At 37.2% G+C, this 57117-nt stretch carries 67 protein-coding genes (1 of these 67 only partly in view); 11 read left to right on the top strand and 56 right to left on the bottom strand.

The genetic code is table 11. The features are described from left to right. Positions 1 to 500: hypothetical protein (locus FHK87_RS10795; RefSeq protein WP_140592745.1), on the bottom strand; the 500-nt coding region annotated here is incomplete at its 3' end. A 147-nt stretch (positions 501 to 647) separates the two neighbouring features. Between FHK87_RS10795 and FHK87_RS10800 the strand changes: the two genes are divergently transcribed. From FHK87_RS10800 to FHK87_RS10810, 3 genes are all read left to right on the top strand, one after another. Then, positions 648 to 1175, top strand: a complete 528-nt coding sequence (locus tag FHK87_RS10800; protein ID WP_140592746.1) for an RNA polymerase sigma factor — start codon at positions 648 to 650, stop codon at positions 1173 to 1175. A gap of 26 nt (positions 1176 to 1201) precedes the next feature. Further along, the gene (locus FHK87_RS10805; protein WP_140592747.1) at positions 1202 to 2116 is read left to right on the top strand and encodes a FecR family protein; all 915 of its coding nucleotides are present in this window, start codon (positions 1202 to 1204) and stop codon (positions 2114 to 2116) included. An 88-nt stretch (positions 2117 to 2204) separates the two neighbouring features. After that, positions 2205 to 4682 (top strand): TonB-dependent receptor, encoded by a 2478-nt coding sequence (locus tag FHK87_RS10810; protein WP_226294193.1) that lies wholly within the window; start codon positions 2205 to 2207, stop codon positions 4680 to 4682. 128 nt (positions 4683 to 4810) lie between these two features. On the opposite strand, the gene tnpC (FHK87_RS10815) is transcribed toward FHK87_RS10810, so the two are convergent. Genes tnpC (FHK87_RS10815) through tnpA (FHK87_RS10825) form a run of 3 tightly spaced genes read right to left on the bottom strand, consistent with a single transcriptional unit; the run spans position 4811 to position 7079 of the window. Further along, entirely contained in the window at positions 4811 to 6343 is a 1533-nt protein-coding gene (gene tnpC, locus FHK87_RS10815) for an IS66 family transposase (protein ID WP_226294194.1), read from the bottom strand. 41 nt (positions 6344 to 6384) lie between these two features. Beyond that, on the bottom strand, positions 6385 to 6747 hold the full coding sequence (tnpB, locus tag FHK87_RS10820) for an IS66 family insertion sequence element accessory protein TnpB (RefSeq protein ID WP_140592749.1): 363 nt from the start codon (positions 6745 to 6747) through the stop codon (positions 6385 to 6387). Further along, positions 6747 to 7079: an IS66 family insertion sequence element accessory protein TnpA gene (tnpA, locus tag FHK87_RS10825; protein WP_140592750.1), complete on the bottom strand. Its 333-nt coding sequence runs from the start codon at positions 7077 to 7079 to the stop codon at positions 6747 to 6749. The genes tnpB (FHK87_RS10820) and tnpA (FHK87_RS10825) overlap by 1 nt, the downstream gene beginning before the upstream one ends. 521 nt (positions 7080 to 7600) lie before the next feature. Here tnpA (FHK87_RS10825) and FHK87_RS10830 point away from each other — a divergent pair. After that, positions 7601 to 7945 carry a hypothetical protein gene (locus FHK87_RS10830; protein WP_140592751.1) on the top strand — a complete coding sequence of 115 codons (345 nt, stop codon included), beginning with the start codon at positions 7601 to 7603 and terminating at the stop codon, positions 7943 to 7945. Between the two features lie 271 nt (positions 7946 to 8216). On the opposite strand, the gene tnpC (FHK87_RS10835) is transcribed toward FHK87_RS10830, so the two are convergent. From tnpC (FHK87_RS10835) to tnpA (FHK87_RS10845), 3 genes are read right to left on the bottom strand one after another with little or no spacing between them, the layout of a single operon-like run. After that, complete coding sequence (gene tnpC / locus FHK87_RS10835; protein ID WP_226294195.1) at positions 8217 to 9749, bottom strand: IS66 family transposase; 1533 nt, start codon at positions 9747 to 9749, stop codon at positions 8217 to 8219. Between the two features lie 41 nt (positions 9750 to 9790). After that, a complete protein-coding gene (gene tnpB, locus FHK87_RS10840; RefSeq protein ID WP_140592752.1) occupies positions 9791 to 10153 on the bottom strand; it encodes an IS66 family insertion sequence element accessory protein TnpB in 363 nt (120 codons plus the stop codon). Then, positions 10153 to 10485: an IS66 family insertion sequence element accessory protein TnpA gene (tnpA, locus tag FHK87_RS10845; protein WP_140592753.1), complete on the bottom strand. Its 333-nt coding sequence runs from the start codon at positions 10483 to 10485 to the stop codon at positions 10153 to 10155. Before tnpA (FHK87_RS10845) ends, tnpB (FHK87_RS10840) begins: the two co-directional genes overlap by 1 nt. A gap of 610 nt (positions 10486 to 11095) precedes the next feature. Here tnpA (FHK87_RS10845) and FHK87_RS10850 point away from each other — a divergent pair. The 4 genes from FHK87_RS10850 (at position 11096) to FHK87_RS10865 (ending at position 16017) form a co-directional block, all read left to right on the top strand. Beyond that, entirely contained in the window at positions 11096 to 12565 is a 1470-nt protein-coding gene (locus FHK87_RS10850) for a T9SS type A sorting domain-containing protein (RefSeq protein ID WP_140592754.1), read from the top strand. 7 nt (positions 12566 to 12572) lie between these two features. Then, a complete protein-coding gene (locus FHK87_RS10855) occupies positions 12573 to 15014 on the top strand; it encodes a hypothetical protein (RefSeq protein ID WP_140592755.1) in 2442 nt (813 codons plus the stop codon). Then, positions 14968 to 15666, top strand: coding sequence for a carboxypeptidase-like regulatory domain-containing protein (locus FHK87_RS10860; RefSeq protein WP_140592756.1), 699 nt, complete (start codon positions 14968 to 14970; stop codon positions 15664 to 15666). Before FHK87_RS10855 ends, FHK87_RS10860 begins: the two co-directional genes overlap by 47 nt. 108 nt (positions 15667 to 15774) lie before the next feature. Then, positions 15775 to 16017, top strand: coding sequence for a hypothetical protein (locus tag FHK87_RS10865; RefSeq protein WP_140592757.1), 243 nt, complete (start codon positions 15775 to 15777; stop codon positions 16015 to 16017). Positions 16018 to 16050: 33 nt separating this feature from the next. Here FHK87_RS10865 and FHK87_RS10870 read toward each other — a convergent pair whose 3' ends face one another. From FHK87_RS10870 to FHK87_RS26205, 23 genes are all read right to left on the bottom strand, one after another. Continuing rightward, positions 16051 to 16548, bottom strand: coding sequence for a D-Ala-D-Ala carboxypeptidase family metallohydrolase (locus FHK87_RS10870; RefSeq protein WP_226294196.1), 498 nt, complete (start codon positions 16546 to 16548; stop codon positions 16051 to 16053). After that, positions 16532 to 16678, bottom strand: a complete 147-nt coding sequence (locus tag FHK87_RS26195; protein WP_226294197.1) for a hypothetical protein — start codon at positions 16676 to 16678, stop codon at positions 16532 to 16534. The genes FHK87_RS10870 and FHK87_RS26195 overlap by 17 nt, the downstream gene beginning before the upstream one ends. Continuing rightward, positions 16665 to 17324 (bottom strand): glycoside hydrolase family 73 protein, encoded by a 660-nt coding sequence (locus FHK87_RS10875; protein ID WP_140592759.1) that lies wholly within the window; start codon positions 17322 to 17324, stop codon positions 16665 to 16667. Before FHK87_RS10875 ends, FHK87_RS26195 begins: the two co-directional genes overlap by 14 nt. A 9-nt stretch (positions 17325 to 17333) precedes the next feature. Further along, positions 17334 to 17750, bottom strand: a complete 417-nt coding sequence (locus FHK87_RS10880) for a hypothetical protein (protein WP_140592760.1) — start codon at positions 17748 to 17750, stop codon at positions 17334 to 17336. A gap of 7 nt (positions 17751 to 17757) precedes the next feature. Next, the gene (locus FHK87_RS10885; RefSeq protein WP_140592761.1) at positions 17758 to 18177 is read right to left on the bottom strand and encodes a hypothetical protein; all 420 of its coding nucleotides are present in this window, start codon (positions 18175 to 18177) and stop codon (positions 17758 to 17760) included. After that, a complete protein-coding gene (locus FHK87_RS26200) occupies positions 18083 to 18442 on the bottom strand; it encodes a hypothetical protein (RefSeq protein WP_226294198.1) in 360 nt (119 codons plus the stop codon). The genes FHK87_RS10885 and FHK87_RS26200 overlap by 95 nt, the downstream gene beginning before the upstream one ends. Beyond that, complete coding sequence (locus tag FHK87_RS10890) at positions 18439 to 18780, bottom strand: hypothetical protein (RefSeq protein WP_140592762.1); 342 nt, start codon at positions 18778 to 18780, stop codon at positions 18439 to 18441. The genes FHK87_RS26200 and FHK87_RS10890 overlap by 4 nt, the downstream gene beginning before the upstream one ends. Before the next feature lie 2 nt (positions 18781 to 18782). Continuing rightward, positions 18783 to 19025, bottom strand: a complete 243-nt coding sequence (locus FHK87_RS10895) for a hypothetical protein (protein WP_140592763.1) — start codon at positions 19023 to 19025, stop codon at positions 18783 to 18785. Further along, on the bottom strand, positions 19022 to 19423 hold the full coding sequence (locus tag FHK87_RS10900; RefSeq protein WP_140592764.1) for a hypothetical protein: 402 nt from the start codon (positions 19421 to 19423) through the stop codon (positions 19022 to 19024). Before FHK87_RS10900 ends, FHK87_RS10895 begins: the two co-directional genes overlap by 4 nt. After that, positions 19420 to 19920, bottom strand: coding sequence for a peptidoglycan-binding protein (locus FHK87_RS10905; RefSeq protein WP_226294199.1), 501 nt, complete (start codon positions 19918 to 19920; stop codon positions 19420 to 19422). Before FHK87_RS10905 ends, FHK87_RS10900 begins: the two co-directional genes overlap by 4 nt. Before the next feature lie 33 nt (positions 19921 to 19953). Then, a complete protein-coding gene (locus tag FHK87_RS10910) occupies positions 19954 to 20472 on the bottom strand; it encodes a hypothetical protein (protein ID WP_140592765.1) in 519 nt (172 codons plus the stop codon). Further along, entirely contained in the window at positions 20469 to 20963 is a 495-nt protein-coding gene (locus FHK87_RS10915) for a hypothetical protein (protein ID WP_140592766.1), read from the bottom strand. Before FHK87_RS10915 ends, FHK87_RS10910 begins: the two co-directional genes overlap by 4 nt. Further along, the gene (locus tag FHK87_RS10920) at positions 20960 to 21415 is read right to left on the bottom strand and encodes a hypothetical protein (protein WP_140592767.1); all 456 of its coding nucleotides are present in this window, start codon (positions 21413 to 21415) and stop codon (positions 20960 to 20962) included. The genes FHK87_RS10915 and FHK87_RS10920 overlap by 4 nt, the downstream gene beginning before the upstream one ends. A 162-nt stretch (positions 21416 to 21577) precedes the next feature. Then, the gene (locus FHK87_RS10925; protein ID WP_140592768.1) at positions 21578 to 22042 is read right to left on the bottom strand and encodes a TIGR02594 family protein; all 465 of its coding nucleotides are present in this window, start codon (positions 22040 to 22042) and stop codon (positions 21578 to 21580) included. 12 nt (positions 22043 to 22054) lie between these two features. After that, positions 22055 to 23281, bottom strand: coding sequence for a YncE family protein (locus FHK87_RS10930; RefSeq protein WP_226294241.1), 1227 nt, complete (start codon positions 23279 to 23281; stop codon positions 22055 to 22057). Positions 23282 to 23733: 452 nt separating this feature from the next. After that, a complete protein-coding gene (locus tag FHK87_RS10935) occupies positions 23734 to 24489 on the bottom strand; it encodes a hypothetical protein (RefSeq protein WP_140592770.1) in 756 nt (251 codons plus the stop codon). A gap of 3 nt (positions 24490 to 24492) precedes the next feature. After that, positions 24493 to 25047, bottom strand: coding sequence for a hypothetical protein (locus tag FHK87_RS10940; RefSeq protein ID WP_140592771.1), 555 nt, complete (start codon positions 25045 to 25047; stop codon positions 24493 to 24495). Positions 25048 to 25065: 18 nt separating this feature from the next. Continuing rightward, a complete protein-coding gene (locus FHK87_RS10945) occupies positions 25066 to 25296 on the bottom strand; it encodes a hypothetical protein (protein WP_140592772.1) in 231 nt (76 codons plus the stop codon). Then, the gene (locus FHK87_RS10950; protein ID WP_140592773.1) at positions 25296 to 25730 is read right to left on the bottom strand and encodes a hypothetical protein; all 435 of its coding nucleotides are present in this window, start codon (positions 25728 to 25730) and stop codon (positions 25296 to 25298) included. The genes FHK87_RS10945 and FHK87_RS10950 overlap by 1 nt, the downstream gene beginning before the upstream one ends. Positions 25731 to 25995: 265 nt before the next feature. Then, positions 25996 to 26766 carry a hypothetical protein gene (locus tag FHK87_RS10955; protein ID WP_140592774.1) on the bottom strand — a complete coding sequence of 257 codons (771 nt, stop codon included), beginning with the start codon at positions 26764 to 26766 and terminating at the stop codon, positions 25996 to 25998. Positions 26767 to 26771: 5 nt separating this feature from the next. After that, positions 26772 to 27251 (bottom strand): hypothetical protein, encoded by a 480-nt coding sequence (locus FHK87_RS10960; protein ID WP_226294200.1) that lies wholly within the window; start codon positions 27249 to 27251, stop codon positions 26772 to 26774. A gap of 235 nt (positions 27252 to 27486) precedes the next feature. Beyond that, positions 27487 to 28407, bottom strand: a complete 921-nt coding sequence (locus FHK87_RS10965; protein WP_140592776.1) for a hypothetical protein — start codon at positions 28405 to 28407, stop codon at positions 27487 to 27489. An 84-nt stretch (positions 28408 to 28491) separates the two neighbouring features. Continuing rightward, the gene (locus FHK87_RS26205; protein ID WP_226294201.1) at positions 28492 to 28644 is read right to left on the bottom strand and encodes a hypothetical protein; all 153 of its coding nucleotides are present in this window, start codon (positions 28642 to 28644) and stop codon (positions 28492 to 28494) included. Positions 28645 to 29030: 386 nt separating this feature from the next. Here FHK87_RS26205 and FHK87_RS10970 point away from each other — a divergent pair, with 386 nt between their 5' ends. Further along, the gene (locus tag FHK87_RS10970; RefSeq protein WP_140592777.1) at positions 29031 to 29738 is read left to right on the top strand and encodes a hypothetical protein; all 708 of its coding nucleotides are present in this window, start codon (positions 29031 to 29033) and stop codon (positions 29736 to 29738) included. A 129-nt stretch (positions 29739 to 29867) separates the two neighbouring features. On the opposite strand, the gene FHK87_RS10975 is transcribed toward FHK87_RS10970, so the two are convergent. From FHK87_RS10975 to FHK87_RS11070, 20 genes are all read right to left on the bottom strand, one after another. Beyond that, positions 29868 to 30902 carry an ATP-binding protein gene (locus FHK87_RS10975; protein ID WP_140592778.1) on the bottom strand — a complete coding sequence of 345 codons (1035 nt, stop codon included), beginning with the start codon at positions 30900 to 30902 and terminating at the stop codon, positions 29868 to 29870. Positions 30903 to 31124: 222 nt separating this feature from the next. Beyond that, positions 31125 to 31589: a hypothetical protein gene (locus FHK87_RS10980; RefSeq protein WP_140592779.1), complete on the bottom strand. Its 465-nt coding sequence runs from the start codon at positions 31587 to 31589 to the stop codon at positions 31125 to 31127. Positions 31590 to 31820: 231 nt separating this feature from the next. Then, on the bottom strand, positions 31821 to 32828 hold the full coding sequence (locus FHK87_RS10985; protein ID WP_140592780.1) for a hypothetical protein: 1008 nt from the start codon (positions 32826 to 32828) through the stop codon (positions 31821 to 31823). A 237-nt stretch (positions 32829 to 33065) separates the two neighbouring features. Continuing rightward, positions 33066 to 33281 (bottom strand): hypothetical protein, encoded by a 216-nt coding sequence (locus tag FHK87_RS10990; RefSeq protein WP_140592781.1) that lies wholly within the window; start codon positions 33279 to 33281, stop codon positions 33066 to 33068. 77 nt (positions 33282 to 33358) lie between these two features. Continuing rightward, a complete protein-coding gene (locus FHK87_RS10995; protein WP_140592782.1) occupies positions 33359 to 34333 on the bottom strand; it encodes a hypothetical protein in 975 nt (324 codons plus the stop codon). Positions 34334 to 34371: 38 nt separating this feature from the next. After that, positions 34372 to 35187, bottom strand: coding sequence for a hypothetical protein (locus FHK87_RS11000; RefSeq protein WP_140592783.1), 816 nt, complete (start codon positions 35185 to 35187; stop codon positions 34372 to 34374). 28 nt (positions 35188 to 35215) lie between these two features. Beyond that, entirely contained in the window at positions 35216 to 36145 is a 930-nt protein-coding gene (locus tag FHK87_RS11005; RefSeq protein ID WP_226294202.1) for a TniB family NTP-binding protein, read from the bottom strand. Positions 36146 to 36151: 6 nt separating this feature from the next. Beyond that, positions 36152 to 37045, bottom strand: a complete 894-nt coding sequence (locus tag FHK87_RS11010; protein ID WP_140592784.1) for a hypothetical protein — start codon at positions 37043 to 37045, stop codon at positions 36152 to 36154. A gap of 6 nt (positions 37046 to 37051) precedes the next feature. Next, entirely contained in the window at positions 37052 to 37507 is a 456-nt protein-coding gene (locus FHK87_RS11015; protein ID WP_140592785.1) for a hypothetical protein, read from the bottom strand. 1 nt (position 37508) lies between these two features. Continuing rightward, positions 37509 to 38021 (bottom strand): hypothetical protein, encoded by a 513-nt coding sequence (locus FHK87_RS11020; RefSeq protein ID WP_140592786.1) that lies wholly within the window; start codon positions 38019 to 38021, stop codon positions 37509 to 37511. 84 nt (positions 38022 to 38105) lie between these two features. Beyond that, entirely contained in the window at positions 38106 to 38585 is a 480-nt protein-coding gene (locus tag FHK87_RS11025; protein ID WP_140592787.1) for a hypothetical protein, read from the bottom strand. Positions 38586 to 38613: 28 nt separating this feature from the next. After that, complete coding sequence (locus FHK87_RS11030; RefSeq protein ID WP_140592788.1) at positions 38614 to 38868, bottom strand: hypothetical protein; 255 nt, start codon at positions 38866 to 38868, stop codon at positions 38614 to 38616. Between the two features lie 17 nt (positions 38869 to 38885). Beyond that, positions 38886 to 39542, bottom strand: coding sequence for a hypothetical protein (locus FHK87_RS11035; protein ID WP_140592789.1), 657 nt, complete (start codon positions 39540 to 39542; stop codon positions 38886 to 38888). A gap of 13 nt (positions 39543 to 39555) precedes the next feature. Continuing rightward, on the bottom strand, positions 39556 to 40095 hold the full coding sequence (locus FHK87_RS11040; RefSeq protein WP_140592790.1) for a hypothetical protein: 540 nt from the start codon (positions 40093 to 40095) through the stop codon (positions 39556 to 39558). Between the two features lie 3 nt (positions 40096 to 40098). Continuing rightward, positions 40099 to 40446, bottom strand: a complete 348-nt coding sequence (locus tag FHK87_RS11045) for a hypothetical protein (RefSeq protein WP_140592791.1) — start codon at positions 40444 to 40446, stop codon at positions 40099 to 40101. Beyond that, the gene (locus tag FHK87_RS11050) at positions 40443 to 41450 is read right to left on the bottom strand and encodes a DUF7192 family protein (RefSeq protein ID WP_140592792.1); all 1008 of its coding nucleotides are present in this window, start codon (positions 41448 to 41450) and stop codon (positions 40443 to 40445) included. The genes FHK87_RS11045 and FHK87_RS11050 overlap by 4 nt, the downstream gene beginning before the upstream one ends. Further along, positions 41447 to 42415, bottom strand: coding sequence for an AAA family ATPase (locus FHK87_RS11055; RefSeq protein WP_140592793.1), 969 nt, complete (start codon positions 42413 to 42415; stop codon positions 41447 to 41449). Before FHK87_RS11055 ends, FHK87_RS11050 begins: the two co-directional genes overlap by 4 nt. 15 nt (positions 42416 to 42430) lie before the next feature. Next, positions 42431 to 46681: a strawberry notch C-terminal domain-containing protein gene (locus tag FHK87_RS11060; protein WP_140592794.1), complete on the bottom strand. Its 4251-nt coding sequence runs from the start codon at positions 46679 to 46681 to the stop codon at positions 42431 to 42433. A 16-nt stretch (positions 46682 to 46697) separates the two neighbouring features. Continuing rightward, positions 46698 to 47093 carry a hypothetical protein gene (locus FHK87_RS11065; protein ID WP_226294203.1) on the bottom strand — a complete coding sequence of 132 codons (396 nt, stop codon included), beginning with the start codon at positions 47091 to 47093 and terminating at the stop codon, positions 46698 to 46700. 10 nt (positions 47094 to 47103) lie between these two features. After that, a complete protein-coding gene (locus FHK87_RS11070; RefSeq protein WP_140592796.1) occupies positions 47104 to 50529 on the bottom strand; it encodes a hypothetical protein in 3426 nt (1141 codons plus the stop codon). 42 nt (positions 50530 to 50571) lie between these two features. Between FHK87_RS11070 and FHK87_RS11075 the strand changes: the two genes are divergently transcribed. Beyond that, entirely contained in the window at positions 50572 to 50883 is a 312-nt protein-coding gene (locus FHK87_RS11075) for a hypothetical protein (protein ID WP_140592797.1), read from the top strand. A 426-nt stretch (positions 50884 to 51309) separates the two neighbouring features. On the opposite strand, the gene FHK87_RS11080 is transcribed toward FHK87_RS11075, so the two are convergent. The 6 genes from FHK87_RS11080 to FHK87_RS11105 form a co-directional block, all read right to left on the bottom strand. Continuing rightward, positions 51310 to 51639, bottom strand: a complete 330-nt coding sequence (locus tag FHK87_RS11080; RefSeq protein ID WP_140592798.1) for a hypothetical protein — start codon at positions 51637 to 51639, stop codon at positions 51310 to 51312. 102 nt (positions 51640 to 51741) lie between these two features. Further along, complete coding sequence (locus FHK87_RS26210; RefSeq protein ID WP_226294204.1) at positions 51742 to 51987, bottom strand: C2H2-type zinc finger protein; 246 nt, start codon at positions 51985 to 51987, stop codon at positions 51742 to 51744. 417 nt (positions 51988 to 52404) lie between these two features. Continuing rightward, a complete protein-coding gene (locus tag FHK87_RS11090) occupies positions 52405 to 53574 on the bottom strand; it encodes a glycosyltransferase (protein WP_140592800.1) in 1170 nt (389 codons plus the stop codon). A gap of 358 nt (positions 53575 to 53932) precedes the next feature. Further along, positions 53933 to 54415, bottom strand: a complete 483-nt coding sequence (locus FHK87_RS11095; RefSeq protein WP_140592801.1) for a hypothetical protein — start codon at positions 54413 to 54415, stop codon at positions 53933 to 53935. A gap of 20 nt (positions 54416 to 54435) precedes the next feature. Beyond that, positions 54436 to 55725 carry a winged helix-turn-helix domain-containing protein gene (locus FHK87_RS11100; protein ID WP_140592802.1) on the bottom strand — a complete coding sequence of 430 codons (1290 nt, stop codon included), beginning with the start codon at positions 55723 to 55725 and terminating at the stop codon, positions 54436 to 54438. 285 nt (positions 55726 to 56010) lie between these two features. Next, positions 56011 to 56274, bottom strand: coding sequence for a hypothetical protein (locus FHK87_RS11105; RefSeq protein ID WP_140592803.1), 264 nt, complete (start codon positions 56272 to 56274; stop codon positions 56011 to 56013). 369 nt (positions 56275 to 56643) lie between these two features. Here FHK87_RS11105 and FHK87_RS11110 point away from each other — a divergent pair, with 369 nt between their 5' ends. Further along, positions 56644 to 57117, top strand: the 5' portion of a protein-coding gene (locus FHK87_RS11110) for a hypothetical protein (RefSeq protein ID WP_140592804.1). It continues 240 nt past the right edge of the window; 474 of the gene's 714 nt are visible here — the first part of the coding sequence; it begins with the start codon at positions 56644 to 56646; the stop codon falls past the right edge of the window.

A 57117-nucleotide genomic window follows, 5' to 3' on the forward strand; every position in this document is an offset into this window, starting at 1 on the left:
TATCCCAAGTCAGGATTATCACTGGTAGGTGTAGGATGAATATCGTTTAATGTATCGTATTTTTCTTTGTCCATGATACCGCTTCCAAATCCTTCTAATTCTTCAGATCCTAACACTACAAATGGAAATAGGAGATCATTATTGGTAGAGCTCTTAAAAAAAGGAGTATTAATAACTCTATTATCAAAAACGTCGTCATTATCATCATAGATAAAACCTCTTATATTACCTTCAACAGGACTTTCAAAAGTGAATTTTACATCTTTAAACCTATCTTCATAATTTGTTGTTCCTTTCTTAAGGGTAGTAATCTCCCAGTAATTATCAATAGAACTATCAGATAATAGATCTATTAATTCTTGTTTTTGATCGATTTGTAAAAATTCAATTTCTGTCGTTTCTTCTCTTGCAATTGTTTCTAAATCATCTTCTGGTGCTTCACAAGAATTAAATAGTATTGCTCCGACTATTATTTTAAATACAATGTTTTTAAATTTCATGATATTTTTATTTGGTTACAATACTGAAACTAACGAAAGCAAATTTACCCTACCTAAAAGTTTATTTTATTTTTTTAGGTAGGGTATTTTACTATAAATTAGTTTTAGTAATAGTCAGATAATGAATTAAAGAATAAATAAATTATTTTGAACAAAAAAAACAATAATTTAAGATCTGTTTGCGAGGAAAAAAATTTTGAAGGGCTTTATGATAACTACAGTAATTCTCTATACAGTTTTCTATATTTTAAATGCGGAGATAAAGATAGAGCATCAGACTTAGTTCAGGAAGCGTATGTGAAGTTATGGAAAAATTGCAAAAAGATTTTCTTTGAAAAAGCGAAATCCTATTTGTACACTGTAGCAAACAATCAATTTTTAACTGAACAAAACCATCAAAAAATTGTTCTCCATTATAAAACTAAATCAGATAAAAATATAATCAATTATGAAAGCCCTGAATATTTATTAGAAGAAAAAGAGTATATGGCTAAACTTGAAAATGCAATTGCAAAACTTACCAATGCACAAAGAGAAGTTTTTCTATTAAATAGAATAGAAAAGAAAAAATACAGAGAGATTGCAGAGATGTTACAAATTTCAACAAAAGCCGTAGAGAAACGTATGCATGCAGCATTATTGAGTCTAAAAGATGAACTTGGAAGAAAAGTTTAGCCTTTTTATACACTAAAAACATTATTATGACAAAATTCAAATATGATGATACTTTTTTAGCTAGATGGTTAAATGATGATTTAACCGACCAAGAACTAAAAGATTTTGAAAATAATGAGGACTATAAAACACTTTCAAAAATCGCCTTGAAAAGTGCAGAATTTGAAATTCCAGCTTTTGACAAAAGCGATACCAAAGATAGGGTTAAAAAAGCCGCGTATTACTCAAAATCAAAGGTTAGGCCTTTGTATTATAAAATAGCAATTGCCGCTTCCTTGATTTTGATATTTACACTAGGAGGAATTAATTATATACAAAATAAGACTACTACTTTAACGACAAACTATGGAGAATCAAAAGTTTTTACGCTACCTGATGGGTCGTATGCAGAGTTAAATGGAAATTCTTCTTTAGTTTTTAAAAATAAAAAATGGAGAAATAATAAACGATTCCTATCACTAAAAGGGGAATGTTATTTTAAAGTGAAAAGGGGGTCTAAATTCACAGTACAAAGTGACCAAGGAATTATTAATGTACTGGGCACTCAATTTAATGTTAAAGCTTTAGGTAACTTCTATATGGTAGAATGCTACGAAGGTAAAGTATTGATAGAAAACGCCAAAAATAAAATTACGCTTACTAGGGGTAATAGTGTTCAATACAAAAATGGGAAACTGCATAAGGCTACATTTACTAATACAATACCTAATTGGAAAAATGATGTCTACATCTATGATGAAACACCTCTGAATGTTGTTTTTAATGATCTACAAAATATGTATGAAATTAATGAATTAATAACAACAAAGGTTAATCTAAATCAAAAATTTACTGGAAAATTAGTTGTAAACGATCTTAAGAAAGCATTAAATATTGTATGTAAACCTATGAATTTAGAATATAAATTATTAAAAAATACAATAATTATATCTCAATTATAAAATGCATAAAAGTTGTCTTCTGTTTCTCTTATTTGGTTTTCAATTAATATTAGGCCAAACGAAACCGTTAATAAAGGTAATTGAGAATTTGTCTGAGCTATATCATGTAACTTTCTCATATAATCCTAATGAAGTAAATAAGATTTCAGAAATACAGGTCGGAGATTTTTTGAATTTCGAGGAAGCAATACAAAGTATTGAAATTCAGACCCAATTGCGATTTGAAAAAGTTGATAATCAAAATTATGTAATTTTAAAATCTACAAAAAAAAATATACGGTTAATTTGTGGAAAAGTCGTAGACGAAAATTATAGTGCCATAGCCGGAGTTTTAGTCAAAACTTCACTTCAGCATACAGTTACTAATTTAGAGGGTTTTTTTTATTTAGAAATTACAGATCAGCCCTCTTTAATAGATTTAAGTGCTTATGGTTTTAAAACTAAATCTATAAGCACTTCCTTCTTTAAAAGTCCTTGTAAACAAATATTACTTGAGCAGGAAATCGTGAGTTTGGATGAAGTAATTATAAGGAATTACTTAGCAAAAGGACTTACCAAAAATGAAGATGGAAGTATTAATGTGAAAATGCAGCAAACAGGGGTATTACCGGGAATAATAGAACCAGATGCAATACAAACATTGCAATTTATACCAGGATTGCAAAGTCCTGATGAAACAGTTACTGGTTTGCATATTAGAGGAAGTACTCCAGATCAAAATTTAATTCTCTATGACGGGGTCAAAATGTACCAAGATGCGCACTTTTTTGGATTATTGTCTGTTTTTAACCCTTATATGATTGATAATATAAAATTATTCAGATCTGCAACTAAATCCAAGTACGGCGGTCATGCCGGTGGAGTAATTTCTATTGGTGTAGATGAATCTATTCCTAAAAAAATGTCAATAGGTATTGGGGCAACACTTACTCATGTTAATTCAGATATCAAAATACCTTTATTGTATGACAAACTGGCGATCTTCGCTTCTGCAAGAAGAGGAACAACTGATTTTATTAATACAATAACTACGGAAAAATATGCCGAAGTGGCGTTTCAAAATACTAATATTCTAGATACATCTAATGACTTAGGAGATGAAGTATTAAATCTTAACTTTGATTTTTTATATGAAGATTATTATACAAAGTTAATTTTTAAGCCTTATGAATCGTTACAGTTTAATTTCGGCTTCTTAAAAAACCAAAACAATCTTTTATTCGAAGGAACAAACCCTTTTTTTAAAAGTAATACAGATGATAAACTGAGAGTAGAGAGTGAAACATTATACGAAAGTGTTTCGTATCAAAGCCAATTTTTTGGGTCTCATAACTTACAACTTAGCTTTACTTCTTTTAATAAAAAATACAGTGGTTTAAATGATTTTGACATAGCATCTCAACAACCAACTCTTTTAGAAATAACCTTTGACAAGGAAAATGAAGTAAAAGAGACTAGTGTGCAATATAATGGAGAAAAGAAACTATTTAAAAATGGAATAATACAATTTGGATATCAACGTAATCGGTCTGAAGTAAGTTATATCGCTGATAGTTATGGATTGGACTTAAGGACATTCCAAGAATTTTTTAAAGGAAAAGAAACTTCGCAATCTTTTTTTTCTGATTTTAAATTTAGAGGTGAAAAATTACAGCTTAACCTTGGGGGAAGACGACAATATTTTAATAGACTAAATGATGTTTTTTGGGAACCTCGAGCGTTTTTAAATTATAAATTACTCCCAAAACTTTGGATGAAAATCTCTTATGAGGAAAAACATCAATCTATAAGCCAAATTACTGATTTACGAAATGACGGATTAGGAAATTTATTTAATCAATTATGGGTAGTTTCTACTGATGAAAGTATTCCCGTAATAAAAAATCAACAACTAGTTGTTGGCTTTGATTTTCAAAGAAAAGGATGGACTGTTGATGTAGAAACGTATATTAAGAAATTAGAAGGTATTGGTATATTGTTAACAGATAATATATTTTCGCCTAGAAATGTGTCAGGAACTAATAGAATAAAAGGAATAGACATACTTTTAAAAAAGAAATGGAGAAACTATGGGACTTGGTTTAGTTATTCTTTTGCCGATAATAAATATCAGTTTGAAGAGATAAATAATAATAGACCTTTCCAAGGATCATTCGATATTAAACATAGCTTAGTATGGACACATACCTTGACATTTAAAAATATCAACTTTGCAATTGGTTACAGACACCGTACAGGCATACCGTATACCCAGAAAAATTTAGATACGAATAACCCTCAAAGTAATTTTATAGTTTTCGAGAAGTATAATGGTGAAAGATTACCCGATTATCATCGAGTAGACCTGACAGCTGATTATAATTTTTATTTAGATAAAGCAAAAAAAATAAAAACACGAATAGGATTTGCACTTCAAAATATTACAAACGAGCGAAATGTTCTTTCTAGAGATTTTAGAGTTTTAGAATCAAATAATGAGAATAACATTTCACAACTTCTTCTTGAAAGAGTAGATCGATATTCTATTGGTTTTACACCTAATTTTATAATTAGGTGTAATCTATAACCCTTAAAACATATCTAATAAATTATAGGAAAACATGGTCTATTCCCGCTACAATTTTATTAGTTTTTTAATTGAAAAAGTACTTTACTGCTCAGGAGGATATATGATAAGCCAAATTTTGAAGTTATTTAGCTAAAGTTTTTCCAATGATTAGGCAGTAATTCTGTAAGTCGATTGGCTTTATGTTCCGGGATTCTTTCTAGAACATCTTTCAGCCAAACATAAGGAGCGACATTATTAATTTTACACATCGCAAAGAAAGAATATAACATGGCAGCTTTCTGAGCAGCCTTATGTGATCCTGCAAACAGGTAATTCTTTCTTCCTAATGCTAAGGGCCTTATGGTATTCTCGATGCGGTTATTGTCTATTTCATAGATTCCATTATCAGTATAGGCCACCAGTTTAGTCCATAACTTAAGGGTGTAAGCTATTGCTCTACCAATAGCACTTTTAGGAAGAACAACAAATGCCTGCTTTTGTAACCAAATCCCTAATGCTCTCAAAACAGGAACGGCATATCGTCTTCGGTATCGCTGTCTGGTTGTTGAAGGTATACCTCGTTCTTTTGACTTACGCTCTATAGTATATAGCTTTTGGATTTGTTCCAATACATAACTTGCCCTAGATGCATCTTGATCCAGTGCCTTCTCAAAATACCGCCTGGCATGCGCCATGCAACCCAGTAGTTTAATGCTTCCTTTAGTAGTAAGGTTTAGATATCCTGAATATCCATCTGTTTGAATCGTTCCGCTATATTGTTGTAATATCGTCTCTGGAACCTTTTTTGATCGACTGGGAGCATATTTAAATAAAACCAAGCCTTCTACAGGAGCATGATGTACCCAATGATATCCCATATGGAGCGTTCCTTTTCCTTGTTTTGTCTTAGCCTTAGTTTTATGAAAATCCTGAACTTTTATAGGGCTTTCATCAATCTGTAAATAATTGCTCTGTAACAATTGTTTTTCTAAACAATCGTATAAAGGAGCCAACAATCTGGTCGTAGCATTGAACCATCCGCATAATGTAGCTTCACTAAGCATTACACCCTGCCCCTTGAAGATTTGTCGTTGTCTGTAAAAGGGAAGATGGTAACAAAATTTATTGACAAGAATCTGTGCTAATAATCCGGCACCGGCATTTCCTTTGGGTATAGGGAGTGAAGGAAGAGAACCAATCACAATGTTTTGTGCTTCCGGTAACACATATTTAGGACGTATGATTTTTCTAACATAAATATTTGATGGAGTATATTCCAGTAGTTCTGTAATTTCTTCTCCTATCTTCTTTGCTCCAATAGGAAGTCCTTCGGGTTCAATAGTTTCTTCTACTCTGGGAAGATGAGCAGCAAGCGTGGTTCTAACAGGCTGTTGTTTTGGCTTGGTGTACTGTTCTCTTTTGTAGGTAATCTCAACAGTATCATTATCCAAGGGAGATATAATAGATGATACCTCTGTAAATAACTCTAACTGCCCGTCTTCTGTAGCAACAAAACGTTCACTTTTACTCCCAAAAATTAGACGCTTCAATTCTGACAACTGCTGTTGAAGGTATTGATAGTCTAATGTTAACTTTTGATGTGCTTTGGCAAGGGTGTCGTAAGCTTCCCGTAGCTCAGATTGTGTATGGATAGTAGCAGTGTGTTGGGATGTTTTCACTACATGAAGATATTAAAAAAACTTCATATCCCACAACCAGATCAACACTTTTCTACAAGATGTTTGTACCGTTTTCTTCTACTAATATCAGTAATGACAACACCATCAATAAGCAAAACCAATTGTGAATAGGTTAAAGAAATACTACTTACTTCTGTATCATAATAAGGAAGCTCAAAGGTACCTGATTCTAATCGTTTATAATAGAGAATAAAACTACTGCCACTCCAATGTAATAATTTAACCTTGTCACGAGTTTTATTAATGAAAATATATACTGACCCATCTGTAGGTGAAGTCAATAAATCATTTTGAATCAACCCGCAAAGACCATTAAAGCCTTTACGCATATCAGCAGGCTTACTGTAGAGGTGAAACTGATGGGTAGTGGTCAGTCCAAACATTAGAAAAGAGTAATCAGATTTTTTAATTCTTTATTACTAATATCAGAAGGGCATTTTAGAAGTACACCATTGGGATAATGAATCTCTAAAAAAACTGTTTTTGAAATTGATAGAGGAGTAGAGACTTCAACAGGAATAAAAGAGGATGTACTCTTAGTTACTTTTTGCTTGGCATCCGGAAACTCTGCTCTAAATTTACGGTACCAGTATTTCATAACCCCATAGGTAATGCCTTGTGCCTCTCCAAAATTCTTTAAACTCAGGGGACTCTTTTTCCAATTTCTTAAAATCGTGTACATCTCTCGTTTTCGCTTAGTGTCTTCTTTTTGCATAACACAAAACTAAAACTCAAATTAAAACCATGCAATATGTACTTTGCCGAACGCTTACAAATCAATTTCAATCCACTAAAAGTGAAAAAGTTCTAAGTAAATTACAATTGCATAGAATTCCTTTTCTAAACCGAATTCATGAATAAGAAACAACTTCTAATCATAAAGTGATTAATTTTTACTACCAGAACATAGTGACAAAAGTTGTAATAACCTCTATTAGAAAATAATGATAATGAAAGTAAAAAAAGTGTATCCACTTAGTAAAGTACATTCAGGTATTTTTACCAAACAGGTACGATATTAAATTAGAATACAAATACTAAGTTCATCTTTAGATTAAATATAAAAAATTGCAGATAATATGTAAGTCTATGATGATGTTCATTATCATAGACTTACAATTATTTTTTTAAATAACTGTCTTTAATCGAATAAATTAACAAATCATCTAATAATGAGCTTAAAACATATGAGATATGTGTTTAAACCGTAATTTTGAACTATATAACAAACTCATTATGAAAAAAAAGCTATTCACTATTCTCTTAGGATTTTCTATTATTAGTTGTTCTAGTTCTAAAGCAACATTAAAAGAAATAGATGTCGTGGAGTCTACTCCAGAAAAAGTTTCTGAAAATGAAGCTATCACAAATTCTACATCTAAAGAAATCAACTATAAGATTAATACCATAATTCTTAATTACTTAGATGTACCAATTTCTTATATAGCAAGATCAGATGTAAAAGAAACTAACCAAGGGTATCACTGGAAATTTATGAATGTAAAGACGGGAGAAAACTTTATCGCTAATATTGACTTTAATTTCAAATCAGTAAAAATTAAGAAAAACAAAAGAAATTAATATATGTAGTAACCTACAACTACTTTATTAATGTTGATACGCAGTTTTTTTGCCTCAACTAAGCGTAACCTGATTTAGAATTAAATCAGGTTTTTTTAAGACCGAAATTCCTTCGTGTGTTACCAATACGTTTCTGATGCAGATTTCAAAGGTAAATTCGTAAAGCAACTTGTGGTTTTTTCAAAATCAATTTTGTTTGCTGTGATAAGAGTGAAATGTATTCTCAAAAATAATAGTTTTTATTTGAAATTGATGCATATTGTGAAATTACCTAGCTAAAATTTTTCCAATGATTAGGCAGTAATTCTGTAAGTCGATTGGCTTTATGTTCCGGGATTCTTTCTAAAACATCTTTCAGCCAAACATAAGGGGCTACATTGTTAATTTTACACATTGCAAAGAAAGAATATAACATGGCAGCTTTCTGAGCAGCCTTATGTGATCCTGCAAACAGGTAATTCTTTCTTCCAAGTGCCAATGGCCTAATAGTATTCTCGATGCGGTTATTGTCTATTTCATAGATTCCATTATCGGTATAGGCCACCAGTTTAGTCCATAACTTAAGGGTGTAAGCGATTGCTCTGCCGATAGCACTTTTAGGAAGTACAGCAAGTGCCTGCTTCTGTAACCAAATCTCTAGAGCTCTTAAAATAGGAACGGCATATCGTCTTCGGTATCGCTGTCTGGTTGTTGAATGTATATCTCGTTCTCTTGACTTACGCTCTATAGTATATAGCTTTTGGATTTGTTCCAATACATAACTTGCCTTAGATGCATCTTGATCCAGTGCCTTTTCAAAATACCGCCTGGCATGCGCCATGCAACCCAATAGTTTGATACTTCCTTTGGTAGTAAGGTTTAGATATCCTGAATATCCATCTGTTTGAATCGTTCCGCTATATTGTTGTAATATCGTTTCCGGAACCTTTTTTGATCGACTGGGAGCATATTTGAATAAAACCAAGCCTTCTACAGGAGCATGATGTACCCAATGGTATCCCATATGGAGCGTTCCTTTTCCTCTTTTTGTCTTAGCCTTAGTTTTATGAAAATCCTGAACTTTTATAGGGCTTTCATCGATCTGTAAATAGTTGCTTTGTAACAATTGCTTTTCTAAACAATCGTATAAAGGAGCCAACAATCTGGTCGTAGCATTGAACCATCCGCATAAGGTAGCTTCACTAAGCATTACACCCTGTCCCTTGAAGATTTGTCGTTGTCTATAAAAAGGAAGATGGTAACAAAATTTATTGACAAGAATCTGTGCTAATAATCCGGCACCGGCATTTCCTTTGAGTATAGGCAGTGAAGGAAGAGAACCAATCACAATGTTTTGTGCTTCCGGCAATACATATTTAGGACGTATGATTTTTCTAACGTAAATACTTGATGGAGTATATTCCAGTAGTTCTGTAATTTCTTCTCCTATCTTCTTTGCTCCAATAGGAAGTCCTTCGGGCTCAATAGTTTCTTCTACTCTGGGAAGATGAGCAGCAAGCGTGGTTCTAACAGGCTGTTGTTTTGGCTTTGTGTACTGTTCTCTTTTGTAGGTAATCTCAATAGTATCATTATCCAAAGGAGCTGTAATAGATGATACTTCTGTAAATAACTCTAACTGCCCGTCTTCTGTAGCAACAAAACGTTCACTTTTACTCCCAAAAATTAGACGCTTCAATTCTGATAACTGCTGTTGAAGGTATTGATAGTCTAATATTAACTTTTGATGTGCTTTGGCAAGGGTATCGTAAGCTTCTTGTAGCTCAGATTGTGTGTGGATAGTAGCAGTGTGTCGAGATGTTTTCACTACATGAAGATATTAAAAAAACTTCATATCCCACAACCAGATCAACACTTTTCTACAAGATGTTTGTACCGTTTTCTTCTACTAATATCAGTAATGGCAACACCATCAATTAGCAAAACCAATTGTGAATAGGTTAAAGAAATACTACTCACCTCTGTATCATAATAAGGAAGCTCAAAAGTACCTGATTCTAATCGTTTATAATAGAGAATAAAACTACTGCCACTCCAGTGTAATAATTTAACCTTATCACGGGTCTTGTTAATGAAGATATATACTGACCCATCTGTAGGTGAAGTCAATAAATCATTTTGAATCAACCCGCAAAGACCATTAAAGCCTTTACGCATATCAGCAGGCTTACTGTACAAATGAAACTGATGGGTAGTAGTCAGTCCAAACATTAGAAAAGAGTAATCAGATTTTTTAATTCTTTATTACTAATATCAGAAGGGCATTTTAGAAGTACACCATTGGGATAATGAATCTCTAAAAAAACTGTTTTTGAAATTGATATAGGTTTAGAGACTTCAACAGGAATAAAAGAGGAATCACTCTTAGTTCCTTTTTGCTTGAGATCCGGAAACTCTGCTCTAAATTTTCTATGCCAGTATTTCATAACCCCATAGGTAATCCCTTGTGCCTCTCCAAAATTCTTTAAACTCAGGCTACTCTTTTTCCAATTTCTTAGAATCGTGTACATCTCTCGTTTTCGCTTAGTGTCTTCTTTTTGCATAACACAAAACTAAAACCTAAATCAAAACCAAGCAATATGTACTTTGCCGAACGCTTACGAAAAAATGAAAAGAAACATTTATAGAATGCTAATAACAAAAACAACAACATTATGATTTGTATGGATGACTTGCTTTGGACGTTATTAGAATATCTAGGATATTTATTTTTAGGGGCTATATGTGGAGTTTCACTTGCCTTATATCTGCGTAACTCAAAGGATTAAAAAGAAATTAACAATACATATCAATATGGATTTAACTATACTATGGGTAGCACTCATAGGCATTGCAATTGGATTTCCAACAGGAATGCTTATTCATTATTTAAAAAATAAAAACGACTAAACTATCTGCATTTTACAAACCATATTTATCAGAACTGTTCTACAAAACCAACAATAAGATTAACTATAGTTTAACAAAAAAAGAATTTGAGTCCCGAAAAATGGAACTCCCTTTTCTTAATATTGTATCAACAACCAATTAACCAAAAACAATCAATATATGAACAAAAAAACAATCCTTGAACTTGTTTTCTAACAAGTTTTCTTACTCGCTCTTTCCATAGTTTAGAATAGTAAATAAACATTAACCTTTAAATATTATGATATGAATAAAAAACATGTCCTAGGCTTCCTGTGCCTAATTTTAAGCGCAACTTACTATAGTTATGCGCAACAACCGATAGAACTAACCTGCGAACAAAAGGCGCTAACCATGTTAGAAAGAGAGCCTTATTTAAGTTCATACTCGAAGGAATTCATTGAAGAACTCCTTGTGTATATTGAACCGTGTGCGACAGAGGGTGATCCGGCATCCCAATACATTGCAGCCTTACTGTATTGGGAATCTGAAAGAGAACAAAATATGCATAAAGGTTTTAATTTGTTGCAATCAGCTTCAAGAGGATACGATCCAGCACTTTTAAAATTGGCAATGACTTATCTAAGGGAATTAGAAAATTATCCTTTTCATAAAATTTCTTATCCAAAAGCATCAAATGCTCTTAGATCGATGATCTCGCCTAGAAACTACAAAACAGATATTGCCAATTATGTTTTAGGGTATTTGAATATGAAACATTTTCCTAATGCGTTAACCCCTGATTATTCAAAAGCTAAAAGTTACTTTGAGAGTAGTAATCATCCTATGGCAAAACACTGGCTGGCAATAATGTATTATTTCGGGTATGGAGTAACTCAAGACAAAGCAAAAGCCAGACAAATGCTTGCTGAAAATGATATTTATAATAGCGAGGTACTCCTTACCTATTTAGATACTCAAAATAGCGACTGGTTACCAATGTCTGCTGAAGAACTTAGTATCCTAAATGAATATGGAGATAATTTTAATCAAACATCTCAAAGCTTTAATGGAATATATGATGGAAGATTTATTGAATTTGATTGGTCTAGAGATTTGGGAGTTAAAAGAGATGTTCCTTTTACCATTGACTTTGATTGGAATGAGTCAAGTCGAGATCTTACATATGAATTATCTATTGCCGAACAAACTTTCTCTGGTCAAACTAAATTGAGTAATGGATTTATTTCATTTAATGACTCCCCCTTAAGCTTCAAACTGCCACGACTTTATAAAGATCATAAAGATAAAGACAGTTTAGAGTATAATATTTCACAGATTTTTTTACGAGAAAATATACTTATTGGAGAATCAATTTTCATTGGGCAGTTACAAGGTTCAATAGCTGATTTAAATGAACCTATGCCACACTCAAAAATGATCTTTAAAAAAAGGACTGGTACTACAGCACTGCAAAATTCTACTATTGCTAATTCGGAACTTAAAAATAAACTGGATCAGGATTTTGCTATCATCCATCCTAATCCGATTCAAGACCAATTCAAAATTACTTTTAATACGAATCAATTCAATAACATGACTGTTTCTGTATATAATTTTTTCGGACAAAAGTTAATAGAACAATCCAAGGTTGACCATCGAGACAATACTCAAAAAACTGTGACTCTTAACAGTAGTGATTTACCCAGTGGCACGTATATCGTACAGATAAAAATGGATAACAAAACATATAGCAAAATAGTAACCAAAGAATAAACCAGTCATGATGAGATTTAAAAATAAAATAAGTGTTGTAATCATTATATGTTTACTCTCTTTCAATACCTATTCACAATTATATCAATATTCAAAAGAAGGAGCACAATTAAGTGTTGATTATGATGGTAAGAGTACTGAAAATCCAATAACAGGTATCGGTATTAGTTGCTTTTGTTATTTCTTAGGAGACTTGCATAATTTCAATAGAGCAATAGGGGCACAAAGTAATCGTGATTTATGGTTAGCTTCTCAAGAAAATCTATTAAGAATTGAAATTGCTAATCGCTCTGGATTACCTCCCAATACGTTTCCAACGTTTTTAGATGCATTTAAGTTTTCCGTTCAATACGAGTCTTCTAATGTTGCAAAAAGCTATAGACCAAGAATTTGGAATCGATTTATAACTAATAATGATTTTAACGATATCGAATATCGAAAAACCGGTTATGAAAAAGTTTCATTGGAATTTGTACGTGAAAACATGCAATCACTACCACACTATCAATTATTTGGAGACCTAAAGTATAAAAGACATTTACTTAAAGATATTAAACCAGAAAACATGGACTGGTTAAATAATGAAATTGGAGAATTAAATGGCAGACATTATGAAGAAGCAAGTAAACTGGTAGGCGTTAGAACCTTTGAAAAACAATTGGAAAAAGCACAATCAAATGGCATTTTTAAAGATTACCTGATTGATAGATACGTTATTTTTTATAATAATTTAAATTATGAAGATGCTGTTAGATATGCAACACAAAGAATGGTTGCTGATTATTCGGGAAATACTCCGAATGATAATTCTTTTGGTCCTAATTTTTCGGTAGAAGACTTTGATTATATTGATACTTTTGTTCCGATGACTCACGCAGTAGACGTTCCCCAACAGCCATTAGAAAGATTAGATGACACCCCAAGCGATGATGCTTTATTATACTTTGCAGCTTATAATCATTTAGGCGGTCACGAAGTATTTCGATACTTGCGAAAATATCCTGATATAAAAAATATGCTAAAAAGGTTTTTTACTGAAAAAGAATATGTATATCATGGCTATGCACTCGCAGCAGCACAACGATTTTTAGGGAGTTATGCTTCAGGAAATCGTACTTATAAACCTAATTGGTTTAGTTTTAAGTCCTCTAAAGACCTTACTGCTTATACTAATTTTCAGAATAGTGAAAACATAAACAGAGCATTTAATGTATTAGTGAATTCCACAAAGCCAACAGAATTCTACTGGGGTGGGTTTCATAATGTACTCCATCTTATGTTTAACCAAGATTCTGTAAACAGAGATTTTGAAGGAGCTGTCTATCGAGATGTTTTCTCTGATAATTTTCTTTCTATTCATGAAAATATTACTAATGAGCAATTAGCCAATACTTTTGATGTTAAACCAGATAGTAATCCATATTTTCGAACTTCTCCAAGTATACAGCTTAATTTTGAAAATAATATGGGAGTTCATTTTTTCAATAGGGATTTAGATATTATAGAACTTCTTAAAAACCCTAATTTCATTGACATTGTAGGAAACTTGTCCCAAAGCCCTTCATTATCACTTGAAAAAATAAAACTATTTAGTGTCTCGGATAAATTAAAACTTAGTACCTTAGAAAAAGATTGGTTAATAGCAAATAAGCCTACATTAGATGCATTAGATCAGTACTTGATGGATAGTAGTAATTCTGTAGAGTCAATAGCTTTTGCCAGAGAAGCTTATAATACTTTTAGGAATAATAATGGTACAGTCGATTTTAAGGATGATATTATAATAGATAATTCTGTGAGCAGTTGTATGGGTGATATCATTAGCGAATTGCAACAAAAAGATAATTTTGGTTCTATTAATCCAGATGTAAGTGATCCCGGAGCAAATCACATCGCTCAAATTATATTGGATATGTTTGATACAGATCCAACCTACAGTATCAGATTCTATCAAAACCAGCTGGGTACTAATAGCGATGGTAATGAACGGAATGGAGTTACCATAAAAAATGGAAATAATTTTGACGTAACTGTAGATGTTGATTTAGTTAATGATGGAACTCAATTATTTATTGCGAAAACGATTATTCATGAAAGTATGCATGCTTATTTAAGTTACAATAATTATTATAACACTCAAGATGGAGCAAGCATGGTTATGGGGTTACAGAGATTGTATCAAAAATATCGTGAAAATAACCCAGGTTCAGTTGGTCAATTAACACAACATGGTTTTATGGGGCAGTATGTAGAAGCTTTAGCAAGATCACTTGCGGTGTGGGACTTTAATAAACAACCTTTAGAATACTATAAAAAGTTATCTTGGGGAGGTCTAGAAACATCAAGTGCATATCAAGCATTATCACAGTCAGAAAAACGAGAAATACAAAATATTATACAAAATGAACGCGAAGCAAAATCAGCAGCAAAAGGTGATAAATGTCCTTAAAGCGATATTTCTTTTGGCGATCTTAAATTTAGGATCAACGATGGTAGCTCAAGATATTAAGGGTAAATACTGTCTTCAGTCTGAAGGAGAAACTATAAATAACTGTATAACCTTTGTGAATGATTATTTCATATACGAAGGATATTGTAGTCAAGGAGACTTGGGGTCTGATTTTGGGGCAGGTCATTACACCAAAGACAATAGTACATTGTCTCTTAAATTTAATCTGACAAATGATAGTTTTGGAGACTACCACAATACGGAAAGGACTAAGACGGATAAAGATTCTACAACTTTTAACATTAAAGTTTTGGACTTAGATAACAGTCAAGCAATCCCCTACGCTAATGTGATTATTGACAAGAAACAACAAATGACTAAATCTTCAAATAAAGATGGATTTGTTTCTTTTACATTTAAAAAATCGGAAATTCCTAAGAAAGTTGAGATTGCATTTGTAGGCTATAAACCGTATAGCTTTTATTTACAATCCAATTATAACTATGATGTAAAAGTATTCATGGCAAAGGTAAAAGGATGTGAAATTGTGGATGAAAAATGGGATTTTAAAATTTTGAAGAATAAAGATAACTCTATATCGTTAAAACGATTAGGCAAAAACAAAAATCAAATCTGGCGTAGTTCTAATTGATCTTTAATCAAATCAAATAAAATTTAACCTTAAACACGAAGCTGTACTTAATTAGTACAGCTTCAATTTTTAGTATTAATTTTGTAAAGGGAAACAAAATTAAAAAACATGGGGTATAGCCAAATTACTGATTTAGAAAAAATCAAAGCAATTATGGTTTCGATTGGCAAGGAAACTGTAATCCAATCTTTTGAGAAAAATATTGGTTTACATTGGTCAGATGCCAAGATGAATAATTTCTATATCTGCGGACTAAAAAAAACAGCAGTACTTTATTATTTGGATGGTAAATATCCTTTTGGGTCACTAGTTTTGGAGTTTGAAAAAGAATTTATAACCGCTATTCAATAGTGTTTAATATAGCTCTAGTTTACGTTCATAAATTTATACGAAGGGATTAATTGGTGGTTTTGTCCCGGAAGGATACCCCCATGCTACATATTGACGTTTCGTATCGTCATTATCCAAATGCACAAATGTTCTACCAACCCCAATACGTTTAAATCCCACTGCTTTAGCAGCCATCACGATTGTATTACGAATCGCTGTTGTTGGGGCTTTAATATCCGCAGCTTTACATGTAGGTATTTTATGAGAGGAATTCGATACCCCACCAACTTTATTATTCCAATATGCTGATCTTGCTCCTGAATTAATCATATCGAATATGGGTAGTTTTGTGACTTTGGCTAGCTTATAAAGCATGCTAATAAATTCTTTATCCATACACCTCCCGGAACCGGGCATATCAGGACTGTCAAATTTCGATAGGTCTACCTTTATTTTTGGATTTGATTTTCTGCGAAAGGCTATAATTCCAAGCATTACTAAGAAAGCAGCTCCCACACCGATCCATATGGTTTGATTATCCCTTCTTCGCACAATTACACTTTTTTTCTGATTTCTTCTTTTCTCTCCAGTCATATATCGCTACTCCTGTACGGATGATACTGACGACTAAAAATGCTCCGAATATGATATTGAGTGTATTACTCCCTTTATCTGGTTTCATAGGTGTATATTTTGTTTAAAAATTCCGGTTTTACTATATAAATGGTTACCGCTATTGTAGCAGCTCCAATCCCTACAAGAATTGCAGGAATGATTTTATTTTTTGGCTTTTGATGCAACTTTTTTAAAACAATGATCTGTTCAATCTCTTTCATCAAGCGTTTGATCTTATCAGCATAGTAAGGGTCAGTTGCATATCCGGCATGGGCTACTTCTTCCGCAAAACGATAAGGTTCTTGTTTGTACTGCAATGCATACTGATACCTTGAATTTCTTGTTAACAATCCTGCCCAATCCATAAAGGAGTAAAACGGATTAGGATACGCCCTAAAGTAGTCTTGTACACGATATTTCCATTTGCCATTGGATTGCTGCTTGGGATATCCGGGATATATGAATGGGAAATGTCGAGTAGCAGTAGATAAGTACTCCGTAGTAGTAATCAATTGGGTGTCTCCTTGCCATCCGCCATAATTGACTCCTGATCCTTTTTTGATCCCAAACATCATATTGCCCTTTGCACTTTTTCCCCATCCGGATTCCAAGGCACTTTGCGCCAAAGCAAATACCACCGGAATCCCGGATTTATCTGCAGCTTTTTTTGCATATGGATAATACCTGGTTACAAACGCTTCTTTAGTACTCATACACTTTCTTTAAAACGTTACGGTTTCGTCATACTCCAATGGAAAAATCGCAACATAAGGGGGAAAGTTGACAATGATTTCTTCGTCCGCTTCAGTGATTTCACCCTTAAATTCCATAATCCCATCTTCACCCATTTCGTAAGTAATTGGTTTCCCTTTATTCGTCCAGGTTATGCCATCCAGTTTTGAACGTGTTAACGTTGGTTTGGGTAATTTTATCAATGCATTATTGAGTGTCCCGACCCCATCTTTTCTTCGTATTTTAAGATCAACCGGAATGACCAGATTACGATTAATCGTCATATAATTCTCATTGTTCACTACCGTTGTAATCTCATCTGACATTTGACTTACTAGTAAAACATGATTTAAGGGAAAATTTACAATCTTTAGATCGTTTTCTTGTGTGTCACTTTGATATCCCATAGTATACTTATTTACTGATGAATAGCGTAGTTGCTGTAATAATACTCCCGGTGAGCAGGAGTTTATGCAGTTTTCCCCGCTTGATCTTTTTATCCTTTTGTTTTATCGTTACTCCTAATGCAGTAATCACCTCATTTTTGTTTTGTACTATCTGCGCGATGTGTTGTGATTGCTCTTTTTTAGTAGTAATGATGCTATCCTGTTTGTCTACCAAGAAGCGTAAACGTTCATTCTGCTTAGATAAGGAACTGACTAACGCCTCATTATAATTACCGATCTCGATACGCTTGGCAAGTTCTTTGGCTTGCGAGGTCGTGAAACAAAAATGTTTCTTATTCTTCAGAGCTATCACTTTTGGTTGTAAGGTTTGCGAAAAACCGAAGTAACTCATGATCAGAATAGGCATTAATAATAGGTATCTTCTCATTTTTTGTTTTTTTAAGGGTTGTGATTTCGATTTGATCTTTTTCGATCAATTGCAAGAGACTATCGGCTTGGGCTTCCAAATAAAATACTCGATTGTCTAATATCTCATTGACTTTTAAAAGTTTTTGGTTATGGTATTCCAAAGTTTCTATTTGCTGCCTGTATTGCTCTGTTATGGCAGCTTCCTCTTTTGGGATGATCCAAAAGAGGAATACTACTGCTGCTACAATAGCTAGGATAGGCAATATCCATTTCAGGGTTCTCATAGTAGCTCATCCGTAGGGGGTTCTTCCTTGTCTTTCTTTAGCATAAAGCGCTCAACTAAGGTTTCAATGATGAGTTTATGAAACACAATGGCAAAGACAAAGGATTGTAGTAGAATCTCAATTTGGGATAAGTGGTAATCCCTGATAAAGAACATCGCAATCCCATAGGTTACCCCTACAAGCAATACGAGGTAACGGGTACGAATGTTGATGCCCAATCCTTTGCTGATGATCTCTTTATAATGATTCAGCGCATAGGAGATCAGAATAAAAGTGAGGATATATGCCCAATCTAACGAATTGATATATCCGACAATGTTTTGAAATACAGTTTCCATTTTTATTGATTTAGAGTTTTACTGATATGATATACTTCTTGTTCCAATGCTGCTAGTTGTGCATTGGGGAAGTAATTTTTGATGAGATGAAAGACCGTAACCATAGTTACCCCTGCTAAAAGCAAGCTGATAATAATCTTAGTCATCGTCTCATTGGTTAGGGTTATAGTGACTTCGGTTTTAATACCATCTTTATCCAAAATGGCATCTAAATAGTCTTTGATATTTCTTTTTTGTTGTGTCATCCGTTATGTATTTGCTTATGAATCGGGATTCCCATTTGATACTGTTCATAGACCTTCTTGTCTACGGTATCTTGTTGCAGTGCCTTATTGACAAGTTTCAAGGTTTGTGCATCAAAGGTTTTGGTAATCTCCCCTTGCCATCCATGATTTCGTAACAACCAAATCTGTAACCTTTCGACCTCTTTGCCTGTACTGCCTTCTTGAAGCGGAAATACTCCTTTCTTCTTCTTTAGCATTCCTTCTTTTGGTTGTTGAACAATGGTAAGCGGTTGCTGCTCCGGTTCTGGTGCTTGTTTTGCTTCTTGTCGTTGTTGCAGCCAGTAGTGGGCTAGTAATCCCACTCCCGTAAGGGCTGCTACTGCTAACATATTACGCTGTGTGGTGGTTACCTGTATCATCGCTTCATCATTTTTAAGCTGCTTTTCATGCCCTCAATATCCTTTTGAGTGAAAGAAACTTTGTTTAATCGTTTTTTAGCAGCTCTGGCGGTCTTGCTTCCGAACATTCCATCGACACCATCTTTTCCCGGTCCTGTAGCACCTAAATCTTCATTGTAAATTTTTAGATAACGTTGCAATACCTTTACGCCCTCATTGCATGTTCCATAGGCTAATGGATACCCACTATTGGTACATCGAAAACGTGTTCTTCGTGGGGGTGTGGTGATGGTAGGTGTCGAGATATTAGGATTGGTTCTTCTTGGTGTATTTCTTGATACCGGCGCACCACCTATGACCAGCTCCAACTGATCTTCTTCTTTCTTTTTTCTGTTGAAATACCAATAGGCTGCCCCTCCAACTGCCACTAATACCGTGACACCGATTATAATTCCGGTTGTATTGTTTTTTCCTTTTTTGGGCATATTGGGCATTTTCCCAACGCTCGCTTTTTTCATTATCGGTCTTTTTGCCATATTTGATGTGTTGTTTTATGTTCGTAATCTATATCTCTCTAATCTTCGTACAGGTTTGTGTACAAGGGTTTCCATTTCACTATCATTTAGAAAGCTTTTCAGATATCGCCACAGATCTTTTTTGAATAGCGTATAAAATGCTTTTGATAAGCTTGCTACCTGCGTTTTGTCCTGAAGCCTTTTAAAAATGCTTTCCACTGCTTTTTCATCATCATCCTCAAAAAATCCTCCTTTCGCTTTGTGCAGTATACTGGCATATTGCATGGCAGTTTGCATGGGTAACTCAAGGATTGGTTTCCCCTGAAGAAAGGCTTTGACATCTTTTAGATAATTCATATCAAAAGGGTTGTTCCAGTTCGGTTCTGTAATAGGAATTCCCATTTGTGGATTAGATAATCGTATGGGTGTTCCTTTACTATCACTATCGACCAATGAAGGGTTTCCCCTTTTTGATTTTCGTAAAAAATATATTCCTATACCAAGTATCACGATACTTGCGCCACTTACGATCCCTATGGTTGTTTTATTCATCATACTGTTGTATAAGGGGATTTTGGGGTTACAATCGCCAGTACTTTTTTTACTTCATTCGCATCAAAACGTTGCTGTAATTGATCGATCAAATTGATTTTATATTGCTCCTGATAGGCTTTTGAGACTTGCGAGAGCTGTACCTTGTCTTTTAGCTTTCTTAAAATCGCATAAACTCCTTCTTCATTATCTCCCCTAAGATACCAGGGGCGAAAATTGGAGTGGATACGATCTGCGATGCTTTTCGCTACGCTTTCTTTCAAAACAACCACCCTTCCGTTTACTTTTCGCAATACTTGTGCTGCGTAATGAATATCAAAACCTGCCTCTGCGGATAGTCCTGCTGTGGTCGGGTTGATCTTTTGCATAAGTAAGGACAAAAAAGCATCTTTAAACTGCTGCTGTTCCCGTATTCTCAAAGCATTGTAGAGCGAAGCCCCAAACGCCACAAAGACCACACTGCCTGCAATTTGTAATTTGGTTTGCTGTTTCATTTGGTCAAGGTTTTTAGTGTGGTTAATGCACGTCCTTGTGGAAGCAACATCGCTGCATCGGAAAGGTCAGCTTTTTGGGTGGTATTGACTACCAATACCCCGATGCTAATCAGTACAATCACTAAGGCTATGGGAATGCCCCACGCAAGTACTGAAGTAAGGTTCTTACCTAATCCCCTAATATTGCTGCCCATTTGTGATAGATCGGCAATGGTTCTGGTCGCTGCGTTACTCACATCAAGGTTATTTTTTTGCAACCACTGATTAAATTGTGGATTGGTCGTACATCTTATATTTCCGTTGGCTTTCCATGTCACCAACCATAACATTCTGGCATGGGCTGCCCCTGCATACTTTTTCAGGCTATTGAAATACCCCACCCAAAGTTCGCATGGATCACCCGATTCAGGGATCAAAATGGTTTGCTTATCTATCGTTACTGTTGTTGGCATATTTTCTTATATTCTAAACACCCTTTGGGTGCGAAGGTTTTTCTTCAAGGCTTGATCCCTCTGTCTTATCATTTTACCACATGCTCTTGTGTACATAAAAGCGCCAAGCACAAATCCTCCTATACATCCTAAAGCTGTTTTCATATATTTTGTATTATTTGTTTACGATGCGGTTAAGTCAATGATGGGGCGAAACGGTGGGGTATCAAACGTTCTAAAGCCTAATAGCCTGTATGTTGGATACGCTTTCACACACACGCGGTTGTTTTGATTCCCACCTAACACATAGATGTGTTTTTCATCTTCACTATAGGCGACAAAAAAACCAACATGCCCCTTCCAACTCTGCTTGCTTTCTCGCCAAAACACCACGATATCCCCTAATTCGGGTAATCGTGTAGAGTTGCCCACCTTGAGCCACGAACGGGCGTTGAGCTTCCCACTAGTAGGATAGCCTGCTTTGCCCATGACCCAATTGGCAAACGCTGAACACCAAGCAGTCGAATCGTCTTTGATCCACTGATGTCCTATGTCTTTAAAGTATTGCAGGATTCTAGGATTATGCCTTCCTCCGATATGCTCGGTAATCCCGTACTCCTGCAATGCAATTTCAATGGTCTTTTTCATATCTTCTTTATGTTACGAAACAGTCAACCCTTGATCGATAAAGCGTTCTGTTTCCAGTTGTTTGTAATAGGTTAAAATGGTGATGGTCTGTTTTCCTGCGATCTGAAATAACCATTCGTTTTTACCATCGATCACCATTCCATGCATACCAAAGATTTCGGAAACATTGCCAAAGTTTTGTGGGCTTTGATGCGCTGAAAAGGATATCGGTTTTTTGATGGTTTTGCCTGTGATGGTTTGCTCCTGAAGCTGCAATACCTTAAAACGTTCTTCTCCGGATAACACAAATTTGACATGCCCGATCTCTACGGGTCGGTATATAAAATCTTCACGTTTGGCTGCATACCCCTCATTGACCAGTACCGCAGAGCTTTCTTCTGAATAGGTAATGATAGAAATTGCTCCGCCTAGAGGATCACTCGTATAGATCACATCAGTTTGAAGGTTCAACGCCACCCCGGTATTGACAGCTCCTAAAGCGATGGTATCAATAACCGTGTTGCTTTGATCGATAATGCTAAAGGTGTCATCATCACGATTCCCGACATACAGCAGTGCACTATTCGGATTATAAATGATAGGATACGGGCGATTTCCAACGGGTATCGCATTTGCTACGGTATTGGTTTCAAGTGCCACCGGAATAATGGTGTTATTGGTTTCTGAAACCACATATAAGCTATTCGTTGCTTCCACTATCGTAAGGTTGACTAATCCCGCTCCTAAGTTTTGTAGTGTATTTGTAATCTGTCCGTTCTGATCAATAATGGTAACACTATCGTCTTTGGTATTGAGGACGTACACATCTCCGGTGTCAGCATGCACGGTACTGTTTTTTGGGGCATTTCCTACCGGAATCGTATCAATTAGCGTAGCAGTTTCAGGATCAACAATACTAATCGTATTGTCCGCGATATTGGTCGTATACAGGTATCCGTTCACAGGATTAAAAGTGATCGACACCGGGCGTAATCCTACGGGTATCGTCTGGATGATCTCTAAATTAGTATCGATCACGCTGATCGAATCCCAAATGCTGTTGACCACGTAGACCCGACCAACGTTTGGGGAACTGGCTAGGGAGAACACGGTCAGGTCTACGGGTGCAGCCCCAAAGGGGCTACCATCAGCAACAATGGGTATTATTTTTATAACTTGATTGTTCTGATTTAGGATTGTAATCGTATTCGACAATTGATTCGCGATATAGGTAAACCCATTGTAAGGGTTGACGATCATCCCCTGCGGATAACTTGCTGCTCCCTGACTGCTTTGAGGGGTCAGGGTACGAACCACATGGTCTTGGATATCACCCGGCAATGCAGGGCTGATCGGTGGCTTTTTGTTTCCGCCCCATAAGCGTACTTCCCGTGTCACATCAGAGGTATTGGTCAGGGTAATTTGGGTGGTTTCATAAGCATCTTGCAAATGCCTATAAAAATCTTTTGTATTGATACCTTGGTGTCGTCTGTGGACTATTGGGGGTTGCTCTACTTTTCGTTTGGGATAGGTAGGTTGTGTAACAGGCAAGGAATGCCCCTTTTTTGGTGTTGGAGCGATATAGTGATCTTCCGGCTCCGGTGGGGGCGCATCAGCTACCGCTTCAGGAGTGGTCTTTTTTCCACGACCATACCACCATAGGCTTGTCAAGCCTAAAGCACTAAGGAGTATTGCTATTTGAGTGTTTCTATTCACGCGCTGAGTTGTTTATAGTCATCAATAAAAGCCATAATGTCTTGGGTACGCTGTAGTTGAGCTGTACCTACCGGATGAAGGCTGAATATCTTAGTAGCAGCGTATACCGCTTCTATTTTGGGAAAGCCATAATCCAAATACTGTCTGATCCCACACAAATCTGCGGTCTTTTCACTTCGGGTATTCAAAAACCAATGGCAACCTTCATGCGCGAGGATAAACACCCGTACCGGAATGGTAAAGGATTTAAACAATCGCTGCGAAAGCTGTACACGGGGCATTTTTCTACTAATGCGTGCCGGGGTAATCAGTTCTTTGCCTTCCGAATCGGTAATACTCGGCAAGTACTGGAACAGAAATTCCCCCTTCGGACTATCGTAAAAGCCTGTAGGGGTATAGCCTGCTTTTTGAGCAAAGGAAATGGCAAACTCTAAAAACCGCCTGCGCTCAGGAGTCATCCATACCTGTGCCGGGGGCATTTTTTGAATGGTAAAATTCGTAAGGGCAATCGGCACTTCGTCTTCGGGAGATTGCTTGTCATACAATTCCAATTCCAAAAAGTCCGCACTAACCGCCAAAGGGATGAATAGTTGACGTTGTTGCCCTTGTTGCAACTGTGCTTTTCTTCTAAAATAATGGGTGTTCGGGCGATCGGGATCATATACCCGAATGCCTAAAGATACCTGCTGTATTGCTTGAAGGGTAAGGGCAATGGTGAATCGTTCTTTGTTTGCCGGAATGGGTATGATCATATCCTAACGTTTTGGAATTTGCATATTGCTATTCTGATTCGATTTGTACAGCATCACCCCACCAAGAGCAAGGACGACGACAACGCCTGCAACAATCAAAGGAGTATTGTTATTACGATCCCTTTCCCTACGATCATTCATACGATCAGGGTTTTGCAAACCAAAATTGTAATCGCTGTTTTTTGGGGGTTGTCCGGGGGATTGAATAGGGATCGGCTTTCGCAGTAATGAATCAACTGCTCCGCCAATGGCTGCCCCACCGCCAAGACCACGATAGGCTTCACCCAGTCGGGAAAAGAAATTCGTGCGTCGTTCTATTCGGCTCGGATCTGTTTTTCGTGCAATTCGTCTGGCTTGGCGTTCGATACGCACCGGATCAGCTGCCCGTGCTGCCTGTCTTGCTTTTCGTTTGTTGACACGGGCTGATCGTCTCACTTTTCGCCTCGCAATACGGGCTGCCTTGCGCTTTTCGCGTTGTTCTTTATTCCCAAAAAGGAAGTCATCATATTCTTCTCCGAAGTGGTCTGATAATAACGATTCTGTTTCTCCTGCGATCATAATGCTTGTTTTTTTAGGTTATAGTATGTATAGAATGCGTAAGGTTGCGTCTTTGGGGTCATAAGGAATAGCAGCCCCATAAGGCTTCCCTACAAAGGGGTAGCTCTTGGCTTCTCCGGCAGCAAGTGCCACCCCGTTGACTGCTGCCGAAACAGTGCCTACATTCTTGATCGAAGCGTACAGAAAACCTATTGGGATTTCTCCGGCTTCGGTAAACTCTTGTTCTGTGATGTTGGCGAGTACGTCCATTAGTTATCGTAAGATTTTACCTTGGCTTTAGCCATGTTATTCAATACGAATCCCCCAATAGCTAATACTGCTATTACTGTTAGCCCAATTTTGAACATCGGGGAAATTCCTTTTTTTGCGGGGGTTGCAGGGGTTTCTTCTTTTTTCTTTGTCATATCGTCTATAGGTTCTTGTGGTTCTACTTCTTGTAATTGTGCCTGTGCTTCCAATGCTTCCTGAGCGACATCGCGTTTTGCAAAGGGGTTGCCCGTAACAGGCTTTTTTTTGTTGTACTGATATGGAACAACTGTATCATTAGGTGTCAGTTTAATCGGATGCTGCTTTGCTTTCGGTTTTGGCTTTGGTTTTATGACTGTGTTTGCAGGCTTTCGCGTTGTAGGGGTAGGCTTTGGTACAGATCGTCGGCTTACGATACGGTTCGGCTTGCTATACACACGCCTTCGATTCCGAATCGTAGCAATGGGGCTGGTCGTTCTTCTCCTGCGAATGCTTACCCTTGGTTTTGGTAATCGGTGCATCGAAGATCGCCAAAGCGGTCGCCCAACCCTACGGTGCATATTGCTGCTTCGTCTTCTAAGCCCAATCCTATGTGGGTTAAAACTCCTATTTCTTCGGCTGATTATCGAAGGGTTATACTCATCAAAGAGTGTATCTAACACCAATAGGTCAATCACACCATCTCCTACCATCACACTATCATTATTGGGGTACAGGCATCATCGATGGCTGTAGCTGTGGTTGCATTGTATAGGGCATCGGCATTGTTGGTGCGGGCTTTTTGTTCATCATCATCCCTATGCCTACTAACACCAATAATCCAACCCCAATTCCTCCGGCAGTCATCACCTTTCGATTTTTCTTTCGATTGTCTTCATTGATCTTGGCAATCTTCATTTCATTTTCTCTTTGTTGGCGTTCGCTTTGCCTTCTCATCTCGGCTCGCAACTGATCTTCTCGTCTTCGCTGTTGGGCTTGCTGCTCTCGCATTTTTCGTTGCATATCCCGACGCAAAGTAGCTTGTTGCGCTCTGGCTCTGGCATTGGCAGCAGCTACCGCAGCAGCGCTACTCCTGCCGGAACTTCTACTGCTACTGCTACCGCCTCTATTTCCTCGTTTTTTGCGCTTACTGATCAGTTTGGCGACCCCGCCAATCGCGATTTTAGCCAGACTGCCAAAAAAAGCATCTTCTTCTTCAACATAAGCATCGTTACCCTTTTCCAAAGCGAGCATTTCTTTTCCTTTCTTTTGGATATGTACATTGATCACTGCTTCAAGATCGTTCTGAAAAGTCGGGCTACCTTCTTTCAGGGCTTCTAATACCCCATCAATCAATTGTTGTCGATTGGGGGCAGAAGTAAAAACTTCCCCATGCTTCTGTAAAAGCGCGATCACCACTTGGGGTTTGGTCAAGATCAAATGGCTCATCAGATTGACCGCTTGGTTATATTGTTGTTGTGTCATTCTACTCATTCTAATTAGTTTTTTAGTACCGAACACATGACAAATCCTCCAAGAAAACTTAATCCCATCAGGATCATTTCTTCTCGTTGTAAGCCTTTGGTTTTTGGGTGTTCCTCGGCTGGGGCTTTTGGAGGGTCTTCACTAGGTACTGCACGCCTTTGGCGCAGTTCATTCCAGATCATCTGTACTTCATTAGCAATCTTGGAATCATCAGGATCGGCATTAGATTTTTTCACAATACGCTTGTAGTATTTCTCCAACATTTTATCTGACATATCTGAAAACTGATCCAAAAAGCTATCTTCATCGCCTGATCCGCTATAATTGGAATGCCCACAAGAACCGCAAAAATTATCCACATCGTTATAGCTATCATTATTGCAGGCATTACAGGCTTTTTTCTTTTTTTTCTCTGTAGGCAATGCCTGAATTGCTTTTTTATCGGGATGCACTTCCAGTAGTTCGGTAATGATCGTTTTCCCTTTTTTTTGCACAAGTTCCTTTGTAGCACTCGCTAAGTGGTGCAGCTTTTTTGGCGGTTCGTAACCGCAATCGTAAATCAGCTTGCGAACAGGATCAGGGTTGCTATAGACAATGTATTCAATACTATTAGGGGAGACGTTTTCTTTCTTGTTTTTCATAGGATAGCGGTAAGGTTAATATTCCATTCCTTTGGGAAAAAAACCAAAGGCATTGTTGGGCAATGCACTTTGGTTTTTTATCAAGTATCTATCGCCTACGTCTTCTTAGCCAAGAGGTCGTGGGGTATCTTCGCGAGTTTACACGTCTTCTGCCGACAAATCGGCTTCGGGCAGGTCTGCCACGTCTTGCAGGGCGTCTGCGTACTGTTCTTCTTGGACGTAAGCCTAAAGCGGTAGGTCTGCGTCTGCGTAATAGGTCAATTTGCGGGAGTCCGGTGGTTCTCGGCACTCTGGATAATTCTGCTACGTTTCTTCCGTGTAACAGATTCCCCATATTCGCACGCGCCTTGATGGTGAACGTAAAAACCGCAGTCGTTTCCGCATTGATCACCAGTCGTAAGGAATCCTGTCCCGTGACGTTCATTTCAAAATTGTCATCATCAATGAGCGATTGGGTGAAATTCTGTGGTGATGTCGCATTACGGGGTTGATATACCTGAATATTATTCGATCCTGAAGCAGTACGCTTGGTAATCTTTAATACATTATCAAACTGTAACGGGCTACTTACGGAGTATTTCATCCCGGCGATCTTAAAAGGATTCGCCTTGGATTCTTCACGGACTTCCTTATGGCTACTTTCCTCGACTTCTACCGTAACTCCATCAGGTTGCGCGACTTCTTGGTTTCCACCAAAAATGACTGCTTCCTGCGCGGTATCAGTAGTGTTCTTTACCGTAATGGTCAGCGTTCTGTCATTAGGGTCTATCTTTTGAATCGAAGTACGGGTATAGTCATCGTATAGATCTTCCTCATAATCCATATACTCATCTTCGTCCTCGTATTCATCGTCATACGCATCATAATCGTCTTCCATTCCTTCCAATCCGTTCTCGAAGTCATCTTCCTCATCTTCATACGCGTCATACATATCCTCAACGTCGTGATAATCATCGTATCTATCCTCCGCGTCATCCTGATAACGCATTAATTCATCATTGTAATCCATGTTGTTGTGTTTTTAATAACCATTGCTATGGTATGGGTTTGTAATGGGGTACAGTCCTAAAAAATGAGTATCTCTAAATACAGCTTACTTCTTGGTCTGTGGTTTTTGAGTTTTGGAGTCTTTACTTCCATAAAGTTTTGGTCCGAAATAGTGTGCGCCGACCATACCTCCTGCGAAAAGCCCAAAAATCGCAACTGCGATAATTGGAGCGTAGTTTAAATCTTTTGAATGTGCCATTCCTGTACTTTTTTAAGTGATTATTTGGCGTGGTTTCTAAACCATTTACAGCAAACTTGTGCAGTATTTTCCAGAAATCCGCGTATGATTTTCGTACCCCTATACGTAGAAAAGTAAGGGATGAGTACCTAATAAGGGTTGCAAAGGGGAGAAGGGGTACGAAATTATTTTAAGGAATTTTGAAGGGATAGGTATTCTTCTTAAAAAGGATAAAAATATTGTATATTCAAGTTATAATAAGGGAGTATTAAAATTATTGTATTTAATATAACTAATTTGAAAACAGGAATATGACTTATAAAATAAACTGTTTTACAACGAAATACTATTAAGATGTAACAAATCAGGATAAATAACAGACTAATACATTAAATAAACACACCAATATGATCTTAATTATCCTTGCAGCACTTTGTGGACTTTATTTTTATGTAGTAACAATGGTTGATAAGCAACCCTACAAAGATAATATTGAAAAAATGTATAACTATACTGATATAAAAATTTGGGAATTTGTTAAACAACCTACTTTAAGATCAACCCCTAATTTAAAGAAATACTGCCTTATAGTAGCGGTCTGTTGTCTTATTTCGTGGTATTCAATTCAGTTGTTCCCGGAAAATCTTTCGAATTACTTGTTTGATTTCATTGCTAATCTTTTTGGTTTATCAGTGCTTATTGTTATTAGTGTTGAATGGGTACAATTTCATAAAAGAAGTTTTCTCGCTCACCTCAAAAATCCTGTAATGTTAGCGTTGTTATTATTTCCAACTATATGTTACTTATTAAGATTTTTACTAAATGAAAACAATCTATACGAAAGTATCATGAACGGACTCCATCCTATGATTAATAACTATTCGTTATTTTGGGTTCAGTTATTTTGGATTTTGATTATTTCTTTATTAATCTATATAGGTTTCTGGATCATTGCGTTGCCTGTATATTTTTTTATTTTCTTACTTATTTCATTAATCCGAAAAGGGATAGATGCTTTTATTATAAAGTACAAAGAAAGAAAATACCTAGATGCCTTGGTACGTTTGGGAATGATAGTAATACCGTTGATTGGGTATTATTTTTCGTTCTCTTAAACAGCATCTTTTTTATTTTAGAAACAACTGAAATGTGAAGACTATCATCATTGGCTATTGTGCGGATAAACAATGACTTTTCGATTAAGCACTAATCGCCTTACTTGTAATATATAGTGATATAATACTTTATCTTTTCAGCATTTTTTTCAATTGGTTTTCTCTTGTTGAACCAATTTCCTTTTGATGCACGGACACAAGTTTGTTTTCGTTCTTACTTTTAAACAAACCTACAGGATTCTTAGCTGCAATTGATCCTTTTCCAAAATCCAATTTGTACTCTGAAAGTTTTAATGGTGAGTTTTTACCTCCGAAAGTCAGAATTAAATCCATCTCACAATTATGGTTGTCTGCTAATTTATCCATATTAAAAATAATTCTTTGAGTGTTTCTGTCTGGAGCACCAAAATGCAAGATATCGTTCAAATCTTTATGCACATACATATGACCATTATATGTATAATATTTACTTGTATCCTGATTTTGACTACCTGCAAAAATTCCTTGTACACACATTAATCGATAGGTCAAATTGTAAGCGTTTTGCAGCTCCGAAAAATTAAACATAAGTATTGAAATATCAAGAAGTCTTTGTCCGTTTGAAAGTGGCCTATATCTATCTAAATTAATATATCCTTCAATATTGGGATAGCTAATTTTCTTAAATAGAGCTTCAACTAAATAATGTGGTGCTGGCTTAGTTTGTCCGTCAAGACGTGCAAAGTAAGTATTCTTAAATTGGTGAGGGCTGTAATTACTAATTTGTGTTTCAAACACATATAAATAATTGTCTTCTTTTTTAATAATATTTACATTTATGTTAACTGGTAGAGGAGTTATTGAATCTGATATTTTGCTGATTAAGGAATCTTTTTCTTTGAGTTCTGTCACAGGTGATAATGCTCCTTGAAAAATAACTCTTTCATCTACTTTCTGTCCAAGTGGTGCTCCCCAAATTAATATACCTCCATTTGAATTTAAAAAAGCACAAATTCCTCTGATAACTCCTTCTAGATTTTTATTGAAATTACCAAAGTCAGGATGGAAAGCCTTGAATTCGATTTTATCCGATTCTTCTTTCTCTACAGCGAAAAAATTCACAATGTCCTCATAGCTAAGATCAATTAAATCTTTTCCGAAATATTGTTCTGAATAGTTAATCATAATGCATTATAAAAGTTTTTATATGAAAAGTAACGCTGTAAAAAAGCTATGCTTTTAGGATTAGAAATAAGTAGAATTTTTTAATTTACTAATTACTTTTGTTCAGGGAATTTGTCAAATTTAAAAATTTGGAGACTTTCTAAAAACGCACGAATCTTTCTTTTATAAACGACTCGTGCTATTTTTTGTAAACGTAGTCAGCAACTACAATTATTCTGTTTTTTATTTATCTCCATTGAATAAAAAAGAGCTTTTCATTGATTTTTTAATTCCGTCATAAACTAATTCTAAAACTTTTTCTTCAGTAATTTCCTCAAGATTATCAAAAAGAAATAGTTCGTTGCTAATACTGTTTTTATCTATCGAGTTATTGTAATAACAGGCATATATTTTACCATTGTTTATTTGAAAAAAATTAATTTCAAAACCTTTTTCAAATTTTTCAGAATTCGGAACTATTGTCTGACCAGCTCGTAAGCTAACTTGAGTTTTATTCTCGTCAGAATTCACGTATAAATTATTTACAAAGAAGTCATTTTCGTTAATTAATTGCTCACGGACTTTATTTAGAGTTGATTTCACAACATCAAATTTATTTTCATTCCATTTTTTAAACCTTTCGTTCATTCGATTATGAGCGTTTAAATACTCTTTTGAAAGTTCCACTATTTGATCAATTCCATTCATATTTGTTAAGTTTGATTTTTGTTATTATTAATGGTCTAGTGTATGAAACGTAGCGTAAAAAAGACACTAACTTTTCGGATTAACACAGAGCTGAATTTTTCTATTTTATTTTTAATTTTCTCTTTTAAAAGCCAAATATAAAATTTGGCGGTCTTTGCAAATAAGTACAAACCTATTGGTTAACATTTATTAACAATATTTTATAGGGCACCGTGTTGTATACTGCCTTTTTTATTGATTATAATATCCGCCAACACCTAATGGTGCCCAAAAGCTGTATTTTACAAACCTATATCTTCTTTTTTCTTCGGGAATTTCTCTGACTCCATTAGCCATTAAAGAAGGCGTAAATGTTTTGTTACTCATATACGCTATCGTATTCTCGAAAATATGAATCATATTTGGCACAATTACCGCTAAAAACTCAGTTATTGATTGCCTTTCCATTTTTGCTCCTTTATGTTTCAATTCAAAAGATGGCATTAAAACGTCCGAATTCTTTTGAAGTTCAAAGTCAAACACATTAACTATTTCTAATCTATGGTCAAAAGCGTTTCGAAATGCTCTGATACGTTTCATAAATGAAAGTGTTGAGTTCAGAAATTTTGAAAAAGGGTCTTCCTCGGTGTATTTGGTTTTTATTTTCTCATAAAAGTTAGGGAAATGAGATTGTTTAGTTAAACCTAAATCAATAAAGAAAATAGTAATGATTTCCATCAATATCTGCTCACAATGGTCAGCTTTTTGAAAAATTGTTTTACATCTAGTTTCAATATCTCCAAATGATGGTATTGAATATGAAACAGACTTATTTCTATTTGCCTCATATTCATCACAAAGCTGTTTTTCTTTTTCTATAAAACTTGAAATTTCCTTGTCAAGTATTGCAAGTTCTGGAAGTATTTCTAATGATAGAGTTAGAGCTTTGTTTACATCAATTTCTTTAGAAAATAGTTCAGTTTTGAATAGTGTTTTGGCAGTCAAAAAGACTCTTGAGACTAATTCAGATTCTGAACCTTGATTTATTATGAGCTTATGTATATTATTCGGAAGGTTAATATTGGTTCGCTCAGGGTCAATTTCGTCTGCCATCATAAATTCATAAATGGACTTTTCTTTGATTACAATAAGTCTTTCACCAATTTTAGTCATTTCAATAATTGCACCATCCTCTTTCGTCCCGATATCAGCCATTCCAGCTGATTCTCGTTTTCTATCGATTGGTCTTTTATCTTTCATTTAATAAATAGTGTTTTTCCAAGGTTGTGTACAATGACGATATATAAGTACCTCTTTTCAATTAAACATTTTTACATAAATAATTGTTTGTAAAAATCAACAATCTTTCTTTATGATTTTTACGGATTTCCACATTTAGGGGATTTTTGTTTTCTTTTTATCTACTACTTATTATCTTAATTGGATAAGTTTAAAAAAACATTAGAAGTATATGTGTTTAAATTGATTTCTTTAAGCTTATGAGTTTGTATCTATCATCCAATAAATCACACTTTCTTTAGTCTCATTATCCATCTGCTCATAGAATTTGATATACGACTTATTGATACAAACCTCTCTAATTTGTATCGCAAAATCTGGCATTGTATCTACATATTTGATATGATATTTCCAATCTTTCCCAGTTGCTTTATGATACTCCAGTAAAGTATCTTCAATTCCCATATTTTTCATTAGTTCCTTTGTCTTTTGCAAAAATATGGGAAATGAATATGACTATCAATACCTACATAGTTAAGTCCCAATACTCTTTAGTATGGGTAAGGAATATCCTTTATTTTCATCCCTATCATTTTTTCAACTTCCTTTTTATCAATATCGCTTAAACTTTCTCTCCACTCTGAATAGGTGTCTTGAATGTTCATATGATTCTCAATATCGGGCAATCCATTGACAAGTTTTGGATATACAATTCCTCTGTTGTCAATAAAACTTCCAACAGAATCCAAAAGAATAAAATCGGTATTTCTTTCGTTCCAATCAACATATTCTTTCGCTGCCTTTATCGGATCATCTAAATGTATCGATTGCTTATTCCCTTGCGACTTTGAATCATCAAGTCCTACTATAAAAAGTGTATCATTTTCTGGGTCATAAACTTCTATTTGTTGCAAGTCGGCATCAATTTCAGGCAACACAAGCATATATCCTCTGTAATGCTCCAGGACATATACTGTCCGATTCGTGGATTTTGTAATGATCTTCTCCATGTTCTGATCATCAGAAAATTCTATCCATACTTTTTGTATGATATCATCTTTCAATTCCGCATATACGGGATACGTTCCATCGCCATATCCTAAAATAAATGTTACCCCGGCATGTTTTGAATTCTCAAATACAAATTGACCATATGATTTTTTAGAGTTCATTTTACACATTCCATCAAAAGAAAAATCACCTTCTTTAATATGCGGTTCGGGGTCAATTCCTGAATCTATAAATTCTTCTAATTCCATAAGCTCTTGTGGTGTCTTTTTATATTTGGGAATCACATCGTTATATCCTCCCGGAAATTGATTTACTTTTTTGTGATAGGATTTTATTTTTCCATTGTAAGAAAACTGCCAAAGGGATTGATCTTTAGTATGTTTGAATATGGTATGATTTGAATACCGATCTACATCATCTGTTTTAAAATGATTATTGATAAAACAAGGATCACAAATCATCAACTGTCCGCTATCAGCCCTTACAAATCCTATTTTTTTTATTTCTGTTTTCATTTGTTTTTTGATTTAAAAATTAAACTATTTTTTACGTATTAGTTCCCACAAATTCCTTCGCATTCCTGAATGAGTTCGGGAAACATTTCTAATTGTTTTGCTGCATGTTTTTTCCCTTTTAGCAGCTCTACAATGACTTCTTTAAGCGGTTTTCGGGATTCATGCAGAAAACATTCATCTTGAATGCCCGGATAATGTCTTATTTTTTCGTCTAGCACGACCGCAGCATCAAAACTGTCCCGTTCATGTTCGTAAATCCAAAGCCAATACTTATCAGAATGATACGGACAGATCACGCAACTGGAACGGATAGGAACGGGAAGCTTTTTTGCTTTAAAATTTTGAATGCAGTCAATTCTTCGGATTCGTTTTTCGATCAATGGGAATCTATGGGTAATCCATTTGACATTAGCCTTTTTCATCCGTTCCATTTCTTCATAACTAATCCCTAGCCATAGCGACACTTTTTTGGCTTCAGGGAGTAGGGTGCGAATGTGTTTTCTAATGGGTCGAATTTTATAATCCCACGTACATTGACGCTTTAAAATTCCTTTCTTTCCTGTTTTTGGATTTTTAACGAACAATGGGATTCCGGAAGGTCTTTTACGTTCTTTATCTACATATGCTATCATATCACGATAAATATTCCCTTTAGAAATGACCTCAATGGTAAAGTTATATTCTCTGCTCACATACCCAATTAACCATTCAAGATAAGTATATACCCCTTTGGGTTCATTTCCGGTATCAGAAAAAATCGCATGTGTGGGTACTTCTCCAAATTCTCCTTCCAGTCCACGTAATAAGAGGTCAGTAGATTGCATGCCTGCTCCTAATGATATAATATGTTCCATAAATTAAGCTGGATTAAAAAGACTGTTGTTATTTCGGCTCTTGAGTCACCGGATCATGATAGAGGGTATAGTCGCAAATCATTTTAATGATGGCTGCGTTACGGTCTTTATATTTTAGCTTCCCTTTAAAATCCCTTTCATGCAATAGCATGCGTACTTTTTTCCCTTCTTCCTGATCGATATAGCGTTTACAGGCGCGTATAAACGCAGCTCTACTGCATCCCATTACCTTTCGTTGTCTCATATTGACATAGACAAAAAAGCTCTTTTGGATTTTATATTCATCCTCTGTAATCTTTCCTGCTGCATAGGCACGGGTAGACAGATCATATTGCTCATCCACGATAAGCTGTGCGATCCTGACCATTTGGTATTTAGGGATACGATCCCGATATCGGGTCACATCGTCAACCTGATGATGCAATCGTAACCAGGTACAGTTTTGCCATTCAGAAGTTGTAATCTTAGCCACCGATTGATGGGTAAGCAATACATCAATCCCTTTGTGACGCACGGTACACAATGCCCCAATCATCGATTGCCCTTTTGCCCCTGCCATATAATGATCAATGTCATCAAGTACGATCATTCCATTTTTAAAATGCTTTAGGATTTTATCCACTACCTCCCGTTTTTCATTGTCATCCATTGCCGATCCATCGGGATTAAAGGGGCGAATACGTCGGCAGGCGACTGCGGTCAGTGCTTTGATATAATTTGGATTGACCGTTTTAAATTCAGGGTAATCATCATCATTGGTATCAAAGGCTAATACCTTTCTTCCTTTCTTTCCGTATAGCGGATTATCTAGTAAGTAGCGTTGGATTTCCTTTTTATTGCGATAGGTTTTACCTACTCCCGTTTCCCCACATACTAGCATAATCATGGGTTGCCTTTCCAAATCTTCTTGGGGATAGGTAATCTTTTTTCTTCCTTTTGTTTGCTGTTTTGTTGCCATAGGGGATTAAGGGTTTAGTTCTTCGTCTACTTCTTCAATAAGTGCTTCTACTTCTTCAGGGAGAGATTGCTTGTCCGCTTCGGTGGGATGGTCTTGCTGCTCTGTATACAACTCAAATCCTTCCCCATAGTCATCCACTTCTTCTGAAGGTTGGGGCTGGTCTGTGGTTTCCGGTTCGGGGTCGTTTTTTTCTTCTCGGATAATATCCAATATCCGATCCACCAATAAGTCATTTTCTGCGCGTACTTCCATCACGGTTTGGGTCTTTTTTAGTCCAATCGAGATGATTGCGCCCATAAGCTGCTGCTCTGGGGTCAGCTTCTTTGCTTTCTTTTTGAGTACAGATACAATAATGGGTTTTAAAAGTGCCTTGTCTTCCTTATCCAGTTTGATCCGGTTGACATTTTTCTCGTTTTGTTGGTCAATGAGCTGAACCACTTCGTCATAATCATAAAAGTCCTTATGCTTTTTAATTTTCACGAAATACCCACCGCCAATCGCTAAAAAATTGTTACTCATTCCCAAAATCGTGTCCGCAGCTTGTTTGGCACTGGCAGTAGGCAGTTCAAATGGTGGTTCTTCGGTTTTGTCTTTGGGTTGGTCAGTATCCCCTGTATGTTGCTCTGCTTGCCCAATGGGTTGTTCGGGAGCATCTTCCGGTAGGGTATCTTCCGGTGACGCAGTAGGTGGGGATTGTGCTTCTATCTCTTGTTGTTTTGTAGCAGGTTTTGGTTTCCAAGGATTCCAATTGTTTGTATCCCTCTGGTTATTCCCCCCAATATCCTTTTCAATAACCGCCTTATTTAACGGGCTGTATTCTTCGGATTGTGGGCGTTCAAAATGGATCGTCTCCTGATCTTGTGACAACACCTTGACCACTTCTTTTTCTATATCTTTCATTGCTTTTTATTCTTGTAGTTTGGCGATAAACTGTAGCGTGTTTTCTTCTAGGTTTGTATAGGTTTCAATAAAATCCCGATACATCTTGGGCAGTTCCAATACTTCTTTACAGCTATTGTAATGATAGATCACTGCCCGTTTAGACTGCCCATAGGCTTTACCGATTTGTGCATAACTTTTATTGGTGTATTTTTTAATGAGGTGGTAGGCAGCCATCCTCGCATCGGCATAGGCTTTATTTTCCTCTACCGGCTCTTGTTCAACCTCAAAAAGTCGTTCACTTTCAGAGATCACAAACTGCATGATCAAATCACTATAGGTCTTTTTAGTTACCGGGTGTGTGCCTGCTGAATGCAACACCTGTACAATGGATAAGGTCTTTTGCATTCCAAACCGTTGGATCAACAGATCTACCCCACGTTGTATATCGGCATAATTAATTTTAGTTCCATCCTTATCCATATTACGATGGGTTTAAACGTTGAATAGTGTCCGTTTGGGTTGCCTTTATGATCATCGCCTCCTTGATGCTGATCTTGCGTAACGATGTGCCTAGCGGTATAAGATCATATACAGGTAAGGTATCATTGGCACATGTGAGTTTATATTTCCCTATGATAAGGGTGTGGCAGCTCAGGGGGTGTTGCATCCCCATCGCCACAAGCTCTTGTTTCCATATCTTATGTGTCCATCCGATATGCAGGAGTGCTTTACAAATCTGAATATCAGTATTGGCTTTGGCAGCTACTTTTTGAACAAGGTGTTCCCTAATCGCTTTTTCTATGGAGATGTCAAGGGCTTTGAGTGCCTGGTAACAATGATGATGAATATCATTATTTTTTAGATGCTTTTCATAATCTTCTAATTGTGTCCTAAAGACTCGTATTTTCTCCCGGATATGTACCGGGAGGGTTGAAGGGTATAAGCATTTTTTTCCTTTGATAAATTCGCTGTAACGGATATGTGTATATTCCATAATAACTGTTCGTTTTAATTGCCCGTATACGTAGGGCAAGTGTGATGATTGATGATGATGATTGATGTAGTGAATAGAAACAGGCTATTTCTTTTTATAGATGCTATAGAGATAGAACCAAAAAGCGCTGCGTTTAACAATAAAACGCCCTACTTCCTGATAGTTTTTTACTTCGCCTTTCCATCCCATTTCCCGAAGTTCAGACCTCCCGATGTTTTCGATCCTTCCCATATCAAAGAGTTCTTGTACGATGGTTTCATTAGTGGATACTTTTGATTTCAGTTTTTTCTTCATCTCCGGCTTTAGAAAAGGCGACTTTACTAATTCCTGAATTCTATCGTTATTTTCCAACTGATCTTCGTATTGTTCTTCGATATTGCCCAAAATCTCATAGTCCAGCTCTTTTATTTGATCTAACAAATCTTGTCGGTCAGCATCCTGTATAGCATCTTGTAATTCGTGTAATTGCCAAAATATGTCAATTTTATCCTGTAAAGGTTTAGGAAGCGCTGTCTTTTTGATCTTGTTGGTTTCCAAAAACCTCTGAAATTTTACTTTCTTCATGTTGTTCGTTTTTTGATGAATGTGTGTTCTAGGATGCAGGGGCAAGGGATGCTACCATTTTAGCATCCAATACTTTTTCAATCTGATTGGATAGCTCGGCAGTCAATACAGAAGTTAGCGCTACCATTCCCAATGTTTTTAATAATTCTGCACCTTTAGGCACTTGCACCCTGAATTTGTCTGCCTTTTCGTTTCTTCCTATGTTGTAGAATACAAGGGCTTCTGCCATTCCAATAGCTAGTCCTGCTGATGTAGTAATCCAAAATTTTTGTTTTGCGGTCATCTTTTTGTTTTTAGGGGTTATTCCTGTTCTAGTTTTTCTTCGATTTTTTCAAAATTCTCCTTGATGGCTTTTTGATCTCTGTCAATGTTTCTAAGGGAAGTCATTTTAAAATTCTTCAACAGATCACGATGTACTTTCATCAATAGCTTTTTTGTATTGCGCTGTGTCTCCAGATCATCTTTGAGTTTTGGGGGGATAAGTTTCCCTAACCCTACAATGTGCCTTCTGATTTTCTCATATCGGGTTGGGGGTGGCTTTTGGGGAAGTAATTTTCTTCGTTCCGCCCGATATGCTTTGAGTTGCCTATCACACAGCTTTAACTTTTCATTCATGGGAAGGACATCTTCCTTTGTCGTTTTCGCGTTTGTGGTTTTCTTCTCCTTGGTTGTCTTTTTTGTGTTGTTTGTTTTTTTCTTTTTAGGGTTAGAAGTTTCGGTTTTGGGTGTTTCCGGCTCTTCGCACGGAGATGCATCCGTATTGCCTGTGATGGCTTGTGGAGATTCTTCTTTTACAATTTCATAGAGCGCATCCATACTGTCCTGAAGGCTTTCTATAAAAAAGGCTTGATCTTCTGCACGTTTGTATTCTAAGCTTATTTCCTGAATTTGTTTTTTGATTTCAGGATCATCAATTTTTTCTACATCTAGTTTTAAAAATTCTTTAATCGATATCATAGGTATTGGGTTTTTATGCGCTTTGGCGGTTTCGTTTTTTTCTTTTTAATCGGATCGCAATAAGGGCAATCTCTTTTTCCTTTTTGATTTTCAGGATTTTGATTTGTGCATTGGTTAGCGGTTGTGCTTTGGTGCTCTCCTTTTTCGTTTTCTGAGGTTTTGTCTTCTCTACTTGAATGGCAAATCGGTTGGTCAAGCTGATAATCCCCTCGGATTCTACGGGTACTTTTAGGTCATCTTCCCCGATGGCATAGACGTTAACTCCTTCCTTGAACTTTTCGAGTGCTTCTTGTTTTGAAAGGTATTGCCATTCCATTTGCTTGGCATTCGAATGGGTAGTAGTGACTGCTTCACCGGAGTAGATTGCATATAGCAATGCGTCTGCTTGTTCTGCTTTCGCATTAGGAATTGTAAAATTTTTAGACGCGTTTTTAATCTGTTCATGGGCTTCTTTCGGGTCGAGTTCACTCCCGATGTATTGCACAATTTCAGCCTGATTTTTGATCTTGATCTTTGCAAGGTCTTTCAGGGTTAAATCTTTGGTTTTATACATATTTTATAGTTTATGATCGATGGCAAATTGTTGTGTATATAGGGTGGCAAGCCCTGAGAAAAAAGCATTGGCTTGCTCTTGGTCTGCGTAATGGATAGAACAATGTTGTGGTGTTCCATCCAGCTCAAAACACTCATATCGGTAACATTGTACAGGTCGGTCTATATCACTGATATCAATGGTCGTCCAACGTAAGATTAGCGTATCGTTATGCTCCTTTGAGGTCATGATCTTAAAATCCCTGCAATGTTCACGACAATCGTTTTGGATCGCTATTGCTCTGTCCATCATAGTGGCAATCACTTTTTTAGAAATGTTAGCTTGTTTTTCTGTGGTCTTTTTTGTTTTCATGGTGTTAGATTTTGAGTATACCGGGTGATGATTCTTGTCACTTCCTTGATTGCGGTATTCATGCTATAACTCTGCTCGAAGACAAACCCATTCGCCCCTGTAGCTTGCACAAATTGTTTTCCCACGTTTTTTTTCGAACTCCCCAGACCATAAGGAATAATTAGTCCAAAGTAATTGCTTAAGGCAATCAGGGCTTTAAACCCTCGATAACGATAATACCTTGGATCGCTACTCAACAGTAATAAGGCATTCAGGTTTAACGGGTCTTCAAAACGTTTTACCCGAACAATGCCTATGGTGTATTTTTGATTGAAATGGGTTTCAAAAATGATATTCACTCCTATGGCAATGCCCCGTGATTCCATAAAATCTGTTAGTTCGGCACAGGCTAAACCAACGTATAGCAGTTGATCTCCGTTTACATGAGCATTTGCCCCTGCGGTGATGTATAGTTGAAGGGCAGGAAAAGCGGTCGCTTTATCCTTAATTTGAGCATACACATCTTTAATAATCGTCGTTTTATTACCCCTGTCCAGTTCGATGTTCATTTGATTGATATGCTTTTGTATCGGGGGGGTTGCCAATGTCGGTTGCAGCCTGTATAATCCCATCGAAGCCCTATCAAAAGAAAATACACCTAATCCCTTATCGTTATACTCCATTTTGGGTTTAGGAAGAATCTTATCTTTCGCAACTTTTAAGTAGTGTTCTAATTGTTTTCTTATTTTGGGTCGGATGACTTCCAACAGCGGCATCCCTAAAAAATAATCATGAGTGATCAGATCATCGATACTTTTAGGGGATGGCGATCCGTACCAGCTAGTTTGCCCTTGTATTTCTTGTAATGTCCGAGCATCAAGGTATTGAAACGCTTTGCGATTCCCGGTACTTAGCTGTTGTATCTGATCGTCCACAAAATCGTGAAAGTCCGTACTACTATCAAAAGTTGTATAGTATGCTGTTCCTTTTGGTAAGGAAATGGTATGTGATAAAGGACGTCTCATACCGTTAACAATCCGTTTCTTCGTTTGTATTCTTCTATAAACGACTGTTTCATTTCCACCCCTTTATAGCGGTTCAGGAATTCTTCTACATTCGATTCTTCTTTTACATATGCTGCCTTGTCAGGGTGCATGGTTAGAAAATAACTATCGATACTGTCTTTGAGGGTTTTTCCATTCCGCACCGGGCGTACTGCTTTCCCCATAGGGTCTTTAACCCCTGTTTGTCGTAACATTTCTAACTCATATACCCGTTGAAAGTTGACCATTGTCCGCAGGGTCATAATATCTTCCATTTCATTGGCATTTTTGTCTTTGCCTTCATAGGTCAAAATGGTATTGCGAATGTTTATACAGGCATCGACAAGGTGCGGATAGATCAATGACCGTTCAAGGGATTCATTAAAACCAATCTCATAGCTACTCCCACTAAAGCGGTCTAACAAAGAGCTGTCTTGCTTATTGTTTCCTATATAGGTGCTGCTGATCGCTTTACCAAATACATTTCCAGTGGCAATGCATCCAAAGTCAGGATGCTTTTCCACAGGTTCGTTTAATCCGTTAAAGATGATTGCCCCTTCTTTGGCGCTTTTTGCCAGTGGGTCATTCAATAGCCCTGCGGTGTTCGGGTCGAGTTTGGGCATTTCGTCAATAATTAGGATTTTACCCTCCCGCCATGCTTCAATAAGCCCACCTTCTTTATAGCCGGTGATGGTTTGCCCTCCTTTGATATCAATAGGAGAGGTATACTGATTGCAGGTGATGATGATAAAAGGCAATGCTTTTTTGTCGTTTTCCCTTCTTCCGAAGTGGGCATAAGCAGCTTTTTCTGCCAAGGTTGTTTTTCCTGTTCCGGCAATGCCTTTTAAAAAGACGTTATTGCCCACCCGCAAATCATCAAGGATTTTCATAAAACTTGGGATTTGATCGATTTCAGGAATATCTAAAGTTTCTGTATAGGTTTTCATGACTGTTTTTTTGAGTTAAGCAGCAAGTGCTGTATAGGCGAGTTGTAGTTTATCCAAGAGGATATCTATCACTCCGATAGGACTGATCATATCTTCATAGATGGCTTTACCAAATTCTTGTGGGGTATACCTTCCGAAAACAAATTCAGAATTTCCATCTTCGTGGGGGTGGTTGGTTAAAAAATACCCCAACAGCTCTATAGCTTTATATATCGGTTCGCTTTTGGCTTGTTGAAGGATCGTTTTAAACTCCTCGGCAATGGGTGTTCCTTTAATGGCATTACGCCATTCCAAGTACGGGATTTCGATGTTCTTGAATATCGGTACAAGGGTATAGTTGTACTTTTCTTTATCGGTCAATATCCGTTCGTAGGTGACTGTTCCAAAAGGGTATGCTCCATTAGGTTCATTGTATTCGATAAATCCGACTTGTGGATTACTCCCTGTACCATAGGCGCGCCCAAGCTCATACTGATAACGTTCATCACTGCTAGTGGTGCGCTCACTCCAATCTGACGCATTCTCTATTTCCCAATCTTCCAGTTCCCGTGAAGGGGCTTCTATTTTAATGCCATATCCATCCAGGACTTTTAGAAAGGCAAGGAGATTATTGTCCGATAGTGTTCCCACCATATCCCCGGCGTTTTGAATAAATTCAGGAAGCTCATCAGGGCTTTGCCCTTCCTGACGCATGATTAGCCCTCGGAGCGCTGCATCTAAAGGAAGTTGATACTGTTTTTTCTTTTTAATCAATACCTGAACATACCCCTCTTTCACTTTTTTAAACCGTATGCTCCCCGTATGGTCTTCAAAACTAGTATCGGTTTCTAAGGCTCGAATCGAGTTGATCCCTTCCGAAATCGGCATCAGTGCGAAAGGCGCTTCTTTTCTTCCAAAATCCCGTGCCATTAAAATGCCACTTTTAATCGTTCCGGTTGTGGTATTGTACTTAATCAGTTTGTTATATCGCCCTATTTCTTTGGAGACTGCTAAAATATTTTCCGTGAGGATAAACCGTTTTTCCCGTTTTAAAGATGCCTGCTTAATCAGCTCGTTCCAATTACTCGATACCTGTACGCGTTCTTCATCGGTAATCTCTTGGCTTTCTGCGTATATCCCGGCGAGATACTCTCTACAATATCTAAGGTCGTAGGTGACCGATTTGCGAGAATCTGCTACTGCAAAGTGAAAAGTGATATTGGCTAACGTATAGGGATTTTCATTTCTCCTCCCCATCTTTATTCCCGTAAAAAATCCAAAACTCCCTTCACGAATAGAGGATATTAATGGAACTTTAACGATATCGCCAACTTTCCAATAGCTTGCATATCGGGTGATGTGTTTTTGTATGGAAAGCAATTCTTTTTCCTGAATGGCAATCGCACTTTTTTTGTCTGTTATGCGTTCTTGTTGTCGTTCTCGTAACAGGGCAATCTTTTCATTGGCAGCTTCATCTGCTCCGGAACCTTCTTCCGGTAGTTGGGCAAGCTCTTTTTCCATCACTTCGATAATGTCCAGCAGTTTTGCTTTTCTGGAAGCAATAAGCTCAGGATACTCCTTTTCTAACTGCGCAAGAAAATCCTTTTGTAACTGTTTAGGCGTTTTCCCATCCAGTTGTTTGGTAATCCGCTCATCCACTTCCGCTTTGGTAAATGGACGTTCTAAATTGTTGATGATGGTTTTATCCCGAACGGTATTCTTTCCAAATGGGGTATTGCCCCCATTTCCCTGATAATGCAAAAACCGTTTTTGGATTTCTGCATCCAAGGGTAAAAATTCGGTTTCCAGATCGTATGTGCCTTGTTGCTTTTCAATAGCAACAAGGTGGTTATAGCGTGCAATCAGATCATTGAATAATTGTTCTTGTTCCTCTACATACAGGAGTCCTGCACGTCCGGTCACTTGTCGTATTGCCCCGACTTTTGTTTTTTTACGTTCTTCTTTTCCGCCCCATGTTTTTACATAAGTAGGTTTTCCAAGACGCTCGGACATCTGTGGATTATCATCGACCCATTGCCATGCTACTTCATCCCCATATTTGTTGAACAAGTCCGGGCTTTTAAAAGTATGTTCACTGGTATTCTGCGAACCCGTAGTATTGGCATCCAAAGATTTTAATTTCCCTTTGAGCATGGTCATTAACCGGACTTCCATTGGAATATCACTAGCCATATAGATATAGCCGGGCAAATTGACCTGTTTGGTACGGTTGATGCGTCCAATCTTTTGAATTTCAACATTGATATCCAATTCAAATTGATGACTGATCATAATCCGTTGACGTTGGTCTTTAAATTCTTCAGAAGAATGTGCCGATGCCCCTGTACTTCCGCTTTGATTGATCAGTAAAACATCATATTCCCCACTATTGAAAGATCGGAAGGATTCTTCCGTATCCCCTTTAAAAGCGCTTACAATGGCTTGGTCTTCCTCAAAAAACAACCGTTGGTTTCTTCCTGTAACTTCCGATACCCTAAAATGCTTGCCTTTATGCCCTCCGAGCGTTTCAGGTTTGGTTTCTTTCTGGATTAAATGAATCAGTTGATCGATAGGGCTTACACTAAGCCCCGAAGCTTCCATAAGCATTTCTCTTTTGATCCGATGGTATTCGTCAATACCCGGTTGTGGTAAGCTGGAAAGGTCTACTTTTCGTTTACTTTTCTTATTCTCAATATCGGTAAAACTATAGCCCAGTACACTATCCAAGCCTTTAATCAAACTTCTACTGAAATTCAATTCTTCCATTGGGATCACATCTCCTGACGATACTTTCATCTCTTTCAAAAAAGTACCCATCGTCGATTTAAAAGCAATGACCACTTTTTTATCTTGTCGCAACAATTCAAGGGTCTTTTTGGCTACTTCTTCAACCTTTAATGCAAAAAGCATTTGATCCACAATATTGAACACCCTAGAAAAATAAGGGGCTTGTTTTACCCCTAGTCCTTTAGGTTTTTGACTGACCGATTCGTCTACTTTTTTAGCTTGCCGATCAATGGTATCCAGGATATTGTCGACATAATCCCTTTCAAAGCGTACCACATCATTCATAAGGGTAATGATACGGTTCACGCGTTCCCGGTTTCGGCTACGGGCAGGTTCTTGATCTAAGGTGATGTATTGAATGTCAATGCCCTCACCGGAACGTTTACGACCAATGAGCTGTCCACTCTCCGATAGGTTAGATGCTGATATTTCCTGTAGGGCTAATCCTCCGCTGGTCATCGCACCAACCAAATCTTCATCACTCATTCCTGCTTCTTGGATAGCGGTCTTTTTCGCATAAAAAGGCATGACCTCCGGGTACTTCGCAAAGGTGGCACTTAAAAAACAACAAGCTTTTGTCATGGGCAGTACCTCCCGCATCCATTTTCCGATTTTAGAATCATAGCCCCCTGCCATATGAGATTCATCGAGGATAAAAACCACCTCTTTGTATTTCTTACTGCCTGGTACAGCCGATTTACAAATGTTTTTTAACCACTTCCGCTTAAACGGGTGTGCGCTTTGGATTTGTGAATAACTGGAAAAAATCACATTATACTCAGAAGGTAAGTAATCAATGGAATCCTGTATAGTAAGTTCAGGAGTGGTTTCGGGATCGGGAAAGGGCGTGTTTGTATTTTTATGCCACAAAATAGATTCTTGACTCTCTATGGGATAGGTCTTTTCATAGGTCAATAGCTCCATTTGTTGTTTCGCGCCAAGAGGACTAAACACGACGTGACCATCTTGATCTTTGACATTGGCTTTATCCACATTGAGAATAAAGGGGTTGATATCTTCAAAGGCAATCCCTTTTAAATCCCGGTATATATCAGTGAACAAATTTGGAGAACGGGTAATGAATATGGGCAAGTATCCGTTCATGATCGCATGGCGGATCACCGCTGCTGCCTGCCGACCTTTTCCAAGCCCCGTTTGATCAGCTATAATTACCCCTTGACCACGCTCAAATTGTTTTAAATAGAGCGCAACCCCATCGATCTGTTCTGCCGATAATGCCTTCCATAAGGCAGCACTGGAAACGTATTTCAGGGCATTACGAACATAATTATCAATATTTCCTTTTTCCTTAACAATACGGTTCAGGGCTTTCTGTGCTTCAAAAGCCATATTCTTAGGAATCAGGGTATCCATCACAAAGGAAGCCTTTGATTTTGGAACATAGCGAACTAAGGCAGTTTGAGCAGCTGCTAAATTGGCTACCTCTTGAGCTTCTTGGGTAAATTCTTCGGGTATTTCTGCAATTGTTTCTTCTGACATCTCTTTTAGGGTTTAATTATTGGTCTTGGCAGGCAAGCATTTCTAAATAGGTTCGTAGGGTCACTTGGGCATAGAGCTGCACAGCTTCTTCTTTATCGATCTCCCAAAACATTCGGGAATTCCCCGGTAGATGCTCATCCATCGTATCCCAATTCGTTTGTAACGTCCAAAGGGCTTTATGCATCGCATCACTTTGAAACAAAAAGGTGGCAATTTCATCTGTGGTATCGCCACTGTTATAGATAACACCCAAATATTCTTCGATCAGCATTATAGGATCATCTCCCTCTGCAATAGCGCGTTCGATTAGCTCATGCAATTGAATGTAAAGGGCAGACTCATGGTCGTCATAATTGGTAAATTCTTCAGGGTTGTAGACCATATATAAAATAGCTTCTGCCCTTGAAGTCATCAATTGATTGTTATAGAATATCATAGTTCGTTTCGATTTTAAGTTTTTGTAGTAATACGTCTATTGGGGTTTTGATATGGGGCTGTACCCGTTGCCACAATTCTTCAAAAGTGTTGACAACCACATCTAAACGCCCTGCTTGTTTTCGAGTGGGGGCGATAGCTCTATTGGTCGGTTTTCGCTTTCTTCCGCTAATGAGAACCAACATTGTTTTTGGGGTTGCGCCTTGTTTGTTGTAAAGCGTAAACCCGTCTAGGTTGATCACATCATCTACATGGTAATGCATATACAACCAATTGAAAAAGGGGCGCGCTTTTGCTATATATCCACGATCATCAAAGTAGATATGCCCCATTAAGAGTAAGGCTGCTTTTCCACTGTCCTTTAAGGTATCCAGGGCAATCCCTGACATGGCGTGTTCCAATCGCAATCGGTTTTTATCCAATCGCCTATAGCTATTAAAGAATTCACTGACAATCCATTTTTTTTCATTGACTTGGGCATCCCAACTGGCAAAAGGAGGATTGGTCACCATCACATCAAAAGCACGGGTCATTTGTTTTGGGAAGGGTTCGGCTGCATTCTGATAGGTGATTTTTGCAAAGCCTTGTTTTTCCAGAGATGCCCTGCGGTTGTTGTCAATTTCATTGACGTGGGTCTTTTTGGGGTCTGCGCCAAGGACTAATAGTCCGTTTCCGGCACTGGGTTCAAAGACCTTTTGGGCATTTACCATATCAGTGTATTCTGCTATAATCGCTCCTATAGGACAAGGGGTAGAATACTGTTTATAGAGTTCTTTACTGCTGTCGGAATAGGCATAACCGGGTTGCACTTCATCCCAAAAGGCAGTCATAGACTGCAATTTATATTCAAAAGAACCGGGTTGTTGATACAGCATTTTGTACCATAACAGCCAGCTTAGTTCTACCGCTTCCCATAGCATCCCCAAATTTGGTACGCCTGCTTCTGATTTGACTGCTTCTACCTGTTTTTTGGTCAGTCGCCTGCCTTCTATATAGTGATCGTGCATGATGGCAATGACCTTATCCAAATAATCGAGGGCATTGCCCTTTTTAATTGGGGGATCAGCGGTATAGAAAAAGTCTTCGATTAGTAATGATGCTACTTTTTGAACGGGCTGATCGGCATAATTCTCAATCATCCTGCCCTCTAATAATTGTTCTAAAATAGTGTCGCGAAAGACCTCAAACTGCTCATCAGTAAAGGTGTATGCTTTTTGGTGAACTTCTTTTAATAATGCTTCATAGAGTTCTTTTTGGAACAACTCTTGTTCTTCATAGAGGAACTCTTGCAAGGCATCGATCTCTGATCGAAGGGTGGTAATCTGTTCGGATAAAGATGTTTTAAGGGCTATACTCTCTTTATCCCGTTTGCCTTTCAATGTGACTAGTCGCTTTTCAAAAGCTTCAATACGCTTTTGATGGTCATTCTCAATATGGGTTTCATATTGCGCTTGCAAATCCCCCCAACGGGCATGTAAATCAAATACCTTACGATTCTGTTGATACACTTCTGTTCCCGTAAAAGGGATCGTAAAACCTTTTTTTACCAATAGGGTTCTGACATCAGTGTCTTGCTGCTCGTCCAAAGCAGCTTCAGAAATGTCCTCTTGTTCTGCTATGGATTCAGGAGGGGTGGCTACATTCATATAGTCACGAATCACCGTTTTAGAAGTTTGTGATGTAGGAGTATCAGGCTCTTTTTGGGTAGATGGATATGGGGCAATCGTGTAGGGCTTGATCAATACCGTTTCAGGATATGCAACCATATAACTCACTGCAGCACTTAGTTTCCCCGTTGTAATCGCACTCCCTGAATAGACAACCTCATTTTCTTCATTGGGTCTGAGGGTGTTTATAATAAGGGATTGTGTTTCTTTTTCAAATAAAAACCCGATCATATCCCGATCCGATTCGATAGTGACCTTGAGAACATTTAATGCTTCGGGTGGGGTGGTTTCATCTTTTGAGGATGCATAGGTAAAATGCAAGGTGTCCGGTTTGGCATCAATAAGGTGCTGAAACCGTTCGAGCAATTCCGCTTTAACCTGAGTCCATTTTTGTACAATGCGATATTTGGGATATGTAGGGATTTCAAGAGGGGGCAATGACAATGCATCGGTAAGTGGGGTGAAAAGATCAATAAACTGCTGTTGGGTTATCAATCGGTTTAGCTTTGATAAGGAGATTTCCTGCCTTTTTAGAAATTCCTGTACGGTTTTTTCAAAAGCATTTGTTTTTTGCGTGGTCAATACTTCATTAAATGTATTCCTTACATCTTGGATGATTTCTTTATCCTTTTCTACATCACTTTGTATGGCTAATGCATCTAATTGTTCACCTACTGTTTGTACAATTGTGGTCAGCTCGCTTTCATTTGAAGGGGTATCCGATACAACCTCTGAAATGGGCATTTCTATAAGGGTATCGGTTTCTTCTTTTGATTGTTCTTTTTTAGTACTTTGTTGTTGCGTTTTAGGATCGGAAATTTCAATCCCCAATTCTTTAGCGTATGCTATAGTGGCTTGTAATGCTTTGCCTAGTACGTTATTTTTTTTATCCTCATTGGATAGGATAGTATCTTTAACGCTGATCTGTGATTCGATGCGGGTGATCACTTCTTTAAAAGCAAGTTGTAAGGCTTCGTTTTTAGTGGTATAAGGAGTACTGCGATCACTAAGGGGAGACGAATTATCACTATAATCCCCAAAATTCTTTTGGGTACTCACCGCAAATCGATATTGGTCATTTTCATCATGGACTATTTGTATAGTCGCTTCATACTTGGCGGTTTTTGGAATGGGAATGTCAATACGCTCATAGCGATCTTTTGCAGTTTCTTCGGTATACACCCCGTTTTTATTGGTCAATTGTTGTGGTACGGGCTGTGCTGTCGTTGGTGTTTCAGCGATTATTTGTTGTTGTTCCGGGAGGATCACATCATCTTGAGCAAGCATTTTACGCGCACCGGAACGGTTATTTTTCGGAATAGCAGTCGCACTTTTAAAATTAGCCCCATACATTCGTTTTCCATATTGTTCAGCAATCATTATCGCAACGGAACGCCTGGGATCAAAAACCAGCTTCTTTTCGGTTTTAGAAATTCCTTGCTCCATAAATGTGAGGGTAGCAATAGAAAAATGACCTGAAGCAATGGAAGCTATTTCTGCCGTATAAGAGGGAATGATCGGAATAGCAGTATACTCACAATCTCCTAAAAGACACTGTTGAAGATCAGTGGCAAATTGAATATAGGTGGTTGCCAAACGTGCATGGAATACATTTGGAACAGAAGCATTACTCACAAACCCCAAACGCTTTAAATAGGTCTTTAGGGAAGTAGGTACTTCCTTGATAAAGTGCAGGCGTATTTTTTTACTTTGAGCATCGGTAGTGATGTTGATGTGATCTTCCATAAGTACTTTCTTTTTGGTGATGTATTTCGTACCTGTGGATATTTGGATATACCATTTTTAAAATGCCATTTTGGATATGCTATTGTAGGATTTCCAAAATACCATTTCCAAAACGCTGTAGTAGCATTTTTGGATATGCCATTTCCGATTTTTGGATATGCCATTACCAAATTGATTTTCAAATGGATATACTATTTTCAAATCTTTGGATATGCCATTTTCAAAAATGCCATTTTCGGGCATTGGATATCCCATTTCCAAAATGCTGCGGTAGGATTTCCAAAATACCATTTTGGAAATGCCTTGTCCAAAATCATCGTACCGAAATACGTACTGGAAAGTTCTTCTCTCTAGAAGTCACTTTACCCCCTCTTTTTTGAGGAAAGTTATATATCCTATCGGATGCCATTGACCGATAAAAAACAGGATCTTCCCACTGGAAGTCTCCTGTTTAGATATTTGAATGGGAAAGACCTAAAAAGTTAACAAAACAAAGCATTACGGAGGTCTTTCAGGATCAAATATAATAAGAGTTTTTCTGTTTTTTTGGTAAGGGTACGCCCAAAAGGTACGATCTCCTAAAGGGAATAGGACACCTACTATGGCATATCCCTTGATATATCAAAGCTCCCAATTTATACCCCCCGATAATACATACCATTTGAGGGGTACGAAATTAATTATAGGGGGGTATAAATAGAAAGCAAATCATACAGTCACATTGCGGGGGTAATGTCACTTTTATTTGTTAATTTTTAAAAGACATCAATGTAAAAGTAGTTACCCGTTATATCCGATATCGGTTATAATATATGCGGGTATAATCCCGATATCTTCGAGTTCCCAACTTCGGTGTTCGACTGTCCAGAAATGTTCTTGTTGCACCCATTCAAAGATGCACCTTTTTTGATTTTGATACATAAAATACTCCTGTGGTGTACAGGCAAACGTATCATTATCTTTACATTTCTTGAGAAAGTCCATTACCCGGATCGTATCGTTTACATCAGGAAGGGTTGGATAATCCCAATGTACCTTCCTAATCCGACGTTCTCCCGCACTGTAGAGTGCTGTTTCACCCCATTGTAGTGTGACATTAAAAAACCTCATAAAATTAATTGATTTGTGTTAGATAGATAGATTAAATGATTTGTGTTTCGATGTGTGTTTACGTTAAATGAAGTTCATTTTTATAGGATCAAAAACTTGGACTTATTGTGGGGTCTCCAATAATTTCTGATATCTTTTTTGGTTTTGTTCTTCCCAATTTCCATAATGTTCCGGTTTCCATTCGTTTTGTTTTTTATGCACGGAAATATGTCCGTTTAATTGTTTATTGTCAGCGAACCTTTTACCACATTCAGGACATTCAAAAGGGTGTGCCTCAAAATGTATGCCTGCTTCTATGGCGTGTTGTATGTGTATCGCTTTTTTTAGCGTCCCTGTAGCGTGTGGCATTTGTGGGATTGTTTTCTTTTTAATAAACAAATGCGTCAAGGCATACAGGGTCGCGGACAGATTGATGCAGACCAAAAGCCCACTCCAAATACTGTCCGGATTGTATAAATACACTAAATTATGCGCCAGCGTGGCGAAAAAGTATGCGAAAGCAGTACGAAGCCATCCCTTGCTGGTAAAGATCAAAATTGCAGTGTCCACGCCAATGGCATAACACCATGCAAACCAAGGGTTGTCGTAACGACTATGTACCTCGAAAACATAGAGTGTGTGTGCGATTTGTGGCATGAGCAATAACAGGATCACAAGCACCCCTGCAATATGATCTTTCAATACCCCCATCTAATATATGTCTTTACGTTTGTATTTGTTTCACGTTTTTTCCTAGTATTTTTCATAAATTATGTTAAAAAAATATTAATTAAAGATTTCCAGAAGCTCAGTGATATGTTCCTGTGAATAGGTACACCATTCTTTTGCATTTTCCATAAAGGTTTTTGCTAATGTATTTCGCAACCTTGGTTGTTCAATCAAGCGTGTTAACGCTTTGATCCAAGCGTCATGCGTTTGTGGAAATAACCCCTGGTCTTCAGGGAACAAATCTTCATAAACCATACACCCTTTGGAAATGACAGCAGGGATGCCCATATACGCAATTTCAAGTAAAATGGGATGGTCCAAAAGGCGATGGTACGCATCTTTTGGTTTGACCAACATGGCAATGTCAAGGTTTAAATTGTAAAGACAATTTAGATAACGGTCATAACGCATCGCAGGGTGGTATTCAATAGCAATACTTTGCAAAGGTTTGCTACCATCCGATAGTAGCCCACCCCATCCCAGTATAACAAATTGAACCGTATCCGGATACTTTTCCATTATTGCTTCCATAACAGGCAATAAAGCGATGATTTCATTAATATCCCTTACTTCTGTGATGATCCCGATACGAATGATAGTGGTATCAGAGGACTTTTGTTTTTCTATTGCTTCCCATCGAAGTGCTGAGAAATGAAGTTTTGTGAATAAGGTTGGAATGTATTCCAAATTTGGCATTTTTTCAAGTTGCTTTCGCGCCAGGAAATAGTTAAAATACGCATCTAAAAGGCGGTCATTGGAAAAGGTAAGCATATCCATTTGCAGCATATTCTGTTCAAGACTTTCTAGTTTCTTTTGATCTAGTTTTTTAGATAAAGGATCATGTTTAGAAAGGAAGTGAATAGGCGTATCGATATCCATAACCAATCGTAGTTTCGGGTGTATGGACTTGAAGGCTTTACAAAGATAATGCAGCGGTTGTGTGGTCATTGGAAAGATCATGTAATCCGCCCAAGCTGCCCATTGGTCTAGTTCCAATTCTTTGGATAGCGCAAAGGGTTTACTAAAATCTTCCTTGCCCAATCCTACAACATGCGTATCAAAAGTAGCATGAAAATATAAAAATCGGTAGGGTAATACCATTCGATAATAGCCTGATGCATTTTCTTTTGGGGCTACATAAAGGATATTAATAGTTCCCGGTGTGCGTTCACTCGATTGTTTAGGATCAATTTGAAAGAAAAGCTCTTGCGATTGTTGTGTACTCATATTCGTATTGATTTTTAGTGTGTATATGGTTTATATGTGATGTAAATGATGTGTTGATGTGAAGGGGATGATTAGCCTTCTTCGTCTTCGATATGGACTTCCTCGCCTTTCCGATATTTAGCCACTAAGGTGTTGCTCTTGCGGTGATAAATAAGGATCGTTCGTGCGCGTTGCCCAAAGAAGCGGACTAGTTTGCGATATCTCCAAAAACCAATGGAAGGGTCTTTATTGCGTGAATACGCGTGTCGCCAATCCCTCGAATAAAATGTACGTTTTGCACCATCAACGAAATAGACCCGCATGACGTGGGAAGAATCCCGAATGATCCGCCATCCTCTTCGTTTCTTCTTCGGTTTGTTCATCGGGTAAAATATTGAATGAGTACCGTTAAGGGAATGGTTTCTAAAACTGTATTTCCATTTACCGCATGTACGGATACCTGACCGTTTTGGGCAAGGATACAGACGTGAAATTGGTGATGCTCTTGCTTGTGTTGTCTCATCAGATCCGTGATCAGTCCAATAATCCTATCGGTCATTTTTTCTTCCATGCCGGGCATGCCCATTGTACCTGTAAAAAGTTCAATAAGTTCCTGAACCGAAATATCCTTAACGACTTTTCCTTTTTGATGCACACAAGTCTTGACTGTGTGTTGCTGCTTGAACATGCGGACAATGATCTGATCGGAAGGCAATCCGGTTTCTTTCGATAGTTTATCGAAATAGGCAACCACATTTCGGGTTACATTTTTTTCATAGCCAAAGACATCGATATGAATGTCGCTTACGGCTTTTTTAAGCTTTTGTTTCAAAGAGAAACGTTTATGGGTGTTCTGTTCCATTGTTGATTGATGATATTAATTTATGATCGTAAAATGTGTTGTACAGCACTTTCAAATTGTTTGGCTAATGCAGGTATTTTAAGTTTGTCAATCTCTTGTTGGCACTCCCGTAAGACTGTGATACGTGGTCGTCCTTGCCCGGTATCTTTCGCTTCGTTGCGTTTGAACTTTTGGATTTGTTGGCGCAATATCGATTGCAATTGCAACCTCTGGAGATAGATTTTATGTTTTTGATACCACCGTTTTGTACCTGCAAAACCATTTTTATTTTTTGGATCGAAATACTGATCCGGTAAGGTCACAAAACGTTCTTGTGGCTTTCTGGCAATATATTTCCGTGCCAGTTCGATACGGTCGCAATAGATTTCATGCGCTCTGGCTAGCTTCTCATTCGGCACGGGGCGATACCATTGATAGAGTAAAGCAATAGCAGTTTGGTGTTGATACGGGGTCAAAAGGGTGTCAGCATATAGTTTTTGACGTGCCAGCCCGTAGAGTTTTTTCGCATAGGACAGCAGGAAAGTGTGGCGGGTAGTGGCTTGATTTACATCGGCTTGGCTGATAGGTCGGGGAATTTTCGCGCCCCCTGGTTTACATAATGCCAAGCCCTGCCATCCGGCAGTAGCCATCATCCCGCCAGCAGCTTTCAACTGTGGATCAATTTGCGGAGCTTTCAACTGTGGGTATCCTGCAAAATCACTAAAAGTCGTTCGCGGTAGCGAACTCCTTTGATCCGTGTGGGTAGTCAAAACATTAGCTAACGCTAAAATGCCTGTATTTTTGAAGTTATCAACACCTATTAGTTTATTAGTTGAGTTTTTTTGATAGTTTCTAGCATCTCTATGAGGACACTTTGTCGCAGTGTCATTTGTAATCTCTTGTTTTTCAGCATCTTGAAATTTAGATGTCATTTCATCCATGATTGATTTTTTTGGCGTTGTTAACCCCTTTATCCACAATATTTTTGGGGTTATCCACAACTCGTAGGGAAACTTTGATCCGTGATTAATCTTTTTGGTAATGATCCCTGTTTGTAACAATCGCTTCAGATGGCGTTGAATGGTACGGGAACTCATTTTGGTAATTTTAGAGAGCTGTACATTATTAGCGCGCATAGAGGGAAGGTTATCTTCTTGTAATCGGGTGTGCTTGCTTGCTTTTAATAAAGCCCTTCCATACATGCGGACAATCTCCTTTGCAGTATGTAACATCGAGCCTTTTAAGGGTAAGGCATCAGCGGATAAAGTAGCATTATAATCGTCTACATACCGATCCAATTGTTTTAAGGTAATAGAATAATCAAGTAACATAATAATGTTTGTATTTGAGATGTGTTTTGAGCGTACTGCCCTAACACCCTTATCCTATGTAGGTAAAGATGCAGTAAGGCATGTACAATGATTGTTAAAATGAATAGGGTTACTTTGAACGGATCACAACCTTTAAAGCCCGCATTTTCTCATTAGGAACTCCGATACGCTCCCGTTGTCGGATACGTTCCTTGATGGTTTGGATAACCTCTTTCGCTTTTTGATTTCTGGTAGTTTCAAGTATCATAACATTGCCCCAAATTTGATGAATGACCATTGGAATAATTAGCTGAACAGTTGTTTTTGGTGCTGCATCACATCATGATATTTATGAGTGAGCTTCTTGTGTTGCTTTTTATGCTCGCTAATGATTTCTAAGCAAGCTTCAAATAATTTATCAAGATTGGTTTGTCGAATGGTATCCTGACGTAGAAACCGTTGAACGGTTGTGCGGGACAATCCGGTTTTCGCCATTAAGGGTTGAGTAGGACGTTTCTCTGCCTTTTTTACAGCAGCAATAGTTTTTTTAAGATGTTCCTCCGTATACATGAGCGTAAGGGTTTAAATGTAACAATGTGTGAATATCCTTCCGGATAGGTATATTTTAGGGCGCTGTAATAACAAAGGGGTAATTTTTGGGTCAGTACTGGGTCAGTACTGCTTCATTTTTGTGTTTTTTATGATTCATTTTTAATTTTTTTCATTACTTTTGAATCGAATTTAAAATAGCACATACGTACTATTAGATTCAAAGTACGGTTAAACCTCAATTATTTAAGGGTTTAACAAATGTATAGAATTAATTTTTAATTTTTACATTTAAATTTAATGTTTTTCATTTAAAATTAATTGAAAAACAAATAAAAAACTTAAAATCAAACAGTTACGATTTGATTTTTTTTACAAGTTAAAATAGCGATGAGAGATAACCCCATTTCAGAATGTGTAAACAGACAATTTTTTAAAGCGATCGAAGTGATCCGCGAACAATACGCCTTGCATAACCTTAAAAGCCTTAGCGATCATAGTATCGGACATATTATTTACGGTAGTAATGCTTATATAGTAGGTCAGGTACGGGAAGGAAAAAAACATTTACCGCATTCTGCAATGCTTAACTTCTCCAGATATTTCGATATTCCAATCAATTTTTTTTACGATGAAGATTTTGAGCTTGAACTGACTATAGGAGAAAATGACGTGCATTCAGGACGAATTTACAAAAAAGGTATTATTGTTTTAGTTAATGAAAAAATACAACAATTCATTTTTAATCGTAAAAACGATCAAAACATGAATAACCCTATAGTTAAAAATGCATTGAGTAACCTTCAGGAATCCTTGATTAAAGAGTTGAATGATGTCACTTTTGTCAAGGTGCAAAACAATGTC

It is taken from the genome of Aquimarina algicola (genome assembly GCF_006443095.1).
GTDB lineage: Bacteria > Bacteroidota > Bacteroidia > Flavobacteriales > Flavobacteriaceae > Aquimarina > Aquimarina algicola.

Bases quoted from the DNA above. Each gene is read 5' to 3' on its own strand.
- FHK87_RS10905 (WP_226294199.1), bottom strand. From the start codon at position 19,920: ATGAAAAAAGCGAGCGTTGGGAAAATGCCCAATATGCCCAAAAAAGGA.
- FHK87_RS10935 (WP_140592770.1), bottom strand. From the start codon at position 24,489: ATGATCATACCCATTCCGGCAAACAAAGAACGATTCACCATTGCCCTT.
- FHK87_RS11050 (WP_140592792.1), bottom strand. From the start codon at position 41,450: ATGAGACGTCCTTTATCACATACCATTTCCTTACCAAAAGGAACAGCA.
- FHK87_RS11070 (WP_140592796.1), bottom strand. From the start codon at position 50,529: ATGGAAGATCACATCAACATCACTACCGATGCTCAAAGTAAAAAAATA.
- FHK87_RS10945 (WP_140592772.1), bottom strand. From the start codon at position 25,296: ATGGACGTACTCGCCAACATCACAGAACAAGAGTTTACCGAAGCCGGA.
- FHK87_RS10830 (WP_140592751.1), top strand. From the start codon at position 7,601: ATGAAAAAAAAGCTATTCACTATTCTCTTAGGATTTTCTATTATTAGT.
- FHK87_RS11095 (WP_140592801.1), bottom strand. From the start codon at position 54,415: ATGGAACAGAACACCCATAAACGTTTCTCTTTGAAACAAAAGCTTAAA.
- FHK87_RS10880 (WP_140592760.1), bottom strand. From the start codon at position 17,750: ATGGGATATCAAAGTGACACACAAGAAAACGATCTAAAGATTGTAAAT.
- FHK87_RS10805 (WP_140592747.1), top strand. From the start codon at position 1,202: ATGACAAAATTCAAATATGATGATACTTTTTTAGCTAGATGGTTAAAT.
- FHK87_RS10850 (WP_140592754.1), top strand. From the start codon at position 11,096: ATGAATAAAAAACATGTCCTAGGCTTCCTGTGCCTAATTTTAAGCGCA.
- FHK87_RS10990 (WP_140592781.1), bottom strand. From the start codon at position 33,281: ATGAAAAATATGGGAATTGAAGATACTTTACTGGAGTATCATAAAGCA.
- tnpB (WP_140592749.1), bottom strand. From the start codon at position 6,747: ATGTTTGGACTGACCACTACCCATCAGTTTCACCTCTACAGTAAGCCT.
- FHK87_RS11080 (WP_140592798.1), bottom strand. From the start codon at position 51,639: ATGAGGTTTTTTAATGTCACACTACAATGGGGTGAAACAGCACTCTAC.
- tnpA (WP_140592753.1), bottom strand. From the start codon at position 10,485: ATGCAAAAAGAAGACACTAAGCGAAAACGAGAGATGTACACGATTCTA.
- FHK87_RS10930 (WP_226294241.1), bottom strand. From the start codon at position 23,281: ATGATCGTCAACCCTTACAATGGGTTTACCTATATCGCGAATCAATTG.
- FHK87_RS10915 (WP_140592766.1), bottom strand. From the start codon at position 20,963: ATGAAACAGCAAACCAAATTACAAATTGCAGGCAGTGTGGTCTTTGTG.
- FHK87_RS11020 (WP_140592786.1), bottom strand. From the start codon at position 38,021: ATGGAATATACACATATCCGTTACAGCGAATTTATCAAAGGAAAAAAA.
- FHK87_RS11015 (WP_140592785.1), bottom strand. From the start codon at position 37,507: ATGGATAAGGATGGAACTAAAATTAATTATGCCGATATACAACGTGGG.
- FHK87_RS10970 (WP_140592777.1), top strand. From the start codon at position 29,031: ATGATCTTAATTATCCTTGCAGCACTTTGTGGACTTTATTTTTATGTA.
- FHK87_RS26205 (WP_226294201.1), bottom strand. From the start codon at position 28,644: ATGGCACATTCAAAAGATTTAAACTACGCTCCAATTATCGCAGTTGCG.
- FHK87_RS10925 (WP_140592768.1), bottom strand. From the start codon at position 22,042: ATGAAAAAGACCATTGAAATTGCATTGCAGGAGTACGGGATTACCGAG.
- FHK87_RS11010 (WP_140592784.1), bottom strand. From the start codon at position 37,045: ATGAAAGATATAGAAAAAGAAGTGGTCAAGGTGTTGTCACAAGATCAG.
- FHK87_RS11100 (WP_140592802.1), bottom strand. From the start codon at position 55,725: ATGTTACTTGATTATTCTATTACCTTAAAACAATTGGATCGGTATGTA.
- FHK87_RS10875 (WP_140592759.1), bottom strand. From the start codon at position 17,324: ATGAGTACTAAAGAAGCGTTTGTAACCAGGTATTATCCATATGCAAAA.
- FHK87_RS11040 (WP_140592790.1), bottom strand. From the start codon at position 40,095: ATGTATAAAACCAAAGATTTAACCCTGAAAGACCTTGCAAAGATCAAG.
- FHK87_RS11025 (WP_140592787.1), bottom strand. From the start codon at position 38,585: ATGAAGAAAGTAAAATTTCAGAGGTTTTTGGAAACCAACAAGATCAAA.
- FHK87_RS10975 (WP_140592778.1), bottom strand. From the start codon at position 30,902: ATGATTAACTATTCAGAACAATATTTCGGAAAAGATTTAATTGATCTT.
- FHK87_RS11045 (WP_140592791.1), bottom strand. From the start codon at position 40,446: ATGAAAACAAAAAAGACCACAGAAAAACAAGCTAACATTTCTAAAAAA.
- FHK87_RS10995 (WP_140592782.1), bottom strand. From the start codon at position 34,333: ATGAAAACAGAAATAAAAAAAATAGGATTTGTAAGGGCTGATAGCGGA.
- FHK87_RS10920 (WP_140592767.1), bottom strand. From the start codon at position 21,415: ATGCCAACAACAGTAACGATAGATAAGCAAACCATTTTGATCCCTGAA.
- FHK87_RS11030 (WP_140592788.1), bottom strand. From the start codon at position 38,868: ATGACCGCAAAACAAAAATTTTGGATTACTACATCAGCAGGACTAGCT.
- FHK87_RS10910 (WP_140592765.1), bottom strand. From the start codon at position 20,472: ATGATGAATAAAACAACCATAGGGATCGTAAGTGGCGCAAGTATCGTG.
- FHK87_RS10890 (WP_140592762.1), bottom strand. From the start codon at position 18,780: ATGGAAACTGTATTTCAAAACATTGTCGGATATATCAATTCGTTAGAT.
- FHK87_RS11055 (WP_140592793.1), bottom strand. From the start codon at position 42,415: ATGAAAACCTATACAGAAACTTTAGATATTCCTGAAATCGATCAAATC.
- FHK87_RS10965 (WP_140592776.1), bottom strand. From the start codon at position 28,407: ATGGATTACAATGATGAATTAATGCGTTATCAGGATGACGCGGAGGAT.
- FHK87_RS11090 (WP_140592800.1), bottom strand. From the start codon at position 53,574: ATGAGTACACAACAATCGCAAGAGCTTTTCTTTCAAATTGATCCTAAA.
- FHK87_RS10860 (WP_140592756.1), top strand. From the start codon at position 14,968: ATGAACGCGAAGCAAAATCAGCAGCAAAAGGTGATAAATGTCCTTAAA.
- FHK87_RS11000 (WP_140592783.1), bottom strand. From the start codon at position 35,187: ATGGAACATATTATATCATTAGGAGCAGGCATGCAATCTACTGACCTC.
- FHK87_RS11060 (WP_140592794.1), bottom strand. From the start codon at position 46,681: ATGTCAGAAGAAACAATTGCAGAAATACCCGAAGAATTTACCCAAGAA.
- FHK87_RS11105 (WP_140592803.1), bottom strand. From the start codon at position 56,274: ATGTATACGGAGGAACATCTTAAAAAAACTATTGCTGCTGTAAAAAAG.
- tnpA (WP_140592750.1), bottom strand. From the start codon at position 7,079: ATGCAAAAAGAAGACACTAAGCGAAAACGAGAGATGTACACGATTTTA.
- FHK87_RS10865 (WP_140592757.1), top strand. From the start codon at position 15,775: ATGGGGTATAGCCAAATTACTGATTTAGAAAAAATCAAAGCAATTATG.
- tnpB (WP_140592752.1), bottom strand. From the start codon at position 10,153: ATGTTTGGACTGACTACTACCCATCAGTTTCATTTGTACAGTAAGCCT.
- FHK87_RS26195 (WP_226294197.1), bottom strand. From the start codon at position 16,678: ATGAAACCAGATAAAGGGAGTAATACACTCAATATCATATTCGGAGCA.
- FHK87_RS10900 (WP_140592764.1), bottom strand. From the start codon at position 19,423: ATGATACAGGTAACCACCACACAGCGTAATATGTTAGCAGTAGCAGCC.
- FHK87_RS10955 (WP_140592774.1), bottom strand. From the start codon at position 26,766: ATGAGTAGAATGACACAACAACAATATAACCAAGCGGTCAATCTGATG.
- FHK87_RS10885 (WP_140592761.1), bottom strand. From the start codon at position 18,177: ATGAGAAGATACCTATTATTAATGCCTATTCTGATCATGAGTTACTTC.
- FHK87_RS10895 (WP_140592763.1), bottom strand. From the start codon at position 19,025: ATGACACAACAAAAAAGAAATATCAAAGACTATTTAGATGCCATTTTG.
- FHK87_RS26200 (WP_226294198.1), bottom strand. From the start codon at position 18,442: ATGAGAACCCTGAAATGGATATTGCCTATCCTAGCTATTGTAGCAGCA.
- FHK87_RS10985 (WP_140592780.1), bottom strand. From the start codon at position 32,828: ATGAAAGATAAAAGACCAATCGATAGAAAACGAGAATCAGCTGGAATG.
- FHK87_RS10980 (WP_140592779.1), bottom strand. From the start codon at position 31,589: ATGAATGGAATTGATCAAATAGTGGAACTTTCAAAAGAGTATTTAAAC.
- FHK87_RS26210 (WP_226294204.1), bottom strand. From the start codon at position 51,987: ATGCCACACGCTACAGGGACGCTAAAAAAAGCGATACACATACAACAC.
- FHK87_RS11065 (WP_226294203.1), bottom strand. From the start codon at position 47,093: ATGACTTCAAGGGCAGAAGCTATTTTATATATGGTCTACAACCCTGAA.
- FHK87_RS10940 (WP_140592771.1), bottom strand. From the start codon at position 25,047: ATGATCGCAGGAGAAACAGAATCGTTATTATCAGACCACTTCGGAGAA.
- FHK87_RS11005 (WP_226294202.1), bottom strand. From the start codon at position 36,145: ATGGCAACAAAACAGCAAACAAAAGGAAGAAAAAAGATTACCTATCCC.
- FHK87_RS10855 (WP_140592755.1), top strand. From the start codon at position 12,573: ATGATGAGATTTAAAAATAAAATAAGTGTTGTAATCATTATATGTTTA.
- FHK87_RS11035 (WP_140592789.1), bottom strand. From the start codon at position 39,542: ATGATATCGATTAAAGAATTTTTAAAACTAGATGTAGAAAAAATTGAT.